This window comes from Cellulosimicrobium sp. TH-20 (assembly GCF_002105775.1).
Classification (GTDB): domain Bacteria; phylum Actinomycetota; class Actinomycetes; order Actinomycetales; family Cellulomonadaceae; genus Cellulosimicrobium; species Cellulosimicrobium funkei.
In genome coordinates this window covers 2,288,994-2,344,086 of the sequence record NZ_CP020857.1, presented here as the reverse complement: position 1 = coordinate 2,344,086, position 55,093 = coordinate 2,288,994, and the positions used below count along the sequence as shown (strand labels likewise).

Annotated in this window: 57 protein-coding genes and 2 tRNA genes (2 of these 59 only partly in view); 26 read left to right on the top strand and 33 right to left on the bottom strand. The window is 74.3% G+C overall.

Going from position 1 to position 55,093, the window contains the following annotated elements:
* Positions 1-275: the 5' end (the start) of a hypothetical protein gene (locus B8281_RS10300; RefSeq protein WP_081600119.1), read on the bottom strand. The gene continues 310 nt to the left of window position 1, outside the view; only the first 275 of its 585 coding nucleotides appear in the window; its start codon is at positions 273-275; its stop codon lies beyond the left edge, outside the window.
* A 23-nt stretch (positions 276-298) separates the two neighbouring features.
* A complete protein-coding gene (gene coaD / locus B8281_RS10295; RefSeq protein ID WP_043656374.1) occupies positions 299-799 on the bottom strand; it encodes a pantetheine-phosphate adenylyltransferase in 501 nt (166 codons plus the stop codon).
* A gap of 87 nt (positions 800-886) precedes the next feature.
* Here coaD and B8281_RS10290 point away from each other — a divergent pair, with 87 nt between their 5' ends.
* The gene (locus B8281_RS10290; protein WP_198163049.1) at positions 887-1,624 is read left to right on the top strand and encodes a GNAT family N-acetyltransferase; all 738 of its coding nucleotides are present in this window, start codon (positions 887-889) and stop codon (positions 1,622-1,624) included.
* A gap of 109 nt (positions 1,625-1,733) precedes the next feature.
* Here the strand turns inward: B8281_RS10290 and rsmD are convergent, their stop codons facing one another.
* Genes rsmD through B8281_RS10275 form a run of 3 tightly spaced genes read right to left on the bottom strand, consistent with a single transcriptional unit; the run spans position 1,734 to position 6,496 of the window.
* A complete protein-coding gene (rsmD, locus tag B8281_RS10285; RefSeq protein ID WP_085387651.1) occupies positions 1,734-2,369 on the bottom strand; it encodes a 16S rRNA (guanine(966)-N(2))-methyltransferase RsmD in 636 nt (211 codons plus the stop codon).
* Positions 2,370-2,405: 36 nt separating this feature from the next.
* A complete protein-coding gene (gene recG, locus B8281_RS10280; protein WP_085387650.1) occupies positions 2,406-4,664 on the bottom strand; it encodes an ATP-dependent DNA helicase RecG in 2,259 nt (752 codons plus the stop codon).
* A complete protein-coding gene (locus tag B8281_RS10275; RefSeq protein ID WP_157446612.1) occupies positions 4,661-6,496 on the bottom strand; it encodes a DAK2 domain-containing protein in 1,836 nt (611 codons plus the stop codon). The genes recG and B8281_RS10275 overlap by 4 nt, the downstream gene beginning before the upstream one ends.
* Positions 6,497-6,815: 319 nt before the next feature.
* On the opposite strand from B8281_RS10275, the gene rpmB reads away from it, so the two are divergent.
* Both rpmB and B8281_RS10265 read left to right on the top strand, forming a co-directional pair.
* A complete protein-coding gene (gene rpmB, locus B8281_RS10270) occupies positions 6,816-7,007 on the top strand; it encodes a 50S ribosomal protein L28 (protein ID WP_024840757.1) in 192 nt (63 codons plus the stop codon).
* A gap of 147 nt (positions 7,008-7,154) precedes the next feature.
* Positions 7,155-7,673 carry a GNAT family N-acetyltransferase gene (locus B8281_RS10265; protein ID WP_043654863.1) on the top strand — a complete coding sequence of 173 codons (519 nt, stop codon included), beginning with the start codon at positions 7,155-7,157 and terminating at the stop codon, positions 7,671-7,673.
* A 9-nt stretch (positions 7,674-7,682) separates the two neighbouring features.
* Here B8281_RS10265 and B8281_RS10260 read toward each other — a convergent pair whose 3' ends face one another.
* The gene (locus B8281_RS10260; RefSeq protein ID WP_085387648.1) at positions 7,683-8,675 is read right to left on the bottom strand and encodes a thiamine-phosphate kinase; all 993 of its coding nucleotides are present in this window, start codon (positions 8,673-8,675) and stop codon (positions 7,683-7,685) included.
* Positions 8,676-8,739: 64 nt separating this feature from the next.
* Between B8281_RS10260 and B8281_RS10255 the strand changes: the two genes are divergently transcribed.
* A complete protein-coding gene (locus tag B8281_RS10255; RefSeq protein ID WP_232322537.1) occupies positions 8,740-9,291 on the top strand; it encodes a DUF3515 family protein in 552 nt (183 codons plus the stop codon).
* 45 nt (positions 9,292-9,336) lie between these two features.
* On the opposite strand, the gene B8281_RS10250 is transcribed toward B8281_RS10255, so the two are convergent.
* On the bottom strand, positions 9,337-10,506 hold the full coding sequence (locus B8281_RS10250; protein WP_085387647.1) for a D-alanine--D-alanine ligase family protein: 1,170 nt from the start codon (positions 10,504-10,506) through the stop codon (positions 9,337-9,339).
* A gap of 242 nt (positions 10,507-10,748) precedes the next feature.
* On the opposite strand from B8281_RS10250, the gene B8281_RS10245 reads away from it, so the two are divergent.
* The 4 genes from B8281_RS10245 (at position 10,749) to B8281_RS10230 (ending at position 15,803) form a co-directional block, all read left to right on the top strand.
* Positions 10,749-12,179 (top strand): hemolysin family protein, encoded by a 1,431-nt coding sequence (locus B8281_RS10245; protein ID WP_081600013.1) that lies wholly within the window; start codon positions 10,749-10,751, stop codon positions 12,177-12,179.
* Positions 12,176-13,207, top strand: coding sequence for a hemolysin family protein (locus tag B8281_RS10240; RefSeq protein ID WP_043654869.1), 1,032 nt, complete (start codon positions 12,176-12,178; stop codon positions 13,205-13,207). The genes B8281_RS10245 and B8281_RS10240 overlap by 4 nt, the downstream gene beginning before the upstream one ends.
* Before the next feature lie 107 nt (positions 13,208-13,314).
* Positions 13,315-14,499 carry an acyl-CoA dehydrogenase family protein gene (locus B8281_RS10235; protein ID WP_051028164.1) on the top strand — a complete coding sequence of 395 codons (1,185 nt, stop codon included), beginning with the start codon at positions 13,315-13,317 and terminating at the stop codon, positions 14,497-14,499.
* Positions 14,500-14,651: 152 nt separating this feature from the next.
* Positions 14,652-15,803, top strand: coding sequence for a PLP-dependent aspartate aminotransferase family protein (locus tag B8281_RS10230; protein ID WP_085387646.1), 1,152 nt, complete (start codon positions 14,652-14,654; stop codon positions 15,801-15,803).
* Positions 15,804-16,404: 601 nt separating this feature from the next.
* Here B8281_RS10230 and B8281_RS10215 read toward each other — a convergent pair.
* Entirely contained in the window at positions 16,405-16,749 is a 345-nt protein-coding gene (locus tag B8281_RS10215; RefSeq protein ID WP_009863042.1) for a DUF6191 domain-containing protein, read from the bottom strand.
* 133 nt (positions 16,750-16,882) lie between these two features.
* On the opposite strand from B8281_RS10215, the gene B8281_RS10210 reads away from it, so the two are divergent.
* The gene (locus B8281_RS10210) at positions 16,883-17,602 is read left to right on the top strand and encodes a hypothetical protein (RefSeq protein ID WP_232322536.1); all 720 of its coding nucleotides are present in this window, start codon (positions 16,883-16,885) and stop codon (positions 17,600-17,602) included.
* Between the two features lie 24 nt (positions 17,603-17,626).
* Here the strand turns inward: B8281_RS10210 and B8281_RS10205 are convergent, their stop codons facing one another.
* The 7 genes from B8281_RS10205 to B8281_RS10175 form a co-directional block, all read right to left on the bottom strand.
* Positions 17,627-18,652, bottom strand: coding sequence for an NAD(P)H-dependent glycerol-3-phosphate dehydrogenase (locus B8281_RS10205; RefSeq protein WP_232322535.1), 1,026 nt, complete (start codon positions 18,650-18,652; stop codon positions 17,627-17,629).
* On the bottom strand, positions 18,649-19,374 hold the full coding sequence (locus B8281_RS10200) for a 1-acyl-sn-glycerol-3-phosphate acyltransferase (protein ID WP_031316293.1): 726 nt from the start codon (positions 19,372-19,374) through the stop codon (positions 18,649-18,651). The genes B8281_RS10205 and B8281_RS10200 overlap by 4 nt, the downstream gene beginning before the upstream one ends.
* A 31-nt stretch (positions 19,375-19,405) precedes the next feature.
* The gene (locus B8281_RS10195; RefSeq protein ID WP_061266816.1) at positions 19,406-20,011 is read right to left on the bottom strand and encodes a response regulator transcription factor; all 606 of its coding nucleotides are present in this window, start codon (positions 20,009-20,011) and stop codon (positions 19,406-19,408) included.
* Complete coding sequence (locus tag B8281_RS10190; RefSeq protein ID WP_085387643.1) at positions 20,008-21,288, bottom strand: sensor histidine kinase; 1,281 nt, start codon at positions 21,286-21,288, stop codon at positions 20,008-20,010. The genes B8281_RS10195 and B8281_RS10190 overlap by 4 nt, the downstream gene beginning before the upstream one ends.
* An 81-nt stretch (positions 21,289-21,369) precedes the next feature.
* Positions 21,370-22,686: a UDP-N-acetylglucosamine 1-carboxyvinyltransferase gene (gene murA, locus B8281_RS10185; protein ID WP_021481138.1), complete on the bottom strand. Its 1,317-nt coding sequence runs from the start codon at positions 22,684-22,686 to the stop codon at positions 21,370-21,372.
* A gap of 350 nt (positions 22,687-23,036) precedes the next feature.
* Positions 23,037-24,077 (bottom strand): adenosine deaminase, encoded by a 1,041-nt coding sequence (locus tag B8281_RS10180; RefSeq protein WP_085387642.1) that lies wholly within the window; start codon positions 24,075-24,077, stop codon positions 23,037-23,039.
* A gap of 112 nt (positions 24,078-24,189) precedes the next feature.
* Positions 24,190-25,080, bottom strand: a complete 891-nt coding sequence (locus tag B8281_RS10175) for an SDR family oxidoreductase (RefSeq protein ID WP_085387641.1) — start codon at positions 25,078-25,080, stop codon at positions 24,190-24,192.
* Positions 25,081-25,317: 237 nt separating this feature from the next.
* Between B8281_RS10175 and B8281_RS10170 the strand changes: the two genes are divergently transcribed.
* Genes B8281_RS10170 through B8281_RS10165 form a run of 3 tightly spaced genes read left to right on the top strand, consistent with a single transcriptional unit; the run spans position 25,318 to position 26,701 of the window.
* Entirely contained in the window at positions 25,318-26,091 is a 774-nt protein-coding gene (locus tag B8281_RS10170; RefSeq protein WP_232322534.1) for an alpha/beta fold hydrolase, read from the top strand.
* Between the two features lie 17 nt (positions 26,092-26,108).
* A complete protein-coding gene (locus B8281_RS19850) occupies positions 26,109-26,261 on the top strand; it encodes a hypothetical protein (protein ID WP_232322533.1) in 153 nt (50 codons plus the stop codon).
* Positions 26,258-26,701: a MarR family winged helix-turn-helix transcriptional regulator gene (locus B8281_RS10165; RefSeq protein ID WP_085387640.1), complete on the top strand. Its 444-nt coding sequence runs from the start codon at positions 26,258-26,260 to the stop codon at positions 26,699-26,701. Before B8281_RS19850 ends, B8281_RS10165 begins: the two co-directional genes overlap by 4 nt.
* A gap of 173 nt (positions 26,702-26,874) precedes the next feature.
* Here the strand turns inward: B8281_RS10165 and lpdA are convergent, their stop codons facing one another.
* Positions 26,875-28,281, bottom strand: a complete 1,407-nt coding sequence (gene lpdA, locus B8281_RS10160; protein WP_034654525.1) for a dihydrolipoyl dehydrogenase — start codon at positions 28,279-28,281, stop codon at positions 26,875-26,877.
* Positions 28,282-28,466: 185 nt separating this feature from the next.
* Here lpdA and B8281_RS10155 point away from each other — a divergent pair, with 185 nt between their 5' ends.
* From B8281_RS10155 to B8281_RS10145, 3 genes are all read left to right on the top strand, one after another.
* Positions 28,467-29,450 carry a DUF808 domain-containing protein gene (locus B8281_RS10155; RefSeq protein WP_061266850.1) on the top strand — a complete coding sequence of 328 codons (984 nt, stop codon included), beginning with the start codon at positions 28,467-28,469 and terminating at the stop codon, positions 29,448-29,450.
* 36 nt (positions 29,451-29,486) lie between these two features.
* Positions 29,487-30,794, top strand: coding sequence for a hemolysin family protein (locus B8281_RS10150; protein WP_061266828.1), 1,308 nt, complete (start codon positions 29,487-29,489; stop codon positions 30,792-30,794).
* Positions 30,795-30,902: 108 nt separating this feature from the next.
* The gene (locus B8281_RS10145) at positions 30,903-31,814 is read left to right on the top strand and encodes an LLM class flavin-dependent oxidoreductase (RefSeq protein WP_232322532.1); all 912 of its coding nucleotides are present in this window, start codon (positions 30,903-30,905) and stop codon (positions 31,812-31,814) included.
* Between the two features lie 196 nt (positions 31,815-32,010).
* On the opposite strand, the gene leuD is transcribed toward B8281_RS10145, so the two are convergent.
* Positions 32,011-32,649 (bottom strand): 3-isopropylmalate dehydratase small subunit, encoded by a 639-nt coding sequence (gene leuD / locus B8281_RS10140; RefSeq protein WP_034654518.1) that lies wholly within the window; start codon positions 32,647-32,649, stop codon positions 32,011-32,013.
* 57 nt (positions 32,650-32,706) lie between these two features.
* Entirely contained in the window at positions 32,707-34,188 is a 1,482-nt protein-coding gene (leuC, locus tag B8281_RS10135) for a 3-isopropylmalate dehydratase large subunit (RefSeq protein WP_061266852.1), read from the bottom strand.
* Between the two features lie 161 nt (positions 34,189-34,349).
* On the opposite strand from leuC, the gene B8281_RS10130 reads away from it, so the two are divergent.
* The 3 genes from B8281_RS10130 to B8281_RS19525 all read left to right on the top strand — a co-directional run bounded on the left by B8281_RS10130 (position 34,350) and on the right by B8281_RS19525 (position 36,378).
* Entirely contained in the window at positions 34,350-35,069 is a 720-nt protein-coding gene (locus B8281_RS10130; RefSeq protein WP_034654517.1) for an IclR family transcriptional regulator, read from the top strand.
* Between the two features lie 176 nt (positions 35,070-35,245).
* Positions 35,246-35,413 (top strand): hypothetical protein, encoded by a 168-nt coding sequence (locus B8281_RS19530; RefSeq protein WP_163187158.1) that lies wholly within the window; start codon positions 35,246-35,248, stop codon positions 35,411-35,413.
* A 2-nt stretch (positions 35,414-35,415) separates the two neighbouring features.
* Complete coding sequence (locus B8281_RS19525) at positions 35,416-36,378, top strand: PH domain-containing protein (protein ID WP_198163048.1); 963 nt, start codon at positions 35,416-35,418, stop codon at positions 36,376-36,378.
* A 184-nt stretch (positions 36,379-36,562) separates the two neighbouring features.
* Here the strand turns inward: B8281_RS19525 and B8281_RS10120 are convergent.
* Positions 36,563-36,635 (bottom strand) — tRNA-Glu (locus B8281_RS10120).
* Between the two features lie 100 nt (positions 36,636-36,735).
* A tRNA-Gln gene (locus tag B8281_RS10115) sits at positions 36,736-36,807 on the bottom strand.
* 202 nt (positions 36,808-37,009) lie between these two features.
* On the opposite strand from B8281_RS10115, the gene B8281_RS10110 reads away from it, so the two are divergent.
* Together B8281_RS10110 and B8281_RS10105 are read left to right on the top strand one after the other, a co-directional pair.
* The gene (locus B8281_RS10110; RefSeq protein ID WP_043656645.1) at positions 37,010-37,789 is read left to right on the top strand and encodes a class I SAM-dependent methyltransferase; all 780 of its coding nucleotides are present in this window, start codon (positions 37,010-37,012) and stop codon (positions 37,787-37,789) included.
* Positions 37,786-38,433, top strand: a complete 648-nt coding sequence (locus B8281_RS10105; RefSeq protein ID WP_043656671.1) for a hypothetical protein — start codon at positions 37,786-37,788, stop codon at positions 38,431-38,433. The genes B8281_RS10110 and B8281_RS10105 overlap by 4 nt, the downstream gene beginning before the upstream one ends.
* A 9-nt stretch (positions 38,434-38,442) precedes the next feature.
* Here the strand turns inward: B8281_RS10105 and B8281_RS10100 are convergent, their stop codons facing one another.
* Positions 38,443-39,366, bottom strand: coding sequence for a LysR family transcriptional regulator (locus tag B8281_RS10100; RefSeq protein WP_085387639.1), 924 nt, complete (start codon positions 39,364-39,366; stop codon positions 38,443-38,445).
* 69 nt (positions 39,367-39,435) lie between these two features.
* Between B8281_RS10100 and B8281_RS10095 the strand changes: the two genes are divergently transcribed.
* Complete coding sequence (locus tag B8281_RS10095; RefSeq protein WP_085387638.1) at positions 39,436-40,704, top strand: YeiH family protein; 1,269 nt, start codon at positions 39,436-39,438, stop codon at positions 40,702-40,704.
* 226 nt (positions 40,705-40,930) lie between these two features.
* On the opposite strand, the gene B8281_RS10090 is transcribed toward B8281_RS10095, so the two are convergent.
* The 5 genes from B8281_RS10090 to B8281_RS10070 form a co-directional block, all read right to left on the bottom strand.
* Positions 40,931-41,719, bottom strand: coding sequence for an HAD family hydrolase (locus tag B8281_RS10090; RefSeq protein ID WP_085387637.1), 789 nt, complete (start codon positions 41,717-41,719; stop codon positions 40,931-40,933).
* Positions 41,716-43,218 carry a glutamate--tRNA ligase gene (gene gltX / locus B8281_RS10085; RefSeq protein ID WP_198163047.1) on the bottom strand — a complete coding sequence of 501 codons (1,503 nt, stop codon included), beginning with the start codon at positions 43,216-43,218 and terminating at the stop codon, positions 41,716-41,718. Before gltX ends, B8281_RS10090 begins: the two co-directional genes overlap by 4 nt.
* A gap of 66 nt (positions 43,219-43,284) precedes the next feature.
* The gene (locus tag B8281_RS10080; RefSeq protein WP_085387635.1) at positions 43,285-43,551 is read right to left on the bottom strand and encodes a hypothetical protein; all 267 of its coding nucleotides are present in this window, start codon (positions 43,549-43,551) and stop codon (positions 43,285-43,287) included.
* A gap of 2 nt (positions 43,552-43,553) precedes the next feature.
* On the bottom strand, positions 43,554-44,336 hold the full coding sequence (locus B8281_RS10075) for a fumarylacetoacetate hydrolase family protein (RefSeq protein ID WP_034654511.1): 783 nt from the start codon (positions 44,334-44,336) through the stop codon (positions 43,554-43,556).
* 31 nt (positions 44,337-44,367) lie between these two features.
* A complete protein-coding gene (locus B8281_RS10070; protein ID WP_043656661.1) occupies positions 44,368-45,258 on the bottom strand; it encodes a methyltransferase domain-containing protein in 891 nt (296 codons plus the stop codon).
* 128 nt (positions 45,259-45,386) lie between these two features.
* Between B8281_RS10070 and B8281_RS10065 the strand changes: the two genes are divergently transcribed.
* The 3 genes from B8281_RS10065 (at position 45,387) to B8281_RS10055 (ending at position 48,082) form a co-directional block, all read left to right on the top strand.
* Complete coding sequence (locus B8281_RS10065; RefSeq protein ID WP_051028303.1) at positions 45,387-46,607, top strand: heparan-alpha-glucosaminide N-acetyltransferase domain-containing protein; 1,221 nt, start codon at positions 45,387-45,389, stop codon at positions 46,605-46,607.
* Between the two features lie 10 nt (positions 46,608-46,617).
* Positions 46,618-47,625, top strand: a complete 1,008-nt coding sequence (locus B8281_RS10060) for an aldo/keto reductase (protein ID WP_085387634.1) — start codon at positions 46,618-46,620, stop codon at positions 47,623-47,625.
* A gap of 76 nt (positions 47,626-47,701) precedes the next feature.
* Complete coding sequence (locus tag B8281_RS10055) at positions 47,702-48,082, top strand: MmcQ/YjbR family DNA-binding protein (RefSeq protein WP_034654507.1); 381 nt, start codon at positions 47,702-47,704, stop codon at positions 48,080-48,082.
* Positions 48,083-48,106: 24 nt separating this feature from the next.
* Here the strand turns inward: B8281_RS10055 and B8281_RS10050 are convergent, their stop codons facing one another.
* From B8281_RS10050 to B8281_RS10040, 3 genes are all read right to left on the bottom strand, one after another.
* Entirely contained in the window at positions 48,107-49,054 is a 948-nt protein-coding gene (locus B8281_RS10050) for a hypothetical protein (protein ID WP_034654504.1), read from the bottom strand.
* Between the two features lie 28 nt (positions 49,055-49,082).
* Entirely contained in the window at positions 49,083-50,150 is a 1,068-nt protein-coding gene (locus tag B8281_RS10045; protein WP_085387633.1) for a DUF4190 domain-containing protein, read from the bottom strand.
* A gap of 1,230 nt (positions 50,151-51,380) precedes the next feature.
* Positions 51,381-51,647 (bottom strand): hypothetical protein, encoded by a 267-nt coding sequence (locus tag B8281_RS10040; RefSeq protein WP_085387632.1) that lies wholly within the window; start codon positions 51,645-51,647, stop codon positions 51,381-51,383.
* 301 nt (positions 51,648-51,948) lie between these two features.
* Here B8281_RS10040 and B8281_RS19275 point away from each other — a divergent pair, with 301 nt between their 5' ends.
* The gene (locus tag B8281_RS19275; protein ID WP_137281010.1) at positions 51,949-52,785 is read left to right on the top strand and encodes a hypothetical protein; all 837 of its coding nucleotides are present in this window, start codon (positions 51,949-51,951) and stop codon (positions 52,783-52,785) included.
* Between the two features lie 4 nt (positions 52,786-52,789).
* Here B8281_RS19275 and B8281_RS10035 read toward each other — a convergent pair whose 3' ends face one another.
* Positions 52,790-53,293, bottom strand: coding sequence for a hypothetical protein (locus tag B8281_RS10035; protein WP_128082837.1), 504 nt, complete (start codon positions 53,291-53,293; stop codon positions 52,790-52,792).
* Between the two features lie 161 nt (positions 53,294-53,454).
* On the opposite strand from B8281_RS10035, the gene B8281_RS10030 reads away from it, so the two are divergent.
* The gene (locus B8281_RS10030) at positions 53,455-53,760 is read left to right on the top strand and encodes an Lsr2 family protein (protein WP_034654496.1); all 306 of its coding nucleotides are present in this window, start codon (positions 53,455-53,457) and stop codon (positions 53,758-53,760) included.
* A gap of 31 nt (positions 53,761-53,791) precedes the next feature.
* Here the strand turns inward: B8281_RS10030 and B8281_RS19270 are convergent, their stop codons facing one another.
* From B8281_RS19270 to B8281_RS10015, 3 genes are all read right to left on the bottom strand, one after another.
* Positions 53,792-54,133, bottom strand: a complete 342-nt coding sequence (locus tag B8281_RS19270; protein ID WP_137281009.1) for a hypothetical protein — start codon at positions 54,131-54,133, stop codon at positions 53,792-53,794.
* A gap of 541 nt (positions 54,134-54,674) precedes the next feature.
* Positions 54,675-54,926 (bottom strand): hypothetical protein, encoded by a 252-nt coding sequence (locus tag B8281_RS10020; protein ID WP_034654493.1) that lies wholly within the window; start codon positions 54,924-54,926, stop codon positions 54,675-54,677.
* Positions 54,923-55,093 carry the end of a hypothetical protein gene (locus B8281_RS10015; RefSeq protein ID WP_034654492.1) on the bottom strand. Its footprint extends 615 nt past the window's final position, so the window shows 171 of its 786 coding nt (coding positions 616-786); its start codon lies beyond the right edge, outside the window — the gene reads right to left on this strand; its stop codon occupies positions 54,923-54,925. The genes B8281_RS10020 and B8281_RS10015 overlap by 4 nt, the downstream gene beginning before the upstream one ends.

Sequence of the window (55,093 nt, the reverse complement as noted above, 5' to 3'; positions counted from 1 at the left end):
ATCTCCTCCGCCTGCCGGTGCGCGTCCTCGAGCACGGCGTCCGCCTGCGCGAGCACCTCGTCCGCGTGCGCGAGCTGCTCCGGCAGCGCGCCCCGCAGCTCGTCCAGGAGCGCCAAGGCGTCGCCCTTGTGCACCAGCACCGACGCGGACATCGGCATCGTGCGCGCCGACTCGACGAGGTGCGTGAGGTCGTCGAGGATCGCGTTCAACCCGACCTGCGCCTCCTCGCCCGCGCGGTCCTCGTGCGTCGGCCGTCGGCCCTGCTGCTCGCTCACGTACCCGGTCCTTCCCGTCGTGCTCACCTGCCGGTCCCCTGCGTCCGTGCCAGCGCCGCCCGGACGGCGTCGCCCACCCCCGGCGGGACGAGGTCGTCCACCGGTCCCCCGTACCGCGCGATGTCCTTCACGAGCGACGACGCGACGTGCAGGAGCGCCGCGTCGCCCGCGACGAACACCGTCTCGACCCCCGCGAGGTGCCGGTTCATGAGCGCCATCGGCAGCTCCGCGTCGAAGTCGGCACCGCCGCGCAGGCCCTTGACCACCGCCGTCGCACCGACGTCGCGGCAGAAGTCGACGAGCAGCCCCGGCACGACCTCGACCCGGACGCCGTCCAGCCCCGCGTCCCGCACCGCGGACCGCGCGAGGTCCACGCGCTCGTCGACGCTCAGGAGCGCCGACTTCGACGCGTTCCGCGCGACGCCGACGACGACCTCGTCGAAGAGGGCGCGCGCACGGCGCACGATGTCGAGGTGGCCCAGGGTGATCGGGTCGAACGACCCGGGACAGACGGCTGTGGTCACCTCGTCACGGTAGTACACGGGGGCCGCCGGACCCGGGCGGCGCGGCCGGGCGCGCGCCGACCGGCGTCGGGCGCGACGATGGTCGACGTGACCACCCCCGCCGTCGTCCCGCTCACCGACCCCGCGCTGCTGCGCTCGCTGCACCGCGACGTCCTCGTGCCGTCGTTCCCGCCCGCCGAGCTCGTCGACGAGCAGGAGCTGCTCGACGCCCACGCGAGCGGGCGGCTGCGCAGCCTCGGCGTGGTCGAGGAGGGCCGCGTCGTCGCCGGCGTCGTCGGCGAGTGGTTCGCCGACGCGCGCGTCCTCCTCGTGCTCTACCTCGCGATCGCCCCCGGACGCCGGGGCGGCGGCGTGGGCCGCCGTCTCGTCACCACCGCGCTCGACGACTGGCGCGCGCTCGACCCGCTCGTCGTCGTGGGCGAGGTCGAGCACCCCGCGCACCACACCGGCAGCGAGGCCCACGGCGACCCGGTCGCGCGGCTCCGGTTCTACGCGCGCCTCGGGGCGCGTGTCCTGGCACTCCCCTACTTCCAGCCCGGCGACGGCCCGGGCGGCGAGCGCGTGCCCGCGCTCCTCCTCGTGTCGTTCCCCCTCGGTCCGCACGCCGCCGAGGACGACGTCCCGGCCGCGCCGCTGCGCGCCTTCCTCGCGGAGAACCTCCACGAGAGCGAGGGCACGCTCGCCGACGACGCCGCGACCCGCCGCCTGCTCGACGCCGCGGGCGGGGACCGCATCCGCGTCGTCGACCCCGACGACCCCGCCGCCCTCGCGACCGTGCCCGTCGGCACCCTCGCCCCGGCCGAGACCCGAGCCCCGACGGCCTGACCCTCCGGTCCTGCGGACGCCCCCACCGACCAGGCAGCCCCGGCAGGCCGAGCAGGCGGTCCGGGTGCGTCAACCGACCCGGACGAGCCAGAACCACCTGGTCGACGGGCTATGCGTCGTCGGGGAGCTCCGGGCCGACGAAGAACACCGCGGTCTCGCCGTAGTCCTTGTGCGCGACGAGCTCCCAGCCGGCGGGCCACGTCGGCTCGGGCGTGCGCGTCGAGCGCTCGACGACGACGACGGCGGCCGGGTCCAGCACGCCGGGCACGGCGAGGTGCGCGAGGACGCGCTCGAGCGCCTCGGCCGTCACGTCGTAGGGCGGGTCCACGAGCACGAGGTGGAAGGGGCCGTGGCCGGCACGCCCCGGGACCGGCGCCCCGGCCGCGTCCCCGGCCGCCGACCGCTGCGCCGTGGCCGCCGCCACGCCGGCGACGAACGCCTCGGCCGGCTGCGCGACGACGTGCACGTTCGACAGGCCGAGGGCGGCGACGTTGCGTCGGGCGACGTCGGCCGCGACCCGCGCGGAGTCGACGAGCGTGACGTCGGCCGCGCCGCGGCTCGCCGCCTCGAGGCCGAGCGCGCCGGAGCCCGCGTAGAGGTCGAGGACGCGCGCGTCGTCGACGACGCCGAGGTGCTCGAGCCGGGAGAAGATCGCCTCCCGCACGCGCTCGCTCGTCGGTCGCGTGCCGCGGGGCGGGACCTGCAGCGTGCGCCCACCGACTGTTCCCGCCACGATCCTCGTCACGCGCCCACCCTACGCAGACGCCGCGGCGCCCCGCCGTCACGCACGCTCGAGGAACTCCTCGCGCTCGGGGTCGAGCTGCTCGCGGATCGCGGCGGCGAGCGCCGGGTGGTCCGCGAGCTCCGGGTCCTGCGCGACGACCTCCGCCGCGTCCGCCCGCGCGGTCTCGATGACGTCCGCGTCCTTGACGACGCGCAGGAGCCGCAGGGAGCTCGCGCGCCCGGACTGGGCGGCGCCCAGGACGTCGCCCTCGCTGCGCAGCTCGAGGTCGACGGTGGCGAGCTCGAACCCGTCCGTCGTGCGCGCGAGCGTCTCGACGCGCGTCGCGGCGGGCGTGCCCGGCTGCGCGGTGGACACGAGCAGGCACAGCCCGGCGGCCGACCCGCGCCCGACGCGCCCGCGGAGCTGGTGGAGCTGGGAGATGCCGAACCGGTCCGCGTCGAGCACGACCATCGCCGTGGCCTCCGGGACGTCGACGCCGACCTCGACGACCGTCGTGGAGACGAGCACCTGGACCGCCCCCGACGCGAAGTCGGCCATCACCGCGTCCTTCTCGGCCGGCGGCATCTGGCCGTGCAGCACGCCGACCGTCAGCCCGGCGAGCCGCGGGTGGGCGCGCAGCTCCTCCGCGACCTCCAGCACGGCGCGCAACGGCGCCCGCTCGACGGCGTCGGGCGCCTCGGGGTCGAGCAGGAAGTCCGGGACGTCGTCGAAGTCGTCGTCCCCCGTCGCGCCCGCGTCGGCGTCCGGCTCGTCCGGGTGGATGCGGGCGCACACCACGTACGCACGGTGCCCGGCGTCGACCTCCTCGCGCACGCGCGCCCACGTCCGCTCCATCCAGGTCGGGTTCCCGGCGGGCACGACGTGCGTCGTGATGCCCGACCGCCCGGCGGGGATCTCCGTGAGCGACGACGTCTCGAGGTCGCCGAACACGGTCATCGCGACGGTGCGCGGGATCGGCGTCGCCGTCATGACCAGCAGGTGCGGGGAGGTGCGCGCCTTCGCCCGCAGCGCGTCGCGCTGCTCGACGCCGAACCGGTGCTGCTCGTCGACGACCACGAGCCCGAGGTCGGCGAACTGCACGTTCTCGGAGAGCAGCGCGTGCGTGCCCACGACGATCCCCGCCGCGCCGCTCGCGGCGTCGAGCAGGGCCTCCTTGCGCGCCGCGGCGCCGAGCGAGCCGGTGAGGAGCGCGACGCGCGTCCCGTGCTCGGCGCCCCCGAGGAACCCGCCCTCGGCGAGCGGCCCGAGGAGCGCCCGCAGGGTCCGGGCGTGCTGCGCGGCGAGCACCTCGGTGGGCGCGAGGAGCGCCGCCTGGCCGCCGGCGTCGATCACCTGGAGCATCGCGCGCAGCGCGACGACGGTCTTGCCGGAGCCGACCTCGCCCTGGAGGAGCCGCTGCATGGGGCGCGCGAGCGCGAGGTCGTCGGCGATCTCCCGGCCCACCTCGCGCTGTCCCTGCGTGAGCGTGAACGGCAGCGCCGCGTCGAAGTCCGCGAGGATGCCCGGCTCGCCCTCCGGCCGGGGCGGGCGTGCGGTCGCGGGCTCGGCGGCGGCCCGGGCACGCCGCTGCGCGAGCGCGGCCTGGAGGACGAACGCCTCCTCGTACCGCAGCCGGTCGCGACCGCGGCGCCACTGCTTCTCGTCGTACGGCTCGTGGACGTCGCGCAGCGCCTCGAGCCGGGTCCCGAGCCCGCGCCGCTCGCGGACGGCGTCGGGCAGCGGGTCGGGGACGTCCTCCTCGCGCAGCGGGTCGAGGACGGTCCGCACGGCGGGCTGGATCTTCCAGCTCGGGATGCTCCCGCTCGCGGGGTAGATGGGGATCGGCCTGCTCGCCTCGAGGACGGCGCTCTCGGCGTCCTCGGCGTCGTCGTCCATGCCGATGATCTTGTAGTCGGGGTGCGTGAGCTGGCGCGTGCCCCGGTAGAGGCCGACGACGCCCGTGAACAGGCCGTGCCGACCCGGCGCGAGCCGCTGCTCGTGGTAGCGCAGCACGTTGGGGCTCTTGGCGAAGAACGTGAGGGAGAGCTGCTGCGGGCCGTCCGTCACGATCGCCTCGAGGATGGCGCCCGCGCGGTTGCGCATGCGTCGGACGGTCGCGCTGCGGACCTGGGCGACGATCGTCACGTGCTCGCCGAGGGCGAGCCCGCCGAGGTCCGTGAGACGGCCGGGGTCGCCGTAGCGGCGCGGGTAGTGGCGCAGCAGGTCGCCCACGGTCTCGAGGCCGAGCTTCGCGAGCGGCCCCGCGCTGCGCGTCCCGACGGCGCGGGTCAGCGGCTCGGCCAGCCGGTCCGTCATGCGCCCACCGCCTCGTCCGTGCCGTGGTGGACGACGGCGCCCTCCGCGGCGAGCGCGATCGTGCCGCCGTCCCGGCCCGAGCGCAGGAGCACGAGCTCGGCCCCGGCGCGGGCGGCCGCGGGGGCGAGCGCGTCGAGCGCCGGGAGGGGGACGTCGTCGTCCGCGAGGACCGTGACGACCTCGGCGGGACGCTCGAGCAGGCCCTCCAGCAGCCCGACGAGCCGGCGCGCGGCCTCGGGGTCGTCCGTCCCGGCCGCCGACGCCCGGGACGTCCGCACCGTGGCGAGCGCGGACCGCACGGCGTCCACCCGCCCGGGGCCGTCGACCAGCTGGGCGGCGGCGAGCGCGACCGTCACGTGCAGGTCCGTCGGCGCCGCGAGCACCTCGAGCGACTCGACGCCGTCCTCGCGCAGGGCCGCGCGGAGCGTCGCGACGTCCCGCTCGGGAAGGTGGCCGCCGGGCAGCACGACGACGTGCGCCGCGCGCGCGTCGACGGCGACGCGGTGCAGCGCCGCGAGGTCGGGCGCACCGGGCTCGTCGCGCAGGAGCACGACGGCGCCCGCGCGCGCGAGGTCCGCGACGAGCCCCGGTGCGCTGGTCACGGCGACGAGCCCCGGCTCGTCCGACGGGCCGCCGTCCGCCGTGATGCCCGCCGCTTCCGGAAGGTGGCCGTGCCCGTGCGCCCCCGGCAGGTGGCGCACGCGGACCTGCCGCAGCGCGACGAGCGCCCCCGCTCCCTCCCGCGACGCGCGGCCCTGGGCGTCGGCGAGCACCGCCCGTCCGGCCACGACCGCCGCCATCGGGTCGTCGGTGTGGACGTGCGCCTGCCACAGCCCCGACCCGTCCTCGCCCGCGCCGCCGACGACCACCACGGAGTCCCCGATCCGGGACAGGTCGGACCGCAGCCGCTCCCCCGGTCCCGTCGACGCGCCCACGGCGTCGCCGAGGGCACCGCCCGGCAGGTCGACCACGTACATCACCTCGAACTCGCCCCCCTCGTGCGCGGCCTCGGTCCCCGACGCCGCCCCCGCGGACGACCCGGTGACCGGCGCCATGCCGGACATCATGCCCAGCACCTCCGACACGACCGGCGCGGGGGTCTCCGGCGCCGCGCCGGGCTCGTCGAGGCGCGCGTCGACGGTCCCGCGGCCCGGCTCGTCGATCTGCGTGCGGTCCGGTCCGCCGGTCCGCTCGTCGAGCGCCGCGACGAGCGCGCCGAGCACGAGCACGAGGCCGAGGGCCCCGGCGTCGAGCACCTGCGCCCGTGCCAGCGCGTCGAGCTCGTCGGTGCTGCGCAGCGCCGCGGCACGGGCGCCGTCCCGCGCCGCCGCGGCGACGGCACCGGGCGAGGGGTCGCCGTCCGTGACCACGTCCGCGGCCGCGCGGGCCGCCGCGTCCGCCGCGGTGAGGATCGTGCCCGGCGCCGGGCGCGCGACGGCACCCCGCGCCGTGCGCGCGGCGCGGTCCAGGCCGACGGCGAGCGCCGCCCCCGAGACCGTCCGGTGCTCGGCGAGCTCGAGCGCGAGCCCGCGCAGGTACTCGCTGAGGATGACGCCGGAGTTGCCTCGCGCCCCGACGAGCGCCCCGCGCGCGAGACGCACGAGCACGTCGCCCGCCCCGCCCGCTGGGCCCGCGGCGTCCGCCGTGCCCGCGGGCAGCGCCCGCACGGCGTCGAGCAGCGTGAGGTACATGTTCGTGCCGGTGTCCGCGTCGGCCACGGGGAATACGTTCACGCGGTCGAGCGACGCACGCGCCTGGGCGAGGGCGTGGACACCGCCACGACCCCACGCGACGACGACGGCGGCGTCGACCACGTCGGCTCCGGGGCTCACGTCGGGACGGCTCCTCGTACGCTGGGGGACGGCCCGGCCGCGCGCGACGGGTCGGACGACCCGGCGGTCGTCGGGACCACGGTAGTCAACGCGGCCCCCGGTCGTGGGGCGAGCCGCCCCGGGTCCGGCGTGATCCGCGCGACGCGGACCCGGTTTGAGCTGAGGGCATCGGATCGGCTACCCTGACGAGGTTGCCCGGGTGCTTCGCGCGCCCTCGACGTCGTCGAGGAGCCGCCGAGGGACACCGGGCCGGACACCCTACAGACCATTCAGGACGTCGCCGCTGCGTGCGCGACGTGCACGACGATCAGGAGAAACCGTGGCTGCCAACTGCGACGTCTGCGGCAAGGGCCCGGGCTTCGGGCACAGCATCTCGCACTCCCACATCCGCACGAAGCGCCGCTGGAACCCGAACATCCAGCGCGTGCGCGCCGTGGTCGCGGGGACGCCCAAGCGCCTCAACGTGTGCACCTCGTGCCTCAAGGCCGGCAAGGTCACCCGCCCCGCCTGAGTCGCGCGACTCCTCCACGAGAGCGCCCGCCGGTCCCCGGCGGGCGCTCTCGTCGTCTGTGCCTCCGGACGCCCGAGCTCCGAAGTTCTCCTGAGGATCCGGACAAACGGGCTTGGTGTATCCCCGCCCGGGTGGCAGTCTTTGTCCATGGTGACGGAACTGAGCGAGGTAACGATCCGCCCGGCCGGCCCCGCGGACGCGCGCGCCATCGCGGCCGTGCACATCGCGTCGTGGCGCGGCGCGTACGCCGGCATCGTGCCGGACGAGTACCTCGCCTCGCTCGACCACGACCAGCGTGAGAAGCACTGGGTCCAGAGCCTCGGCACCGCCGGGGCGCGCACCTGGCTCGCCGACGCCGACGGCCGCACCATCGGCTTCGCCACCCTCGGCCCCGGTCGCGACGAGGACGCCGAGCCCGGGGACCTCGAGATCTACGCCATCTACCTCGACCCCGAGTCCTGGGGCCGCGGCGTCGCGCGCGACCTCATGCGCACCATGCTCGGCGAGGTGGGCCCCGGCACCACCGTCACGCTCTGGGTCCTCGAGGACGCCGAGCGCGCGCGCCGGTTCTACCGTCGGCACGGGTTCAGCCCCGACGGGGTCGAGCGCCGCGACGACATCGGCGGCAAGGACCTCACCGCCGTCCGCTACCGCCGCCGGAGCTGACGCCCGCGCTCAGGCGCGGAAGTGGTCCCACCCCGACGACGGGCGCGGCACCGCGCCGTCCAGGCGCACGCCCGCGCCGTCGTCGCCCGCGGGACGCACCGTGCCGAGCCGCCGGAACCCGGCCGGGAGCGGTGCCGCCGCGGGGAACGTGGCGAGCAGACCGTGGTCCTCTCCCCCGGACAGGACCCACCCGTCGACGAGCTCCGCCCCGTCGCCCTCGCCCGCGAGCGCGGCGCCCGCGTCCCGCAGCCGGGCACGGTCGGCGTCGAGCGCGCCCGGGTCCAGGTCCACGACGACGCCGCTGGCCCGCGCGACCCGCCCCGCGTCCCGCAGCAGGCCGTCCGAGACGTCCATCATCGCCGTGGCCCCGGCGTCGGCCGCGACCGGGCCCGCGGCGAGCGGCGGGTCGGGACGCAGGTAGGCGGCGACGAGCGCGTCGTCGACGTCCGCGCGACCGGCGTCGAGCAGCGCGAGACCCGCGGCGGACCGCCCGAGCGTCCCCGCGAGCGCGACGACGTCACCCGCCCGGGCCCCGCCCCGCAGCACAGGCTCGCGACCCTCCAGGTCCCCGTGGACGGTCACGGCGACCACGACCTGGTCCCCTCCGGACAGGTCGCCGCCCACGACCGCGGCACCGAGCGGGGTGCACGCGTCGGCCAGCCCGCGCGCGAACCCGGTGACCCAGTCGACCGGCAGGTCGCCCGGCATGACGAGCGAGACGACGAGCGCCGCGGGGCGCGCGCCCATGGACACGACGTCGGCGAGGTTCTGCACGGCGGCGCGGCGGCCGACGTCGTAGCCCGTCGACCAGCGCCGGCGGAAGTGCCGGTCCTCGACGAGGACGTCGGTGGACACGACGTAGCGGCCGTCGGGCGCGGCGACGACCGCGCAGTCGTCCCCCGGCCCGACGAGCGTCGAGGGGGCCGTGGGCAGCAGGGGAAAGATCCGGGCGAGGAGCGCCTCCTCGGGCACGTCGCGGACCAGCAGGGGCGTCTCGCTCACGCGGCCACCCTAGTCGCCGCCCGGGCGGTCACGGGCACCCGTCGCGGGCCGCTACGGTGGTCGCGTGCTCGACGTCGTCCCTCCCCGCTCCCCCTCCGCCCGCCCCGGGTCGTCCCGGCCGTCCCGGCGCCGGCTCGTCCGCGCCCTGGCCGTCCCCGCGCTCCTGGGCGTCGTGGCCGCGACCGCCGCGTGCGCGCCGCGCATCGGCGTCCCCGTGGCGGACGACGCCCAGAACCCGCTGTGCGCGGACGTCGTGCTCGCGCTGCCTGACTCGCTGGGCGAGGACCTGCCGAAGGTCGGCACGACGAGCCAGGCCACGGCCGCCTGGGGCGAGCCGGGCGCCGCGGTGACGCTGCGGTGCGGCGTCGAGGTGCCCGGGCCCACGACCACGGCGTGCCAGAGCGTCGTGTCCGAGGGGGGCAGCGTCGACTGGCTCGTCGTCGAGGACGAGGGCACGTGGACGTTCACCACCTACGGGCGCGACCCCGCTGTACAGGTCGTCGTCCCGCCCGCCGTGACGGAGGGACACTCGACGTCGTTCATCGCGGACCTGGGCCGCGCGGTCATGGAGGTCCCGCAGACGCGCGCGTGCGTCGGGGTGGGCGACGTCGGCTGAGCCGGTGCCCGTCCCGGGGCCGCCCCCGGCCCGTCGCCCGCGCGGTCAGCGCAGGCCGGTGGGCCGCTCGAGCGCGAGCGCGACGAGCTCGTCGATGAGGTCGGGGTAGCTGAGCCCCGACTTCTCCCACATGCGGGGGTACATCGAGAACGGCGTGAAGCCCGGCATGGTGTTGATCTCGTTGACGACGACCCGCTCGTCGGGCGTGACGAACACGTCGACGCGCGAGAGGCCCTCCGCGCCGACCGCCTCGAACGTGCGCACGGCGATCTCGCGCACGCGCTCGACGAGGTGCTCCGGGAGGTCCGCCGGGCACGACAGCTCCACCCCGGCCTCGTCGAGGTACTTGGCCTCGAAGTCGTAGAAGTCGTGCTGCTCGCCCGTGACGACGATCTCCCCCGGCAGGGACGCGCGCGGCCGCGCTCCACCGCGCCCGCCGAGGACGGCGCACTCGATCTCGCGACCGACGACGCCCGCCTCGACGACGACCTTCGGGTCGTGCTCCTGCGCCGCCGCGATCGCCGCGGGCAGGTCGGCGAGGTCGTCGACCTTGGAGATGCCGAGGCTCGACCCGGCGCGCGCGGGCTTGACGAAGACGGGCAGGCCGAGCGCGGCCACCGCCTGCGTCACCGTCTCCGGGTCGCGCTCGAACGCTCCCGGCTTGACGACGGTGTACGGCGCGATCGGCAGGCCCTCGCCCGCGAGCACGAGCTTCATGAAGTGCTTGTCCATGCCGACCGCCGAGGCGAGGACGCCCGCGCCCACGTAGCGCACGTCGGAGAGCTCGAGCATGCCCTGGAGGGTGCCGTCCTCGCCGTAGGGGCCGTGCAGGAGCGGGAAGACGACGTCCACCTCGCCGAGCACGCGCGGCACCTCGCCGGGTGTGAGCACGCGCAGGTCCCGGCGCCCGGTCGACAGCGGGAGGATGACCTCCTCGCCCGTCGGCTCGACCTGCGGCAGCCGGCCTGCCGTGATCTCCCAGCGCGACGGCTCGTCGGCCGCGAGGACCCACTCGCCCGACGGCGTGATCCCGACCGGGACGACGTCGTAGCGCGTCCGGTCGATGGCGCGCAGGACGCCCGCGGCGGTCGCGGCGGAGATGGCGTGCTCGCCCGAGCGCCCGCCGAACAGCACGAGGACGCGGGGCTTGCGGGGGGCGCCGGTGGGGTGCTCGTCGGTGGACGGCACGGACCGGTCGGGGCTCTGGCTGGACATCGCGGACGACCCTACCGGACGCCTGCTCGCGCGCGGACGCGCGCCGGTGCGAGATCCCGGCGAGCATCCCCGCGAGATCCCGGGAACGATCCGGGAGGCTCCGGCGTTGGGAGTGCCGTGGAAGACACGACTCTCGAGGCCCCCGCGGCCGACGACCCCGACCATAGTCCCGGCCGCACCGGCCCCGGCAGCGAGCGGACGCACCCACGCGTCCCCGTCGACCGCAGGGCGGTGCGGGCACGATGACGACCTTCCTCTCCCTCCTCCTCGGGCTCCTCGTGGTCCTCGCGATCACGGCGGCGACGGCCTACTTCGTCGCGCAGGAGTTCGCCTACATGACCGTCGACCGCTCCCGGCTGGGGGCCAAGGCGGAGGCCGGCGACGAGTCGGCCCGGCGCGCGCTCGCCGTGACCCGGCGCACCTCCTTCGTCCTGTCCGGCGCGCAGCTCGGCATCACGGTGACGGGCCTGCTCGTCGGCTACGTGGCCGAGCCCCTCATCGGGCAGTCGCTCGGCACCATGCTCGGCGGCGTCGGCGTCCCGACGGGTGTCGGCGTCGCGGTGGGCACCGTCCTGGCGCTCGTGCTGTCGACGATCATCCAGATGCTCTTCGGCGAGCTGTTCCCCAAGAACCTCGCCATCGCGCGGCCCGAGCCGCTCGCGAAGGGTCTGGCACGCTCGACGTCGGCGTACCTCACGGTGTTCGGCTGGCTCATCGCGGTGTTCGACAAGGCGTCCAACGCGCTGCTGCGGATGCTCAGGATCGAGCCCGTCCACGACGTCGACAACACCGCGACCGCGCGCGACCTCGAGCACATCGTGGCCGACTCGCGCGAGAGCGGGAACCTGACCGACGAGTTGTCCGTGCTCCTCGACCGCGTGCTGGACTTCCCGCAGCGCGACGTCGAGCACGCGATGATCCCGCGCTCGCGCGTGGGAACCGTGCGGCCCGAGGCGACCGTCGCCGAGGTGCGAGAGCTCATGGCCCGCGCCCACACGCGCTACCCGGTGGTCGACGACACGGACCAGCCGCTCGGCGTCGTCCAGCTCGCCGACGTCCTCGCGACCGACCTGCCCGCGGACGCCCCCGTCACGGCGCTCATGCGCCAGGCCGTGGTGCTGCCGACGGCCATGACGCTCCCGGACGCCCTCGCGCAGCTCAACTCCACGCGCAACCAGCTCGCGTGCGTCATCGACGAGTACGGCGGCTTCACCGGCGTGCTGACCGTCGAGGACCTCGCCGAGGAGCTCGTCGGCGAGATCACCGACGAGCACGACCCCGAGCAGCCCGCCACGGTCACGGCCGAGGAGGACGGCGTGTGGGTCATGGGCGGCGACGTCCACGTCGACGAGGCGGAGCGCGCCCTCGGGCACGACCTGCCCCGCGGCGACCACGAGACGGTCTCCGGGCTCCTCATCGCCCAGCACGGCGCCCTGCCGCGCGCGGGCGACCAGATCGAGGTGCCGCTGCCGGACGACCCGGCCGACCTCGTGCACGACGAGCCGGTGCACCGCGCCCTCCTCGTCGACGTCCTGTCGGTCGAGCGGCACGTGCCGCGTCTCGTGCGCGTCCGGCTCGTCGAGCGGCGGGGCGACGTCCCCGTCGACGTCGTCGTGCACCCGACCGCGCGCGAGGTTGCGCACCCGACCGACGCCGCGGAGGAGACCCGATGAGCAACCCCTGGGTCGTCGTCACGGCGACCGTCGCGATCATCGCGCTCAGCGCGTTCTTCGTCGCCGTGGAGTTCGCGCTCCTCGGCGCCAAGAGGCACCGCCTCGAGGACGCCGCCCCCACGAGCCGCGCCGCGCGCGCCGCGCTGCGCAGCTCGAACGAGCTCACGCTCCTCATGGCCGGCGCCCAGCTCGGCATCACCGCGTGCACGCTCGCGCTCGGTGCCATCACCAAGCCCGCCGTCCACCACTGGCTCACGCCCGTCTTCGAGACGTGGGGCGCGCCCCTGTGGGCCGCCGACGTCGCGGGCTTCGTGCTCGCGCTGATCGTCGTGACGTTCCTGCACCTCGTCGTCGGCGAGATGGCACCGAAGTCGTGGGCCATCGCCCACCCCGAGCGGTCTGCCACGCTCCTCGCGCTGCCGATGCGCGGGTTCATGTGGGCGTTCCGCCCGCTCCTGCGCTGGCTCAACGAGCTCGCGAACCGCTGCGTGCGGGCCGTGGGCGTCGAGCCGGTGGAGAACGTCGAGGGTGGCGGGCAGGACGCCGCGACCCTGCGGCACCTGGTCGAGCACTCGGCGAACGTCGGCGCGCTCGAGGCGTCATACCGGGCGCAGATCTCGGGCGTGATCGAGCTCGAGACCCTCACGGTCGACGCGCTCGTGCCGGCCGGGAGCCGGCCCACGTCGGTCCCCGCCGACGCGACCGCGGCCGACGTGCGACGCGCGTCGGCCCGCTCGGGCCACCTGCGCATCCTCGTCCAGAACGGGAGCGTGGTCCCGAAGGTCGTGCACGTGCGCGACACGCTCCTCGAGCCGGACGACCGGCTCGCCAAGGAGCTCGCGCGCCCCGGGTTCGTCCTGGAGTCCGGCACCACGGTGCACGCCGCGCTCGCGCGCATGCGCGAGTCGAGCGAGCAGCTCGCGGTCGTCATGGACGGCGAGCGGTTCGTCGGCGTCGTGACGCTCGCGGACGTCCTGCGCCGCATCCTCCCCCACCCGGAGGACCCGGTGCCCGTCCTCGTGGGCTGACGGCCGGCCACCGGCCGCCGTACGGTGGAGGGGCCCCGGCGACGCACGTCGCCGGGGCCCCTCCCCGTCCACCCCTCCACCGTCCGTCCCGAGACCGAAGGCAGGCCATGCCCACGCCCGTCCCGTCACCCGCCCCGTTCCCCACGCCGCGCACGCTGCTCTCCGACGAGCTGCTGGAGCAGATCCGCGGCCGGGCCGCGGGCTACGACCGCGACAACGCGTTCTTCACCGAGGACCTCGCGGCGCTCACCGAGGCCGGGTACCTGCGCGCGCTCGTGCCGGAGTCGTTCGGCGGCGCGGGCCTCACCCTGCGCGAGGTCGCGCACGAGCAGGCGCGGCTCGCGGGTGCCGCCCCCGCGACGGCGCTCGCCGTGAACATGCACCACGTGTGGACGGGCGTCGCGCGCTACCTCCACCTGCGCGGCGACGCGTCGCTCGACTGGCTGCTCGAGGACGCCGTCCGCGGGGGCGTCTTCGGGTTCGGGTACTCCGAGGGCGGCAACGACCTCGTGCTGCTCGGCTCGCGCACCGAGGCCCGCCCGGACGAGCGGGGCGGGTACACGTTCCACGGCCGCAAGATCTTCACGTCGAACTCGCCCGCGTGGACGCGGCTCGGCGTGCTGGGGCTCGACACCCAGTCGCGCGACGCCCCGCGCCTCGTGCACGCGTTCGTGTCGCGCGACGCCGGGGTCCAGGTGCTCGACGACTGGGACACGATGGGCATGCGCGCGTCGCAGTCGCGCTCCACGGTGCTCGACGGCGCGTTCGCCCCCGTCGAGCACGTCGTCCGGCGGCTGCCGCCAGGCCCGACGCTGGACCCCCTCGTCGTCGGGATCTTCACGACGTTCGAGACGCTGCTCGCGTCGGTGTACACGGGCATCGCGGACCGTGCGCTCGAGCTCGGCGTCGCCGCGGCCCGCCGTCGGACGTCGATGAAGAACGACGGCGCGCCGCTCTCCGAGGACCCGGACGTCCGCTGGCGCCTCGCCGACGCCGCGCTCGCGCTCGACGCCGTCTGGCCGCAGATCGACACCGTCGCGGCCGAGCTCGACGCCCTCGTCGACCGCGGCGCGGGCTGGTTCCGCGCGACCGCAGGGCTCAAGGTGCGCGCGACGGAGACGGCCAAGACCGTCGTCGACCAGATGGTGCGGGTCGCGGGCGGCTCGAGCTACTTCGCCGGCAACGAGCTCGGCCGTCTCTACCGCGACGTCCTCGCCGGGATCTTCCACCCGTCCGACGACGAGTCCGCCCACTCGACCGTCGCGCAGTCGCTCCTGGGCCCCCTCCCCTGACGGACCACCGGCCGCCGAGCAGGTGGTTCTGGCTCGTCCCGGCCGCAGGACGAGCCAGGACGGCCTGCTCGGCCGACCGTGATCGCCTGGTCGCCCGGCCAGGGGGTGGTCGGCCGGGGCACTCGTCGGGCGGCCGGGCGTACGCTGCCGCCATGAGCGACCCGCACGTCCCCGACGCCCTGTCCCCCGCGACCGTCGCCGTCGCCGCGGGACGCCCCGAGCGGTCGCAGGGCGCGCCCGTGACCCCCCCGATCGTGCTGTCCTCGACGTACGTGTCGCAGGGCGTCCAGCAGCCGGGCGAGCTCCTGTACACGCGGATGGACACCGAGACGTGGCACCCCTTCGAGGAGGCGCTCGCCGCGCTCGAGGGCGCGGAGCACCCCGGCGTGGTGTTCGGCTCCGGGATGGCGGCGATCGCCGCGGTGTTCTCGGCCGTGCCCGCGGGCGGGAAGGTCGTGCTGCCGCGCCACGCCTACCAGGTATCGCTCGGCTTCGCGGACGACCTCGCGGCACGGGCCGGCGTCGAGGTCGTGCGCGTCGACGTCGCCGACACCGACCAGGTCGTCGCGGCCCTCGACGGCGCGTCGCTCCTCCTCGTCGAGTCCCCGACGAACCCCATGCTCGAGGTCGCCGACCTTCCCGCCCTCCTCGCGGCGGCGCGCGAGCGCGGGGTCCTGTCCGCGGTCGACAACACGTTCGCGACCCCGCTCGGCCAGCAGCCCCTCGCGCACGGCGCGGACGTCGTCGTGCACTCGGTGACGAAGTACCTCGCCGGGCACTCCGACGTCGTGCTGGGGGCGGCCGTCGCGCGCACGCCGGAGCTCACGACGGCGCTGCGTGCCTACCGCACGCTCCACGGCTCGATCCCCGGGCCGTTCGAGGTGTGGCTCGCGCTGCGCGGCCTGCGCACGCTCGCCCTGCGCGTCGAGCGGTCCCAGCAGAACGCGGCGGAGCTCGCGCGCCGGCTCGCCGAGCACCCCGACGTCGTCGAGGTGCGGCACCCGAGCCTGCCCGACGACCCGGGTCACGAGCGCGCGACGCGCCTCATGACCGGGTACGGCTCGATCCTCGGCGTGCGCCCGCGGGGTGGTGCGGCGGGCGCGGACGCCGTCGTCGCGGCGGTCCGGCTGTGGGTACCCGCGACGAGCCTCGGGGGCGTCGAGTCGAGCCTCGAGCGCCGACGCCGGTTCGCGACCGAGTCGCGCACGGTCCCGGAGGACCTGCTGCGGCTCTCGGTGGGCGTCGAGGACGTCGAGGACCTCTGGCGCGACCTGGACCGGGCGCTGCGCAGCGCGGTCGGCTGACGCGCGCCACCGCCCGGCCGCGCGGTGCCGCGGCGGCGGGTGCGTCGGTCCGGCTCCGCACCGCACGCTGCGACCCCTCAGAGCAGGTCGTTCTCCGCCTCCTCGAGGGGACCGCTCCACCAGGAGCCCGGCCCGGTCGCGGCGCGGTCGATGGCCCGCAGCCTCGTGCGGAGCGTCCGCAGCCGTGCCCGGTGCGAGGGAGCCCTGCGCCCGGACGGACGGGAGGGCGGGCGGATCTCCCCCGCACGGAAGGCACGCAGACGCTCCGCGGCCTGCTCGGCCGTCATCGTCGTCGGTCCGGGGGCGGGCCGTCCGGAGCTCAGGTACTCCGCGAACGCCTCCAGGAACCCCTCGGTCGCCGCGCGGTCGCGGTTGAGGGGGACGAGTCGCCCGTCGCGACGTCCCGCACCCAGGTCGACCCGTCCTCGTGCTCCACGACCAGAAGCTCTCCGTCGTGGACGACGCCGATCTCGCGGGCCCCGGGGTCGAGGTCGGTCCTCGCTGCCACCGGGTGCAGGCGGATACCGAACAGATGCTCGTCACGCACGCCCTGGATCCTCTCCGCGCAGGCCGCCACGGCCCGCGCACCACCACCTGTGGGTCACCGCACCCTAGCCCGCGTCGGGTCAGGTGCCGGGGAGTCGCGGCGGGACTGCTCCCGGGGGACGTAGAAGACCCCGCCGTCCAGGTCGACGTCGAACGGTCGGCCCTCCGCCGGACGCTGCACGATGTCGAGCCGCTGACGTTCCTTCTCCTCGGTGAGGTGCGTCCGGCTCGGCTGGAAGATCTCGACGATCTCGCCGAACATGCCGGACGACGCGCTCTCGCCCGCGCCCTCGGAGCGCCGGGCACGCGCCTCCGCACCGGAGGTGAAGCGGACGATCCCCACGACGACCAGTCCCGTGAGCGCGACCGCGAAGGACGCACCACCGATCCCCTGCAGCATCCCCCGAGGGTAGCGGCAGCCACCTCGTCAGGACAGGGTGCACGGTCCCCGAGACCGGGCCGTGACACGACCGTCGCCGGACCGTGGCCCGCCCGCCGCGCGCGCGTGACCTGGGCTTTCTAGGATCGACGGCATGACGACACGACGAGCGGTGCGGACGCGGCAGGCACGACCGACGGGCCGCGCGGTGCCCGGAGGACCGGCCGCCGTCGCCGGCGCGGTCCTCGTCCTCGCCCTCGCGGCGTGCAGCCCGGGCGAGTCGGACGAGTCGCCCTCGCCGTCGAGCACCGCGACGAGCGCGTCGCCCAGCCCCACCGACTCCCCGAGCACCACCCCGGAGCCCGGCGCCGAGCCGTCCGACGGCGCGTCCACGCCGTCGGACGACGCGACGGAGGCACCGCTGCCGTTCCCCGCGAACACCGAGCCGGACACGCAGGACCCGTCCGCGGACGCCGCGCTCACGGTGACGGACGTCCGGGTCGGGCACCACGACGGGTTCGACCGGGTCGTCTTCGAGCTCGGCGGCACGGGGACGCCCGGGTGGCGGGTCGAGTACGTGGACCAGCCGACGGACGACGGCAAGGGTGACGTCGTCGCCGTCGACGGCGACGCCTACCTGCAGGTCATGATCTCCGGCTCGGGGTACCCCATGGACACCGGGGTCGAGGAGTACGCGGGCCCCAACCCCGTCCGGGCCGGGGACGACGGCGAGGTCGAGGAGGTCCTGCTGCGCGGCGTGTTCGAGGGGTACACGCAGGCGTTCGTCGGGGTCGACGACGAGCAGCGCCCGTTCCGGGTGTTCTCGCTCGAGGACCCGACCCGCGTCGTCGTCGACGTCCGCGACGACGGCTGACGGCCCGCCCGGAGGCCGAGGGCCTCAGCGCTCCGCCGAGACGCCCTCGGCCTTCTGCGGCCGGGAGAGCAGGCCGCGCGCCATCTCGTCGACGGGCATGCCCTCGTGGAGCACCGCGACGACCCCGGCCGTGATGGGCATGTCGACACCGACCTTGCGCGCGAGCTCGAGCACCGAGCGGCACGACTTCACGCCCTCCGCCGTGCCGCCGGTCGCGGCGATCGCGTCGTCGAGGCTCAGGCCCTGGCCGATGTGCTTGCCGAGCGTGTGGTTGCGCGAGAGCGGCGACGAGCACGTCGCGACGAGGTCGCCCATGCCCGCGAGCCCGGGGAACGTCTCGGCGTCCGCCCCGAGCGCGAGCCCGAGGCGCGTGATCTCGACCAGGCCGCGCGTGATGACGGTGGCGGTCGTGTTGTAGCCGAACCCGCGGCCCTGGGCGATCCCCACGGCGAGCGCGATGACGTTCTTCACCGCGCCGCACAGCTCGACGCCGACCACGTCCCGGTTGGTGTACGGGCGGAAGTACGACGACGAGCACGCGCGCGCCACGTAGCGGGCCACGTCGTCGTCGGCGCACGACACGACGGTCGCCGTCGGCTGCCGGTGCGCGATCTCCCGCGCGAGGTTCGGCCCCGAGACCACGGCGACGCGCTCGGGCGCCATGCCGAGCGACTCCGCGACGACCTCGCTCATGCGCCGGTCGGTGCTCAGCTCGACGCCCTTCATGAGGGACACCGCGACGGCGTCGGGCGCCACGTGCGGGCGGAGCTCGGTGAGCGTCTCGCGCGCGACCTGGGAGGGCACCGCGACGACGACGAGCCCGGCGCCTGCGAGCGCCTCGGCCGCGTCGGTCGTGGCGCGGATCCCCGCGGGGAGGTCGATGCCCGGCAGCCGCTTCTCGTTGCGGCGCGAGGTGTTCACCTGCTCGGCGACCTCGGCGTCACGGCCCCAGAGACGCACCTCGCACCCGGCGTCGGCCAGGACGGCGGCGAACGTGGTGCCCCAGCTGCCGGACCCGAGGACGGCGGCGACGATGCGCTCGGCGCTCACGCGCGGTCCTCCGTCCCGGGCCGACGGCGCAGGTCGAACCGTTCGGCGGGAGCCTGCTCGCCGCGGATCTCCTCGAGCTGGCTCGTGATCGCGGCCATGATGCGCTCGGTCGCCTCGCGCAGCGTCGCGGTGTCCTGCGGGCGGTCGTAGAGGTCGGAGAGGTCGACGGGCGGCCCGGCGTGGACCGCGACCTGCTTGGGCGGGATCGGCTTGAACACCTTGCCGTACGGCGCGAGGAGCCGGTGCGCGCCCCACTGGGCGATGGGGACGACGGGCGCCCGGCTCGTGAGCGCGAGGCGCGCGACGCCCGTCTTGCCCACCATGGGCCAGCCGTCCGGGTCACGCGTGAGCGTGCCCTCGGGGAAGAACACGACGCACTCGCCCTCGTCGAGCCGCGCGGTGGAGTCGACGAGCGACTGCGCGGCGCCCGCGGTGCCGCGGTGCACGGGGATCATCCCGGTGCGGGTGAGGAGGCCGCCGAGCACGGGCACCTTCCAGAGCGACGCCTTCGCCGTGATCTTGGGGGCGCGGCCCTGGTCGTAGAGGAAGTGTGCGAGCGTCACCGGGTCGACCTCGGTGACGTGGTTGGCAGCGGCGATGAACCCGCCGTCGGGCAGGTTCTCCGCACCCTGCCAGTCACGTCGGGTGATCGCGAACAGGATCGGGCGCAGCAGGAACGCCAGGGTCTTGTACGCGCGCGGGGTCTGGGGCTGGCTCGGCACGGTCACCGAGCCTACCGGGCGGAGCCCGCCCTCAGATCCAGCCGTGCCGCCGCGCGGCGTGCGCGGCCTCGTGCCGGTTCGCGGCGCCCAGCTTGGCCGCCGCGGACGAGAGGTAGTTGCGCACCGTGCCGGGCGCGAGGTGGGCGCGCGTCGCGATCTCCTCGACGGGGGCGCCGTCGGCCGCGAGCTCGAGCACGTCGGCCTCCCGCGGCGTGAGCGGGCTCGCGCCCGCGGCGATCGCCTCCGCGGCGAGCTCCGGGTCCACGTAGCGGCCGCCGTCGCGCACCTGGCGCACGACGTCCGCGAGGACGCGCGCCGAGACGGTCTTCGGCAGGAAGCCCCGCGCGCCCGCCTCGAGCGCGCGCTTGAGGTAGCCCGGGCGCCCGTGGCTCGTGACGATGACGACGCCGCACGACGGCAGCTCGCCGGCGAGCCGCTGCGCGACCTCGACGCCGTCGAGGCCCGGCATCTGGAGGTCGAGCACGGCGACGTCGGGCCGGAGCTTGAGCGCGGCCGCGACGGCCTCGGGGCCGGACGCCGCCTGCGCCACGACCTCGAGGTCGTCCTCGAGCGCGAGGAGCGACGCGACGGCGTCGCGGATGAGGTTCTCGTCGTCGGCGAGGAGGATGCGGATCACGCCGGGGTGGTCCTCTCGGGGAGCGGGGACGGGGACGTGCGGTGGGGACGGGCGGCGTCGGGCACGCGGGCCACGAGCCCGAACCGCCCGTCGTCGACCCACGTCTCGAGGCGACCGCCGGCGCCCTCCAGGCGTTCACGGAGCCCGACGAGGCCCGACCCGCCGCCGGTGCGCGGCGTCGTCGGGACGCCGTCGTTGACGACCTCCACGACGCTCGACGCCCCGTCGCGGTGGACCGTGATGGTGCAGGTGCGCGCGGTCGAGTGCCGCACGACGTTCGTCACGGCCTCCCGGACCGCCCACGCGAGCGCCTCCTGCGCGTCCTCGCCCACGGGGGTCTCGTCGCCGTGCACGGTCGTCTCGATCCCGGCGGACCGCAGGACGGACCGCGCCCCGGCCAGCTCGGCGCCGAGGTCGGCCGTGCGGTAGCCCGCGACGACGGCGCGCACCTCGCGCAGCGCGTCCTGCGCGATGCGGCGGACCTCGAGCATCTGCTCCTCGGCTCCGGGGCGTCCGCGGGCCGCGAGCTCCGCCGCGAGCTCGCTCTTCACGGCGACGACGGACAGGGTGCGCCCGAAGACGTCGTGCAGGTCGCGCGAGAACCGCAGCCGCTCCTCCGCGACGGCGAGGCGGGCGTGGAGCACGCGCGTGCGCTCCTGCTCCCACACGACGCTGAGCATCCAGACCGAGGCGCGGTACGAGCCGAAGACGCCGAGCAGCATGACCAGGACCGAGAGGCCGAGGCCTACCGCCATGCCCGCCGTCCGCGCCGTCACGGGCCCGGTGCCCATCCACACGGAGCACCCGGTGACGACGGCGAGGACCAGCGCGACGAGCGCGACCCGCCGGAAGGTGAGCAGGGGGACGAGCGCCAGCACCCCGTACCCGAGGCCCAGGAGCATCGCGTAGTAGCGGCCGCTCGCGGCGACGTCGTCGGCGCCGTCCACGGGGAACGTGCCGACGGCGAGCGCGGCGACCGCGAGCGAGAGGACCCCGAGGAGGACGAGCAGCACCGGGTGGACGCGGCGTCCGCCGAGGAAGTGCCCGATCCCGGCGCGCAGCGTGAGGATGCAGACGACCGTGTGCACGAGGACGAGCGCCAGCCAGAACCGCGCCACCGACGGGTCGAACGTCCGGTCGCTCCCGATGAGGGCGAGCGCGATGAACGGCTCGGTCCCCGAGAGGAAGTAGAGCGACCATCGGGTGTAGGAGTCGAACCGTTCGGGGCCGGTCCGACGGCTCCACACGTCGAGGAACGTGCGCGGTCGGGTGATCACGACGACCAGCCTCGCACGCGGACCACGTGCGAGGCCGTGACAGTCGTCATGAGGTGGGTGCCCCGGGCACCCGTGGACGGCTCAGTCCCGACGGACGTCCGCGCCGAGCGCGACCAGCTTGTCCTGGAAGTTCTCGTAGCCGCGGTCGATGAGGCTGATGCCGCGCACGGTCGACGTGCCCTTCGCGGCGAGCGCGGCGATGAGGTGGGAGAAGCCGCCGCGCAGGTCGGGCACCTCGATGTCGGCCGCGGTGAGCGGCGTCGGGCCCGAGATGACCGCGGAGTGGTGGAAGTTGCGCTGCCCGAACCGGCAGTCGCGCCCGCCCAGGCACTCCTTGTAGACCTGGATGGTCGCGCCCATGCCGCGCAGCGCGTCCGTGAAGCCGAAGCGGTTCTCGTAGACCGTCTCGTGCACGATCGACAGGCCCTTGGCCTGGGTGAGGGCCACGACGAGCGGCTGCTGCCAGTCCGTCATGAAGCCCGGGTGCACGTCCGTCTCGAGCACGATCGGCGACAGGTCGCCGCCCGGGTGCCAGAACCGGATGCCGTCGTCCTGGACGTCGAACCGGCCGCCGACCTTGCGGAAGGTGTTGAGGAACATCATCATCTCGGGCTGCGTCGCGCCCTTGACCGTGATGTCGCCGCCCGTCGCGAGCGCGGCCGACGCCCACGAGGCCGCCTCGATGCGGTCGCCGAGCGCGGTGTGCGTGTAGCCGTCGAGGCGGTCGACGCCCTCGATGCGGATCACGCGGTCGGTGTCGACCGAGATGATCGCGCCCATCTTCTGGAGCACCGCGATGAGGTCCATGATCTCGGGCTCGATCGCGGCGTTCGCCAGCTCCGTGATGCCCTCGGCGCGCACGGCCGTCAGCAGGAGCTGCTCGGTCGCGCCCACCGACGGGTACGGCAGCGCGATCTTCGTGCCCTGGAGGCGACGCGGGGCACGGATGTGGATGCCGTTCTCCCGCTTGTCCACCACCGCGCCGAACTGGCGCAGGATGTCCAGGTGGTAGTTGATCGGCCGGTCGCCGATCCGGCAGCCGCCCAGGTCCGGGATGAACGCCTCACCGAGACGGTGCAGCAGCGGGCCGCAGAACAGGATGGGGATGCGGCTCGAGCCCGCGTGCGCGTCGATGTCCGCGACGTGCGCCGACTCGACGTTCGACGGGTCCAGGTCGAGGATCCCCGCGTCCGGGTCGGACTTCACGGTCACGCCGTGCAGCTCCAGCAGCCCCGTCACGACGCCGACGTCGCGGATCTGCGGCACGTTGCGCAGCACGCTCGGCGACTCCCCCAGCAACGACGCCACCATCGCCTTCGACACGAAGTTCTTCGCGCCGCGCACGGTGATCGTCCCGTCCAGCGGGGTCCCGCCGTCGACGTACAGCACATCCTTCATGAGCTCTGGTCGCCCTCTCGCCAAGCCGGTGGTCGTGGTGCCCCTGCGGGCAGGGCCCGCGTGCGGGGCCGCGGACGGCCGTTCCGCGCGCGCGGGTCCCGTGCGTGCCAACGTGCGGCACCCGGAGATTATTCACCCCCTGCGGGGGTGCTCGCCGCCGAACCGACGGCGGCGGCCGTCGCCGACACGTTACTCCCCGGTACGTCCGCGCGGGACGAACGCCCAGAACCGCGAGACAGAGCCTCGGCCGCCCGAGGTAGAGCCCCGGTCCCGCGAGGTAGAGGCGTGGTCGTGACCACGCCTCTACCTCGGCGGACCAAGGCTCTACCTCGGCGGGGTGGGGGGCCGGGTCAGACGGCGTTCGCGTCGAACGCCGCGACGTACCGGTCGATCTCGGCGAGGTAGGCCGCGCGCTGCGAGTCGCCGAGCCACGACGCCTCGAACGAGTTCCTCGCGAGCTGCACGACCTCCTGCGTCGTGAGGCCCGCCGCCTCCGCGAGCGCGACGTAGTTCTCCGCGACGTAGCCGCCGAAGTACGCCGGGTCGTCGGAGTTCACGGTGACGCGCACGCCCGAGCGCAGCAGGCCGGCGATCTCCGTCGCCTTCATGTCGTCGGTGACGAACGAGTTCGAGATCGGGCACGTCGTGAGGCCCAGCCCGCGCTCGCGCACGACGTCGACGAGCGCCGGGTCCTCCACGACGTTCGTGCCGTGGTCCACACGGTCCACGCCGATCTCGTCGAGCACGGTCCGGATGTTGTCGATGCTGCCGACCTGGTCGATGTCGCAGTGCATCGTCAGCCGGTACCCGAGCTCGCGGGCGCGCGCGAACACGTCGGCGAACTTCTGCGGCGGGTTGTCGCGCTCGTCGGAGTCGAGCCCGACGCCCAGGATCTTGTCGCGGAACGGGACCGACGCCTCGAGCGTCTCGGCCGCGCTCTGCGCGGAGTGGTCGCGCAGGAAGCACAGGATGAGGTGCGCGTCGATGCCGTGCTTGCTCGGAGCCTCGGCCGCGGCGCGGTGGTACCCCGTCACGACCGCCTCGAACGGCACGCCGCGCGACGTGTGCGCCTGCGGGTCGAAGAACATCTCGGCGTGCTTCACGCCGTCCGCCGCCGCGCGGGCGAGGTAGGCGTCGGCGAGCTCGTAGAAGTCGTCCGCGGTCTGCAGCACCTCCATCGCCGGGTAGTACACGGCGAGGAAGCTCGTCAGGGAGTCGAACGCGTACGTCGCGCGCACCTCCTCGACCGTCGACTGGCCGATGTCGATGCCGTTGCGCTGCGCGAGGCGCAGCTTGAGGTCGGGCTCGAGCGTGCCCTCCAGGTGCAGGTGCAGCTCGGCCTTCGGCAGGCCGGTGACGAACTCGCGGGTGGGCGTCGTGGGCGCGGGCATGGGTCTCCTTCTCGGTCGGTGTCCCCCGAGACCATCTTCCACCGCGCACGACGACGGCGGCGCACCCGGGTGGGGTGGCCGCCGCCTGGTCGCGCCGGGGACGGAGAACCCGTCAGAGCAGCCGACCGCCGGTCACGCCGATGCGGTCGCCGGTGATGTAGCTCGACTCCTGCGAGGCGAAGAACACGTACGCCGGCGCGAGCTCGGCGGGCTGCCCGGCGCGGCCGAGCGGCGTGTCGGCACCGAACTGCTCGACCTTCTCCTCGGGCATCGTGGCCGGGATGAGCGGCGTCCAGATCGGCCCGGGCGCCACGGCGTTGACGCGGATGCCCTCGGGTGCGAGCTGCTGCGCCAGCCCCTTGGTGAAGTTGAGGATCGCCGCCTTGGTGCTGGCGTAGTCGAGCAGCGGAGGGCTCGGGTCGAACGCCTGGACGGAGGTCGTGTTGATGATCGCGCCGCCGCTGGGCAGGTGGTCGAGCGCCGCCTGCGTGATCCAGAACAGCGCGTAGACGTTCGTCTTGAGGACCCGGTCGAGCTGCTCGGTCGTGATCCCTCGCAGTCCCTCGTCCTGCGCCATCTGGTACGCGGCGTTGTTCACCAGCACGTCGAGCCCACCGAGGCCCGCGACGGCGTCCGCGACGAGCTGCCGGCAGAACTCCTCGTCGCGGATGTCGCCCGGCAGCAGCACGGCCGTGCGGCCCGCGTCCTCGATCCACCGGGCCGTCGTGCGGGCGTCCTCCTCCTCTTCCGGGAGGTACGAGATCGCGACGTCCGCGCCCTCGCGCGCGAACGCGATCGCGACCGCCCGGCCGATGCCCGAGTCTCCGCCGGTGATCAGCGCCCGCTTCCCGTCGAGCCGGCCGGACCCCCGGTAGGTGGTCTCCCCGTGGTCGGGCTCCTGCGACATGTCGCCCGTGCGTCCCGGCGGCTGGAGCTGGTCGGCGGGCTGCTCCGGCTGCGGCTCCTGCGTCGTGGGGTCCTGCGGCGTGGTCTGGTCGGACATGAGCAACTCCCCTGTCGTCGTTCGGCGGAACGTCCAGCATGGGGGCGTCCGCGCGCGCTCGCAGCGCGCCCGCCCCGTGCGCCGACGACGAGCGCCCTGGTCCGCCGAGACCGGACCCACGCGGTACGCGAGCCCGACGGCCTGCAGAGCCCGGCCGCGAGCTGCTCGTGCACCTCTCGCTCGCGCCGCGTCAGCGCACGCACGACCTCACCCACGGAGCCCGCTAAGGTACTTCGCATGCGAAACGACAGCCCGGCGACGGTGGGCTCCGACGAGCTGCGGATCCAGATCCCGGCGGGCGGCTGGGTCGTCGGCACGGTGCGCAAGCCCGCCGAGGAGTCCCCCCGCGGTGTCGTGGTGATCCACCCCGCGACGGCGGTCCCCGAGCGCCTGTACACGGGGTTCGCGGAGTTCCTCGCCACCCATGGGTATGTCGCCGTCACCTACGACTACCGCGGCACGGGCCGGTCCGGCAGCCCCCGCGACCACCGCGGCCTGCGCATGCGCGACTGGATGGCCGACGACGTCCCCGCGGTCGCCGCGTGGGCCCGCCCGCGGTTCGGCGACGTGCCCCAGCTCGCCGTCGGGCACAGCATCGGCGGGCACGCGCTCGCGCTCGGCAAGGGCTCACGGGGCCTGGCCGGGTTCGTCACGGTCGCGTCCCACGTCGCCGCGACGTCCGCGATCCCCGACCGCGCCGAGCGAGCGCGCGTCCGACTGATCCTGCGGGCGCTCGGCCCCGCGACGGCCCGGGTGCTCGGCCACGTCCCCGGCCGTCGTCTGAGCCTCGGGGAGGACATGCCCGCCGCCGCGATGCTCGAGTGGAGTCGCTGGTCGACCATGCCGGGCTACTTCTTCGACGACCCGACCATGCGCGCCGCCGCGGACGCGGCACGCGTCACGGGCGACGTCCTCGCCGTCGGGTTCACCGACGACCCGTGGGCCACCCCCGCGCAGATCGACGCGATCACCGACCGCCTCACGGCCGCCCACGTCGAGCGCCGCACCTGAGCCCCGCCGACGGCGGCGTGGAGGCGATCGGCCACATGGGCTTCTTCCGCCGCGGGCTGCGGGACACGCTCTGGCCCGAGCTCCTCGCGTGGCTGGACGCCCGCGCCGCGGCCGCCCCGTCGCAGCAGGACGGGAACGTCCACTTCCCCGCCAGGAAGCCGCGACGATGACGGGCCGCCCGCCGCGGCTGGTGTTCCTCACCACCGCGGCGGAGCGCCAGATGCGGCGCTGGATCGCGCGCCGCGGCAGCACGCGCACGACCGGGGACGGCGGCCCGGGGCTCGGGTCCGCCGCCGCCGGTGTGCTGCTGCACCTCGCTGCCCACCCCGGCGCGACGATCGGCGAGGTGACGGCCGCGCTGCAGGCCTCTCCCGCCGGCACCAGCGGCCTGCTCGCCCGCATGGAGCGCGCGGACCTCGTGCGCCGTCGCCCCGACCCCGACGACCGGCGCACCGTCCGCCTGGACCTCACGCCCACCGGCACCGCAGCGCTCGACGACGTGCGCGCCGCGCTCGCCGAGCTGAACGACCGCCTCACCGAGGGCTTCACCCCCGACGAGCTGGCCACCGTCGCCCGCTGGCTCGAGCACGTGACGCGGACGCTCGCCTAGCCGCACCGGCGGGTCGCCCGGCGGACCGTCCGCCTCCCCTGCGAGGGGGCGCGGGGGCACGTTCGTTCCCAGGCGGGCGCACGCCCGCCGGACAGCACGAGGCCCGGACCTGGAACAGCAGGTTCGGGCCTCGGCTCGGGTGGTCGCCCGCGCGGGCGACCGCGTCTGACGGGTCAGAAGTTGATCATGTGCCCCGCGAGGCCGTGGATCGACTCCTGGACGGCCTCGGACAGCGTCGGGTGGGTGTGCACGTTGCGCGCCACCTCGTTGACCGTGAGGTCCCACTTCTGCGCGAGCGTGAGCTCGGGCAGCATCTCGGAGACGTCGGGGCCGATGAGGTGGCCGCCGAGGAGCTCGCCGTAGGTCTCGTCGGAGATGAGCTTGACGAAGCCGACCGGGTCGCCGAGGCCGTGCGCCTTGCCGTTCGCCATGAACGGGAAGGTCGCGACCTTGACCTGGTAGCCCTCGTCGCGCGCCTGCTGCTCGGTGAGGCCGAAGCTCGCGACCTGCGGCTGGCAGAACGTCGCGCGCGGCATCATGCGGTAGTCGCCGAGCGTGAGCGTCTCGGCGCCGCCGATGGTCTCCGCCGCGACGACACCCTGCGCCTCCGCGACGTGCGCGAGCATGAGCTTCGCGGTGACGTCGCCGATCGCGTAGATGTGCTCGACGTTGGTGCGCATGACGTCGTCGATCGCGATGGCGCCGCGCTCGGTGAGCTGGACGCCGGTGTTCTCCAGGCCGAAGCCCTCGACGTTGGGCGCGAAGCCGACGGCCATGAGGACCTTGTCGACGACGAGCTCGCCCGGCTTGTCGTCCTTGACGCCCTTGTAGCTGACGGTGACGCCGTCGGCGCCGTTGTCCTTGACCGTCTGGACGGCGGTCGAGGTGAGCAGGTTGACGCCGAGCTTCTTGTACTGCTTGGCGATCTCCTTCGACACGTCGGCGTCCTCGTTGGGCAGCGCGCGGTCGAGGAACTCGATGATCGTCACGTCCACCCCGTAGTTCTTGAGGACGTAGGCGAACTCCATGCCGATCGCGCCCGCGCCGACGATGGCGATCGAGCGGGGCAGGTCGCGCGTGAGGATCTGCTTCTCGTACGTGACGACGTTCTCGGACAGCTCGACGCCCGGGAGCAGGCGTACCTTCGAGCCGGTCGCGATGATGACGTTGTCGAACGTCACCTGGTCGGTCGAGCCGTCGGCGAGCTTCACGTCGAGCGTGTGCGCGTCGCGGAACGTGCCGCGGCCGTCGTACTCGGTGATCTTGTTCTTCTTCATGAGGAAGTGCACGCCCTTGACGCGCCCCTCCGCGACGGTGCGCGAGCGGTCGAACGCCGCGCCGAAGTCGAAGCTGACCTCTCCGGAGATGCCGAAGGTCTTCGCGTCGTGCTGGAAGATGTGCGCGAGCTCGGCGTTGCGCAGGAGCGCCTTGGACGGGATGCAGCCCACGTTGAGGCACACCCCACCCCAGTACTTCTCCTCCACGACCGCGACCGACAGGCCCAGCTGGGCTGCACGGATCGCGGCCACGTAACCACCGGGACCTGCACCGAGGACGACGACGTCGTAGTGGGATGCCATGGCCTCAAGCCTACTGGCGCAGCATCGGCCGTGGCGCGCCCGCGTGCGCGACGTCCGCCACACCGCCGGGGGGTGCGGTCCTGCGACGCGTGGTGGGGGCGGAGTCGCTACGATGCTGCGGCCGCGTCCACTCGACCAGCGGGCCCGTGCGCGGCGACACGGGCCGGCGCACGGAGCACCCACCCATGGCCTTCGGACTCGCTGCCCTCCTGGACGACATCGCCGCGTTCGCCAAGCTCGCGGCCGCCTCGATCGACGACGTCGGCGCGGCCGCCGGGCGTGCGAGCGCGAAGGCGACGGGCGTCGTCATCGACGACACCGCCGTCACGCCCCGCTACGTCGAGGGCCTGGCCGCCAAGCGCGAGCTGCCCGTCGTCAAGCGGATCGCGACCGGGTCGCTGCGCAACAAGCTGCTGTTCATCCTCCCGGCGATCCTGCTCCTGAGCCAGTTCCTTCCCGACCTGCTCACACCGCTGCTCATGCTCGGCGGCACGTACCTCGCGTTCGAGGGCGCCGAGAAGGTGTGGGAGCTCGTCTCGGGGCGGCACCACGCCGAGGTCGAGACGAAGACCGAGAAGAAGGCGGTCGACGAGGACTCGGTGGTGTCGAGCGCGGTCCGCACCGACTTCATCCTCAGCGCGGAGATCATGGTCATCGCGCTCAACGAGGTCGCCTCGGAGAACTTCTGGTCGCGTCTGATCATCCTCGTGATCGTCGCGATCCTCATCACGGTCCTCGTCTACGGGGTCGTGGCGCTCATCGTGAAGATGGACGACATCGGCCTGCACCTCGCGAAGCGCGACACGCCCTGGGTCCAGTCGTTCGGGCGCGGGCTCGTGAGCGCGATGCCGAAGGTCATGTCCGTCATCTCGATCGTCGGGATCGTCGCGATGCTCTGGGTGGGCGGCCACATCCTGCTCCAGGGCACGTACGACCTCGGCTGGCACGGCCCGTACGACGTCGTGCACCACCTCGAGCACGCCGTGACCGGCGTCGCGGGCGTGGGCGGGTTCCTCGGCTGGCTCGTCAACACGGCGTGCTCCGCCGTCGTCGGGATCGTGGTCGGCGGCGTCGTGGTCCTCGTGGCGCACCTGATCCCGCGCCGCAAGCACGGCGAGCCCGCCACGACCGAGCCGACCACGCCGGACGGCCCCGCGACAGCCGGCTGAGCCCACGCCGGGCCGAGCGGCCTGGTTGGATGAGGCATGGACTCCGGCACCTGGACCAACATCGGCCTCGTCCTGCTCTTCATCCTCGTCGGCGGCGTCTTCGCCGGGACCGAGATCGCGCTCGTCTCGCTGCGCGAGAGCCAGGTCGCCCGCATCGAGAAGCAGTCGGCGCGCGGCGCGCGGGTCGCGGCGGTCGCGCGCGACCCCAACCGCTTCCTCGCGGCGGTGCAGATCGGCGTCACCGTGGCGGGCTTCTTCTCGGCCGCGTACGGCGCGTCGACGCTCGCGCCGGACCTCGCGCCCGCGCTCGAGGACCTGGGCCTGTCGAGCGGGCTCGCGGACACCGTCGCGCTCGTGGGGCTCACGCTCGTCATCGCCTACCTCTCCCTGGTGCTCGGCGAGCTCGTGCCCAAGCGCATCGCGCTCCAGCGCTCGGCGGGCGTCGCGCTCGTCGTCGCCCCTCCCCTGGACCGCTTCGCGACCCTCATGCGGCCCGTCATCTGGCTGCTGTCGCGCTCGACCGACGGCGTCGTGCGGCTGCTCGGCGGCGACCCCTCGGCGCGCAGCGAGGAGATGAGCGAGGAGGAGCTGCGCGAGATCGTGCTCGCGCACGAGTCGCTGCCCGAGGACGAGCGCCGCATCCTCGACGACGTGTTCGCGGCGGGTGACCGCTCGCTCGCCGAGGCGATGACGCCGCGCGGCGAGGTCGCGTTCCTCGCGGCCGACACCCCCCTCGCGGACGCCGCCGAGACGGTCGCGGCGGGCCCGTACTCGCGCTACCCGGTGACGGGCGACGACTTCGACGACGTCGTCGGCTTCCTCCACGTGCGCGACCTGCTCGGCCGGGACTGCCCCGACCACCCGCCGACGGACCCGGCGACGGGGCGCGCCCTCACCGTGCGCGACGTCGTGCGGCCCATCCTCGCGCTGCCCGCGACGAACACCGTGCTGCCCGCGATGTCGCAGATGCGGCGCGAGGGCGTGCACATCGCCGTCGTCGTCGACGAGTACGGCGGCACCGACGGGATCGTCACGCTCGAGGACCTCGTCGAGGAGCTCGTGGGCGACATCCGTGACGAGTACGACGCCGACGAGCCGTCGCCCGCTCGCGAGCACGGCGCGACCACGAGCGTGGACGCCGGACAGACGATCGAGGAGTTCGCGCGCCGCACGGGCGTCGAGCTGCCCGACGGCCCGTACGAGACCGTCGCCGGCTTCGTCCTGGCGCAGCTCGGGCGCCTCGCCCTCGTGGGCGACCACGTCGACGCGGACGGCTACCGGCTCACGGTGACCGACGTCGCGGGGCGGCGCATCGTGCGCGTGGACGTCGTCCCGCTCCCCTGACCGCTGAGCGCACGACGCTGAGTGCGGGAAACAGTCGCGTCCCGGCACCTCGGACGCGACTTTTTCCTGCACTCAGCGGTGTGGGTGGGGCCGCGTAGCGTCGGGTGGATGAGCGCAGCGACGACGGGGACACGGTCGGGGATCAAGGTCGGGGTGGTCGGGAGCTTCGGCTCCGCCGCCCAGGTGCTGGAGATGGCGGTCGGGGCGGAGGACGCCGGCTGGGACGGGTTCTTCTCGTGGGACGGGCTGAGCCTGCTGTCCATGCCGGTCGACACGTTCGACCCGTGGGCGGTGCTCGCCGCGGCGGCGGTCCGGACCGAGCGGATCACGCTGGGCGCGATGGTCTTCGCGCTCCCCCGCCGCAAGCCGTGGGAGGTCGTGCGCCAGGCGCTGACCGTCGACCACCTGTCGGGCGGTCGCCTCGTGCTGCCGGTCGGCGTCGGTGTGCTCGACGACGGCGGCTTCTCCGCCGTGCCGGGCCAGCAGCAGTCGCTGCGCGAGCGCGCGGAGCTGCTCGACGACGCGCTCGCCTACCTCGACCGCGCATGGACCGGCGAGCGGTTCACGTTCGAGGGAACCCACGTGCGGACGGGGGAGATGCAGTTCCTGCCGCGCCCGGTCGAGCGCGCCGTCGTCGGCCACCACGTGCCGGTCTGGCCGGTCGGCGTGTGGGACGCCGAGCGCCCGCCGGTGCGCTCGCTCGACCGCACCCTGCGCGCCGACGGGATCGTGCTCCAGCTCCGCGGCGACCGCGGCTTCGACGTGCCCACGCCCGACGACGTCTCCGCCCTCGTCGGCTGGCTCACCACGCGTCGCGCCGAGCTGGGCCTCGACGCGGCCCGGCCGTTCGACGTCGTCGTCCAGGGCGAGCTCCCGGCGGACCGCTCCGCGGCGGCCGACCAGCTCGCCGGCCTCGCCGACGCCGGAGCGACTTGGTGGGTCGAGTCCCGCTGGAACCCCGAGACCGCGACCCCGGAGTCGCTGCTCGCCGCGATCAATGCGGGCCCACCCCGTCCCTGAGCAGGGACGGGGCGAGGCGACGCACGCACGGGCTCGGCCGCGCGACGTGTCGGCGACACGATCACGGGCGGGCTCTGGGGTGGTGACGACGGGTCGTGGCGGGCCCGGCGGGAGCAGGGCGAGGGACGAGCCCTGCGGATGGTAGACCCGTCGTCACCACCCCAGAGCCCGCCCCCGGCCCCGCGTCGCAGAACCGTTAGCCGACGGGCCGCGCCGCCTCGATCTCGACCTTGGGCAGCGTCTTCGCCGGCAGCGTCTTCGGGCGCCACGACGCGCGCGTCGCCTCGAACGCGGAGATCTCGTCCTCGTGCTGGAGCGTGAGGCCGATGTCGTCGAGGCCCTCCATGAGACGCCAGCGCGTGTAGTCGTCGATCTGGAACGGCACGGTGACGTCGAGCGCCGACGCGGTGCGGGCGACGAGGTCGACCGTCACCTCGGTGCCCGGGTTGGTCTCGAGGATCTTCCAGAGCAGCTCGACGTCCTCCTGCGCGACGATGCCCGCGACGAGGCCCTGCTTGCCGGAGTTGCCGCGGAAGATGTCGGCGAAGCGCGACGCGAGGACGACGCGGAAGCCGTAGTCCTTGAGCGCCCAGACGGCGTGCTCGCGCGACGAGCCGGTACCGAAGTCGGGTCCGGCGACGAGCACGGAGCCCGCACGGTAGGCGTCCTGGTTGAGGACGAACGTGGGGTCGCCGCGCCAGGCGGCGAACAGCGCGTCCTCGAACCCGGTGCGCGTCACGCGCTTGAGGTAGACGGCGGGGATGATCTGGTCGGTGTCGACGTTGCTGCGGCGCAGCGGGACGCCGACGCCGGTGTGGGTCGTGAACTTCTCCATGGCAGGAACCTCTTCGGGTCTTCGGGGCGACGAGTGGGGCAGCGCGGCGCGGGTGGCTCAGACCTGCACGAGGACGCGCGGGTCGAGCGGCGCGAGCGGCGTGCCGTCGAAGGACGTGATGTCGGTGCCCTCGGGCAGGTCGAGGTCGCTCAGCGAGGAGAGCGTGCCCCGCAGCGCGGTGGCGGCGGCGACGAGCGGCGACACGAGGTGCGTGCGCCCGCCCTTGCCCTGGCGGCCCTCGAAGTTGCGGTTCGACGTCGAGGCGGCGCGCTCGCCCGGCTGGAGCTGGTCGGGGTTCATGCCGAGGCACATCGAGCAGCCGGCGTTGCGCCACTCCGCGCCGAAGTCGAGGAAGATCTGGTCGAGACCCTCGGCCTCGGCCTGGAGGCGCACGCGCGCGGACGCCGGGACGACGAGAACCCGGACGCCGTCGGCCTTCTTCTTGCCCTGCACGACCTTCGCGACCGAGCGCAGGTCCTCGATGCGGCCGTTGGTGCACGACCCGATGAACACGGTGTCGACGGGGATCTCGCGCAGCGGCTGGCCGGGCGTGAGGCCCATGTACTCGATCGCACGCTCGGCGGCGACGCGCTCGTTCTCGTCCGCGATCTGCTCGGGGACGGGCACGGTCGCGGAGATGGGCAGGCCCTGGCCGGGGTTGGTGCCCCACGTGACGAAGGGCTCGAGGTCGGACGCGCGGAGCGTGACCTCGGTGTCGAACACGGCGTCGTCGTCGGAGCGCAGCGTGCGCCAGTACTCGACGGCCGCGTCCCAGTCCGCGCCCTCGGGCGCGTGCGGGCGGCCCTTGAGGTACTCGAACGTCGTGTCGTCCGGGGCGATCATGCCGGCGCGTGCGCCCGCCTCGATCGACATGTTGCAGATCGTCATCCGCGCCTCCATGGAGAGCTTGCGGATGGCCTCGCCGCGGTACTCCAGGACGTAGCCCTGGCCGCCGCCCGTCCCGATCTTGGCGATGATCGCGAGGATGATGTCCTTGCTCGTGGCGCCGGGCGGCAGCTCGCCGTCGACGTTGATCGCCATGGTCTTGAACGGGGCGAGCGGGAGCGTCTGCGTGGCGAGCACGTGCTCGACCTCGGACGTGCCGATGCCGAACGCGAGCGCACCGAACGCGCCGTGCGTCGAGGTGTGCGAGTCGCCGCACACGACCGTCAGGCCGGGCATGGTGAGCCCGAGCTGCGGCCCGACCTGGTGCACGATGCCCTGGTCGGCGTCGCCGAGCGAGTGGATGCGGACGCCGAACTCCCGCGCGTTGTTGCGCAGCGTGTCGATCTGCGTGCGGCTCGTGAGGTCCGCGATCGGCAGGTCGATGTCGAGCGTCGGGGTGTTGTGGTCCTCGGTCGCGATGGTGAGGTCGGGGCGGCGGACCGGGCGGCCCGCGAGGCGCAGCCCCTCGAACGCCTGGGGGCTGGTGACCTCGTGCACGAGGTGGAGGTCGATGTAGAGGAGGTCGGGCGACCCGTCGGCGCCTCGTCGCACCAGGTGCGCGTCCCAGACCTTCTCCGCCAGCGTGCCGGCCATGTAGCTCATCTCCTCGTCGTCTGTCACGGTCCTCCTGGGGGGTACGGAGAGCCGCCTGGGTCGATGGTCCGCCGTCCGGCATCCTGCCGGGGAAGACGTCCAGCGGGTGGAACATCCGTGCCGGACTTGCATCTCAGTGCGTGAGACGTCAATATCGACCTATGGACAATACTAGCGGAGTCGGAGTGCTGGACAAGGCGGCCTCCGTCCTGGGCGCCCTGGAGTCCGGACCTGCCACCCTCGCCCAGCTCGTCACGGCCACGGGCCTGGCCCGCCCGACGGCGCACCGCCTCGCCGTCGCCCTCGAGCACCACCGCATGGTCGCGCGCGACATGCAGGGCCGGTTCGTCCTCGGCCCCCGGCTCAACGAGCTCGCGACGGCGGCCGGCGAAGACCGCCTGCTCGCCGCCGCGAACCCCGTGCTGACGGCGCTGCGCGACCACACGGGCGAGAGCGCCCAGCTCTACCGCCGCCAGGGCGACCACCGCATCTGCGTCGCGGCCGCCGAGCGCCCCGTCGGCCTGCGCGACTCGATCCCCGTCGGCGCGACGCTCACCATGAACGCGGGCTCCGCCGCCCAGGTACTGCTCGCCTGGGAGGAGCCGGACCGGCTGCATCGCGGGCTGCGCGAGGCCGTCTTCACCGCCACGATCCTCTCCGGCGTCCGACGCCGCGGGTGGGCCCAGTCCGTCTCCGAGCGCGAGCTCGGCGTCGCGTCGGTCTCCGCGCCCGTGCGCGGCCCGTCGGGCCGGGTCGTGGCCGCCGTCTCCATCTCGGGCCCGGTCGAGCGCCTGAGCCGTCAGCCCGGGCGGCTGCACTCCGGCTCGGTCGTCGCCGCCGCGAACCGCCTCACCGAGGTGCTGCGCCGCGCCGGCGAGTGAGGACGGCGACGCCGGCCCGCACCGGGCCGGCGTCGGCGTGCCGCGGGCCGCAAACGGGACGCGCCCTGTCAAAATGTCCCCGGCTGCTGCCATGCTGTGCGTGCCCGACGCCCGGACAGCGCAGCGGTCGCGGGGGCGACCGCTGACCGTCCGATCCCGAGACACGAGGAGTTCCGATGCACCCGAAGCTGAAGGCCGCCCTGATCTGGGTCCTCGTGATCTTCGCCGTGTACGCGATCGTCACGAGCCCGGACCGCGCGGCCGACATCGTCGAGGGCATCTGGGACGTGATCGTCGGGGCGTTCCGCTCGATCGGCCAGTTCTTCAGCTCGCTCCTGGACTGACCGTGGCCCGCGGCGGACCTCGCAGCAGGATCCTGGACCGCTACGTGCTCAACGGCGAGCGGGTCGTCATCGCGACGCGCCACCACTGGGGGATGCTCGTCGAGCCCGTCGCGACGACGGTCGCGGGCGCGGTCGTGATCGCCTGGCTCGTCGCGCAGGCCGGCCCCGCGGTCGGCGACGGCGTGCTCGCGCTGTGGTGGCTGTGGCTGATCCTCGCCGCCCGCCTGGGGTGGAAGGTCTTCGAGTGGCGCAACGAGTGGTTCGTCGCCACGGACAAGCGCCTGCTCCTGCTCTACGGCCTCATCACGCACAAGGTGGCGATGATGCCGCTGACCAAGGTGACGGACATGAACTACGGGCGCTCGCTCGTCGGGCGCGTGCTGGGCTACGGCCAGTTCCTGCTCGAGTCCGCCGGGCAGGACCAGGCGCTGCGCCAGATCGACTGGGTCGCGCACCCGGACCGGACCTACCGCCTGCTGTGCGACACGCTGTTCATCCCGGGCGTCCGCGCGGGCGGAGCGCCGGTCGGCCCGGGCGGGGCCGCCGCGACTCCGGGTGGTGCGCTGCCGGCGACCGTGCCGCCGCCCGCGCCGCGCCCGCCGCAGCCCGCCGAGCCGCCTCCCGTCGAGCCCGCGCCCGCGTGGGACGGGCGCAGCCCGGCCGCCACGACCCCGCCTCCCCCGGCACCGCTCCCGACGGACCCGCGGGTCGTCGTCGTGCCCGGCCGGTCCGCCGGTGCGTCGAGCGGGCCCACGCAGCCCATCCCCGTGACCGGCGACGCTCACGCGGCGCGGGACACGGTGCGTCCCGACGGCGGGCAGGCGGGGGCCGGCGAGGACGAGCAGGGCTGGACGGTCTCCGGCGAGCACCGCGCGACGTACGTGCCGGTCACGCCCCCACGGCTGTCGTCGACGCCCATCCCGAAGCCGTACGAACCGGGCCCCGGGCGCGACGGCGCTCCCTGACCCGGCCGCGCCACCCACCCGACGGCACGCCCCGAGACGAACCCCCGCGGGGTCTCGCCCGCTACGCGACGTGCGTCACACCGGGCATCGGCCACGCCCAGTCGTCGATCGACGCGCGGGCATCGGGCATCAAGACGAAACGACGAAGGCCCGGTCACCGTGATGGTGACCGGGCCTTCTTCTGTACCCCCAACGGGATTTGAACCCGTGTTACCGCCGTGAGAGGGCGACGTCCTAGGCCGCTAGACGATGGGGGCCTGTGGAGCTTCGTACCGTTTCCGGTCCGTTTCTCCGGTGAGAACTCTACCTCATGTTTCTCGCGGTCTTGACCGCGAGCTCCAGAGCCGGAGCTCTTCGCTGGGGTACCAGGACTCGAACCTAGACTAAGTGAACCAGAATCACTCGTGCTGCCAATTACACCATACCCCAAGGGGGTAACCGATCCGCGTCGGGAAGCCGGGACGACGAGTCATAGACCCGTCCCCTGGCTCCCTCCCGTGGAGGTCCCACCGGCCGAGAACATTACCGGACATGCCGACGCGGACCAAATGCGCTCCGCGCGCCCGAGCGGCCCGGCGACGCGCGCGTCCTGCGGTCGACGGGCACGGCCGCCGTCTGGCACCGTCGGGGCATGAGCCCTGGAGACTCCCTCGACCCCGGTTCGCGCGCCGACCGGGCCGCGTCGTTCGAGCACGGTGCCGCGCAGTACGCCTCCACCCGGCCGTCCTACCCGGACGCGGCCGTCGACTGGCTCGTGCCCGACGGCGCGCACCGCGTCCTGGACCTCGCCGCCGGCACCGGGAAGCTCACGGAGCGGCTCGTCGCGCGCGGCCTCGAGGTCGTCGCCGTGGAGCCGTCGGACGCGATGCGGGGCCGTCTCGCGGAGACCGTCCCCGAGGCCGAGGCGCTCCCCGGATCGGCGGAGGCCGTCCCGCTGCCGGACGCGAGCGTCGACGCCGTGCTGGTCGCCCAGGCGTGGCACTGGTTCTCCCCCGCGGCCCAGCCGGAGATCGCGCGCGTGCTGCGGCCCGGCGGCCGGCTCGGCATCGTGTGGAACGTCCGGGACAGCTCGGTGGACTGGGTGGGCCGGTTCACCGAGATCATCCACCGGGGTGACACGCTCGAGCACAGCTACCGGGAGCCCGCGCTCTCCGAGCGCCTCTTCACGACGCCCGAGCACCGCACGGTGCCGTGGGCCGACCGGGTCACCACGTCCTCGCTGCGCCCGCTCGCCGCGTCGCGCAGCTACCTCCTGACCCTCCCGCCGGCGCGGCGCGAGGAGCTGCTGGACGAGATCGACCGGCTCGTCGCGACCCACCCCGACCTCGCCGGCCGCACCGAGGTGGATCTCCCCTACCTCGCCCAGTGCTGGCGCGCGGACGTGCGCCCCGACGCACCGGGCGCAGCATGAGCGGCACGGGCGCACGCGGCACGATCACGGGCGACGACGTCCGGGTGGCCGTCCGATGGCTCGCCGACCGCCTCGTGGACCAGCCCGTGTCGGCGTTCGACGCGCAGGCCGGTCCGGTCCGCTGGTCGTGCTGGACGACGACGGAGCACGTCGTGGACGACCTCCTCGCCTACGCGCTCCAGCTCGCGGCGCTCCCCGCGCTCGCGTACGTGCCGCTCGTCGGGCCCAAGGGCGAGGGCGAGATCGCGCACGTCGACCGCGCGGCCGGGACGGCGGGGCTCGTCGAGGCGCTCGTCGGCGGCGGGGAGCTGCTCGCGACGCTCGCCGAGACGCGGCCCGCGGGCGCGCGCGCCTTCCACCCGTACGGGGTCTCGGACGCCGACGGCTTCGCGGCGATGGGGGTCGTCGAGGTCCTCGTGCACGGCCACGACGTCCTGCTCGGGCTCACGGACGCACCCACCCCGTTCCCCCCGGGTCTGGCGGCCCGGGCGCTGACGCGCCTGTTTCCCGACGTCGAGACGGGTCCGGACGAGGGCCCCGACGCTGTGCTCCTCTGGGCGACCGGCCGGGACGAGCTCCCGGGTCGGCCCCGGCGCACGCGCTGGCGCTGGGACGCGAGCGTGCGCGCGGACACGCCGGGCTGAGCCGGCCCGTCAGCCCGACGCCGCGGCCGCAGCCGCCGCGATGCGGCGCGCGGCCGAGGAGAGCGCCGTGCCGTCCTTCCAGACCATCCGCAGCCGGCGGTCCAGCTCGAGCCCCGGCACCGCGACCCGCACGAGAGCGCCCCGCGCGACGTCGTCGGCGACGGCGAGGCTCGACAGCACGGCGACCCCCCCGCCGTGCTGCACGGCCGTCTTCAGCGCCGCGGTGGAGCCGAGGTAGGGCAGGTGGTCCGGCAGGCGCTCGCCGAGCGCCGCGAGGCCGCGCTCGAGCGTCTCGCGCGTGCCCGAGCCGCGCTCGCGCACGACGAGCCCCCCGGACAGCAGCTCGTCGACGCGCACGGCGCTGCGGCGCGCCCAGGGATGTGCGGGGCCGACGACCACGACGAGCCGGTCGTGCGCGACGGTGCGGCTGCGCAGCCCGCGCCGCAGCGTCGCGCTCTCGACGAACCCGAGCTCCACGCCGCCGTCGAGCACGAGGTCGGTCACCTCGCGGGAGTTGCGGACGACGAGCTCGACGTCGGGAGCCCCGCCGCCCGGCGCCCCCTCGAGCGCGAGCCGCGCGAGCCAGCGCGGCGCCAGGTACTCCGCGACCGTGAGGCTGGCCGCGACGCGCACCCGGGCCGCCGGGGCGTCGCGCAGCGCCGCGACGGAGGTCTCGAAGCGGTCGGAGGCCTCGATCACCTCGCGCGCCCACGCCGCCGTCGCGCGGCCGGTCTCGGTGAGCCGGGACCCGCGCGTCGTGCGCTCGAGGAGGTCGAGGCCGAGGCGGCGCTCCAGCGCGCGCAGGCCTGCCGACGCCGTGGGCTGGGCGACGCCGAGCGCGCGGGCCGCCGCGCTGATCGACCCGTGCGAGTCGGTCGCGACGAGCAGCTCGAGCGCGGAGAGGGACGTCCTGTCGCGGGCGGTCGGGGCCATAGGTCCACTCTATGCCTCGCGAGGGAAGTCGCTCTTCTGCCGCCGCACCGGCCGCAGCACGCTGGAAGCATGAACCACCCTGCACCCCCCTCGACGCGCGCGGGGGCCCTCGCGACCCGAGGCGTCCCGGCGGTCACGGCCGCTCCCCCGGCGCCCGCCTCTGACCGGCGCCCCGACGCACCGCGCGGGCCGCGCGCGCTCGTCCCCGGGCTCGTCCTCGTCGGCGCGGCGACGCTCCTCGTGCTCGCGGGCGCGCGCCTGGTCCCGACGGTGTCCCCGCTCGTCGTCGCGCTCGTCCTGGGCGCGCTCGTCGCCCCGGCGCTCGGCCGGCTCGCGACGACCCGGCGGGGCGGGGCGACGGTCGCCGCGACGCGTCCCGGCGTCGCGTGGACGTCGCGCGTCGTGCTTCGGGTGGGCGTCGTGCTGCTCGGCTTCCAGCTCTCCCTCCCGGAGGTGCTGGGGCTGGGCTGGCGCGGGCTCGTCGTCGTCACGACGACGCTCGCCGTCACCTTCGCGGGGACGCTCGCGCTCGGCCGCGTGCTGCGCGTGCCGCGCGTGACGACGCTGCTCGTCGCGACCGGCTTCTCCGTGTGCGGGGCCGCCGCGATCTCCGCGATGCAGGGCGTCGTGGACCGGCCGGGTCGCACGCCCGACGAGGTGCGCGAGGACGACGACGGCGTCGCCACCGCGCTCGCGCTCGTCACCGTCTACGGCACCCTCGCGATCGTCGTGCTGCCCTGGCTCGCAGGACTGCTCGGGCTCACCGACGACCGGGCCGGGCTCTGGATCGGCGCGAGCGTCCAGGAGGTCGCGCAGGTCGTCACCGCGGCCGGGACGATCTCCGCGCCGGCGCTCGCCACGGCGACGGTCGCGAAGCTCGCGCGCGTGGCCCTCCTCGCGCCGCTCGTCGCCGTCGCCGGGGTCGTCGTGGCCCGCGGAGCCCGACGCGCGGCGCCGGCGCTCGCGACCACGAGCGCGCTCGGGGCGCCGGGCGCCGCGCCGTCGACCGGTGCGGAGGTCGGCGAGTCCCGCGGCGTGGGCACGGGTGCGGGGGCCGCTGCGGGGGCCGGGAAGCGACGCGTCGCCCCGGTGCCGTGGTTCGTCGTGGGGTTCGTGGCGGCGGTCGCGCTCCGCAGCCTCGGGGTGGTGCCCGCGCCGGTGCTCGCCGTCCTCGTCACGGCCTCGACGCTCGCGTTCGTCGCGGCGATGTTCGCCCTCGGGCTCGGCGTGGACGTGCCAACGCTCGTGCGCACCGGGCGGCGGTCGCTCGTGCTGGGCGCCCTCTCCGCGGTGCTCGTCACCGCGACGGCCCTCGTGGGCGTCCTGCTCCTCGCCTGACCGCCCCACGAGAAAGCGGCCCGGTCCCGCGAGGTAGAGGCATGGTGGGCCGAGGTAGAGGTCTGGTCATGACCAGACCTCTACCTCGCGGAACCAGGGCTCTACCTCGCGGGACCAGGGCTCTACCTCGCGGGACCAGGGCTCTACCTCGCGGGACCAGGGCTCTACCTCGCGGGACCGGGGCTCTACCTCGCGGAGCGGGGGCTGTGCCTCGCAGGGCCGGGGGTTACCTCGGCGCGGGGGTCTGCGCGGCCGCGACGCCGAGCGTCGCGGGGAGGTCGTCGAGGCCGTGGACGACGTGCACGCCCGACGCGCGGGCCGACGTCGGGTCCTCCGGGTGCGGGCCGCCGCGACGGGTGCCGGGGCGGTCGAGCCACACCCCGACGAGGCCCGCGGCGAGCGCGCCGCGCGCGTCGACGTCGAGCTCGTCGCCGACGTACGCGGTGCGGGCCGGGTCGGTGCCGAGACGACGGCACGCCTCCGCGAACACGCGCGGGTCGGGCTTGCCGAAGCCGAGCGTGTCCACCCCGACGAGCAGCGGCACGTCGGCCAGGCCCGCGGCCGCGAGCTTGCGGGTCTGGAGCTCGACGCGCGCGTTCGTCAGCGAGCCGACGCGCACCCCGGCCCCCGCGAGCGCGTCGACCACTCCGCGGGAGTCGGCGAACGCCGTCCACGACGCCTCGAACGTGCCCCAGAAGAGGTCCTTCCAGTCGACGTACGCCGCGTCGTCGAGCAGCTCGCCGCCGAACGCCGCCTGGAGCTCGTTGGCGCGCGCCATGCGCTGGGCGTCGAAGTCGACCTCGCCGCGCGTGTACGCGCGGTAGTGCCCGTTGGGGTCGGCGCGCCACAGCGCGAGGACGTCGTCGTAGCGCTCCTCGGGCAGGTGCGGCAACCACACGCGCGACGCGGCGGCGATGGCCTGCGCGAACGCGGCACGCGTGTGGACGAGCGTGTCGTCGACGTCGAACAAGACGCCCTCGAGCGGCGCGCCCGCCGAGGCCGCGGCGTCGGTCACAGCGCGTCCCGCAGGCGCACGAGGCGCTCCAGCGTCGAGCCCTTGCCGAGCAGCTCCATCGACTCGAACAGCGGCGGGGAGACGCGGCGGCCCGTGAGCGCGACGCGCAGCGGCGTGAACGCGAACCGCGGCTTGACGCCCATGCCCTCGACGATCGCGTCGCGCAGGCGCTCCTCGATGGCGGCGGTGACGAACTCGTCGTCCTGCAGCATGTCGAGCGCGGCGATCGCCGCGGCGAGGATGTCCTTCGCGTCGTCGCGCAGGGCGCCGCGCGCGTCGTCCTCGACCGTGAGCGCGTCGTCGGCCGTGAAGAGGAAGCCCAGCATCCCGACCGACTCGCCCAGCAGCACCATGCGCTCCTGGACGAGCGGCGCGGCCGCCGTGAGGATCTCCTGGTTGCGGGGCGACAGGTCGGCGAACGAGTCCGCCGGCACGAGCCCGCCCGCGTGCAGGTACGGGACGAGGCGGTCGCGGAAGTCCTCCGGCACGAGCATCCGCACGTGCGTCGCGTTGATCGCCTCGGCCTTCTTGAGGTCGAAGCGCGCCGGGTTCGGCAGCACGTCGTGCACGTCGAACGCCTCGACCATCTCGGTGACCGTGAAGATGTCGTGGTCCGGCGAGATCGACCAGCCGAGCAGCGCGAGGTAGTTGAGCAGGCCCTCGGGCGTGAACCCGCGCTCGCGGTGCAGGAACAGGTTGGACTCGGGGTCGCGCTTGGACAGCTTCTTGTTGCCCTCCCCCATGACGTACGGGAGGTGGCCGAACTCCGGCATCACGTGCGCGACGCCGATCTCCAGCAGCGCCCGGTACAGCGCGATCTGGCGCGGCGTCGAGGACAGCAGGTCCTCGCCGCGCAGCACGTGCGTGATGCCCATGAGCGCGTCGTCCACCGGGTTCACGAGCGTGTAGAGCGGCTGCCCGTTCGCGCGCACGAGCGCGTAGTCCGGGACCGAGCCCGCCTTGAACGTGATCTCCCCGCGCACGACGTCGGTGAACGTGATGTCCTCGTCCGGCATCCGCAGGCGCAGCACCGGCTCGCGGCCCTCGGCGCGGAAGGCGGCCTTCTGCTCGTCCGTGAGGGTGCGGTCGAAGTTGTCGTAGCCCTTCGTCTTGAGCCCCGCGGCGGCGTTGCGCGCGTCGGACTCCTCCGGGGTCGAGAACGACTCGTACACGTACCCGCCCTCGACGAGCCGCGCGATGACGTCCTGGTAGATGTCCGCGCGCTGCGACTGCCGGTACGGCTCGTGCGGGCCGCCCACCTCGACGCCCTCGTCCCAGTCGAGCCCGAGCCAGCGCAGCGCGTCGAGGAGCTGCTGGTAGCTCTCCTCGCTGTCGCGCGCGGCGTCGGTGTCCTCGATGCGGAACACGAACGTGCCGCCCGTGTGCCGCGCGTAGGCCCAGTTGAACAGCGCGGTGCGGATGAGCCCGACGTGCGGCGTCCCGGTCGGGGACGGGCAGAAGCGGACGCGGACAGGCGAGGAACCAGGTGCGGGGATCACGGCTCCCAGCCTAGTTGCCCGACGCCGTCCGCCGCCCGGGCGTCCGGAGTCGGGCCCGTCCTCGTCTCAGTCCGGGACGGTCCCCGCCGCGCCTCCCGCGCGTCCGGCCCGCCACGACCGCGTCGCCACGACCGCCGCCCCGAGGGCGGCGCCCGCGAGCGCGCACCCCGGGACCAGGATGATCGCCAGGACGACGGCGTACGCCAGCACCTCGCCCGGGGGCACGTTCCCGGAAGCGACCGCGAGGACCGCGAGCACGACCACGACGACGCACGGGACGACGGCGCCCCAGCCCGCCCACCGCGCGACGACGCGGCCCGGACCGCGCCCCACGGTCAGCCGCGCCGGACGACCGGGTTGCTCAGGACGCCCAGCCCCTCGACCTCGCACTCGACGCGGTCGCCGACGTCGATCAGCCCGACGCCCGCGGGGGTGCCGGTGAGGATGACGTCACCGGGCAGCAGGGTCATCGCCTCGGAGACGTACGACACGAGGAACGGGATGTCGAAGATCATGTCGCTCGTGCGGCCGTCCTGCTTGACCTCGCCGTTGACGCGGCTGCGGACGCCGACGTCCTCCGGGTTCAGGTCGGTGTCGATCCACGGCCCGAGGGGGCACGCGGAGTCGAAGCCCTTGGCGCGCGCCCACTGGCCGTCGGTGCGCTGCGCGTCGCGCGCGGTGACGTCGTTCGCGACGGTGTACCCGAGCACGTACGCCGGCGCGGCCTCGGGCGACACGTCCTTCGCGAGGCGCCCGATGACGACCGCGAGCTCGGCCTCGTACGAGACCTCCTGCGAGAAGTCGGGCAGGACGATCGGGTCGTCCGGGCCGACGACCGACGTGTTCGGCTTGAGGAAGAGCAGCGGGCTCGTCGGGACGTCGTTGCCCATCTCCTTCGCGTGGTCCGCGTAGTTGCGGCCCACGGCGACCACCTTGGAGCGCGGGATCACCGGCGCGAGGAGCCGGACGCCGTCGCCCAGCTCGACGCGCTCGCCCGTCGGCGTGACGGGCATGTAGAGCGGGTCGCCCGTGAGGACCGCGAGGTAGGTGCGGTCCCCCTCCTGCTGGACGAGGGCGTAGCGGGGGTCGTCTCCGGTGGTGAATCTCGCGATGCGCACGGGCCCAGGCTATCCGGCCGTGCCCGGTCGATCACGCGCGGGCGAGGACCTCGCCGTTGAGGACGGCGAACCAGCCCGCGGGCTCCTCGGCCCAGCGCAGCCAGTCCTGCGCGAGCTGCTCGAGCGCGACGTCGTCCGCGAGTGCCGACTCCTTCGCCTGGACGGCGAAGTTCGACGCGACGCACCGCTCGGCCCACAGGCCGCCCCACCACGTGCGGTCGGCGGGGGTGGCGTAGCACCAGGTGCTCGCGCTGGGCTCGATCCCGTCGAGCGGGAACCCGGCGTCCTGCACCCAGGAGAAGAGGCGACGGCCGGCGTCGGCCTCGTACCCGTAGGCGTGGGTGACCTCGTGGTAGAGCGTGTTCCACTCGGTGAGCCCCGGTGACTCGGGGTACCAGGTCATGGCGGCGTAGTCGGCGTCGCGCACGGCGACGAGGCCGCCCGGCTTTGTGACGCGCCGCATCTCGCGCAGCGCGCCGATCGGGTCGGACAGGTGCTGCAGGAGCTGGTGCGCGTAGACGACGTCGAACGTGCCGTCGGCGAACGGCAGCTCGTAGGCGTTCGCGTGCTGGAACGAGATGTTCGCGGTGCCGCGCTGGGCGGCGAGCTCGCGCGCGCTGTCGAGGACGGCCTCGGACGCGTCGACGCCGACGACCCGCCCGTCGCCGACGCGGTCGGCGAGGTCGACGGTGACCGTGGCCGGGCCGCAGCCGACGTCGAGGAGGCTCATGCCGGGGCGCAGGTGCGGCAGGAGGAAGCCGGCCGAGTTCTCGGCCGTGCGCCAGCGGTGCGAGCGCAGCACGGACTCGTGGTGGCCGTGGGTGTACGACTCGGACTCCTGCGCGGGGTCGCTGCCTGCCCCGGTGGGGGCGTCGGCGTGGTGCTCGGCGGCCTCGTCGGCGCCGTGGGGGGTGTGCGTCATACCCGCACCGTAGGCCGCGGGTGCGGCGTTCTCGACCCCGTTCTCACACTCTGGGCGCCGGTCGCCGCGCGGCTCCTCCCCGGCGTGGCGGCGGGGTGGGAGCGCGCCCGCGCACGGACAATCCCCCCATGACGGCCGCGACCGGCACGACCTCCGCCCCCGGCGACCCCGCTCGCCCCTCAGCCGGCTTCGCGCGGCGCCACGCCGCGCTCCTGCTCGGCGGGCCGGGCCGCGTCACGGGGCTCGACGTCGCGCGCGGGGTCGCGGTCCTCGGGATGTTCGCGGCGCACGTGGGCTTCACGACGGACGACTTCGGCGAGGTCTCCGGCTGGCTCTCGCTGTCGCACGGCCGCTCGTCGGTCCTCTTCGCGCTCGTGGCCGGGGTGTCGCTCGCCCTCGTCTCGGGCGGACGCACCCCGCTCGACGGGCTGCCCGCGCTCCAGAACCGCACCCGGGTCCTCGTGCGCGCGGTGCTCCTGCTCGCCCTGGCCGGGCTGCTGGACCTGCTCGGCACGCGCGTGCTGCTCATCCTCGGCTTCTACGCCGCCTACTTCGTGCTCGCGCTGCCGTTCCTGCGCTGGCGGCGCCGGGACCTCCTGGTCCTCGCGGGCGTAGTAGCCGTCGTCGGCCCGGTGCTCGCCCTGTGGCTCCCGGAGGTGCTCGCGCGCGGCGGGCTCCACCTGCCCGACGACGGGTCGGGCGCGCTCACGGACTTCCTCGTCTCGGGGCACTACCCGGCGGTGGTGTGGATGGCGTACGTGCTCGTCGGGATCGCGATCGGGCGGTCCGACCTCGGCGCGAGGACGACGCGCGTCGCGCTGGTCGCTGGCGGGCTGCTGGCGGCCGGGCTCGGGTACGGCGTCTCGGCGGCGCTCACGGGTCCGCTCGGCGGGGCGCAGGCCGTGGAGGACGCGGCCGCGGTGTGGTCGAGCGCGTACCGGCCGGAGCCGCTCGGGTGGGAGGACCCGTGGCCGACGAGCGCGTACCTCTGGCTCGCGGGCCCGCACACGGACACGCTCCTCGAGGTCGTGGGGTCGGGCGGGTTCGCCGTCGCGGTGCTGGGGCTGTGCCTGTTCGCGGGCCGGGTCGGTCGCTGGGCGCTCGCCCCCGTCGCCGCGGTCGGCGCCATGGCGCTCACGGTCTACTCGGCCCAGATCGTCGTCCTGTGGGCGTGGGGCGACGCGGCGTACGAGCAGACGACGAACGGGCCGCTCCTCGCGCTCGTGCTCGCGACGCTGGTGGTCGCGACCCTGTGGCGCTGGGCGATCGGGCGCGGCCCGCTGGAACGGCTCGTCGCGTCCGTCGCGGCGCGCGCCTCCGCCGTCACGTCGTCGCGCGGGCCGACGTAGGGTCGGCCGCATGACCACCACGAGCGACGACACCGCACCCCGCCCCGCCCTGCGCCGCCTGGGCCGGTCCGGCCTGGCGGTGTCCGCCGTCGGGCTGGGGTGCAACAACTTCGGGCGCCCCGCGACGGCGACGGAGACCCTGGAGGGCACGCGCGCCGTCGTCGACGCCGCCCTCGACGCGGGCGTGACGTTCTTCGACACGGCCGACACGTACGGCGGCCGCCCGGGCCTGAGCGAGGAGCTGCTCGGCCAGGCGCTCGGGTCGCGGCGCGACGACGTCGTCGTGGCGACGAAGTTCGGCATGTCGATGCGCGGGGCCGCGGGGGCGGACTTCGACGCGCGCGGCTCGCGCCGCTACGTCGTGCGGGCGGTCGAGGGCTCGCTGCGCCGCCTCGGCACCGACCGCATCGACCTCTACCAGTTCCACACCCCCGACCCGCAGACGCCGATCGACGAGACGCTCGCGGCGCTCGACGACCTCGTGCGCGCGGGCAAGGTTCTCTACGTGGGTCACTCCAACCGGGCCGGGTGGCAGATCGCGGAGGCAGAGCTCGTCGCGCGCGCGGCGGGCACCGTGCGGTTCGTGTCCGCGCAGAACCAGTACAACCTTGTCGACCGCGCGGCCGAGCTCGAGGTGCTGCCCGCCGCGGCGGCGTACGGGCTCGGCGTCCTGCCGTACTTCCCGCTCGCGAACGGCCTGCTCACCGGCAAGTACGCGCACGGCGCGCGGCCCGACGACGGCCGGCTCGTGCGCAGCAAGCCGCACCTGCTCGAGTCCGCGCCCTGGGAGGCGCTCGCGCGGCTGGGCGCGTTCTGCCAGGTGCGCGGCATCACCGAGGTGCAGGTCGCGTTCGGGTGGCTGCTCTCCCGGTCCCAGGTGTCGAGCGTCATCGCGGGTGCGACGAAGCCCGAGCAGGTGCGGCAGAACGCCGCCGCGGGTGCGTGGCGGCCCACGGCCGACGATCTCGCGGAGCTCGACGAGATCTTCCCGCCGCTCGGGAAGGTCGCACCCTTCTGACCCGTCCCGCCGCGCTCCCGCGGGCGCGGCGGCCGGTCGTGTGGCCCGACCGCGACCGGCTGCCTACCGTGGGGGCATGGCCTCGTGGGAGGACGTCGGACGGGTCGTGGCGGTGCTGCCGGGCACGGACCTCAAGGACGCGCGCCGGTGGACGGTGCACGGCAAGCTCTTCGTGTGGGAGCGCCCCCTGCGCCCGCGCGACCTCGACGAGCTGGGCGACGCGGCCCCGGCGGAGCCGCCCGTCGCGCTGCGCGTCGCGGACGAGGGCGAGAAGGCCGCGCTGATCCAGGACGACCCCGGCACGTTCTTCACGACGAGCCACTTCGACGGGTACCCGATCGTGCTCGCGCGGCTCGACCGGGTCCCTGTGCCGGAGCTCGAGGAGCTCGTGCAGGACGCGTGGCTCGCCCGCGCCCCGCACCGCCTAGCGCAGGAGTACCTGCGACGCACGGAGTGACGCCTGCGCACGTCGGAAGAGGCGTCACCAGGAGAAGACGGCCACCGCGTAGTTCGCCCACGTCGGCTCCAGCGCCACCGTGACGTCCTCCGGGTCGTGGACGGCGTACACGAGATCCCACTCGCCGCTCGACCCCCGCGCCACGAGGTCGGGACGCTCGAGCAGGACGTCCGGCGCGTAGTCGTACACCCGGCGGGCCACGAGGCCGCCCGACACCGGCTGCACGTCGATGCTCCCGGGGTCGACGGCGCGGCCCGTGCCGTTCGTCAGGCGCACCCGGACACGCACGGAGTCCGGCGGGTCGCCGTCGCGCACCGCCGCGTGCTCGCTCGGCGTGTACGCCTGCGGGGCCGAGACCGAGACGACGAGGCCGTCGGCGTACCGGACCGAGTCGCCGAACCAGACGCGGTCGGACACGGCCGTGATCTCCGGGCCGTCGTCGGACCCGCCGCCGAGCGGGTACCCGCGCAGCGAGCTCCCCACGCCGTAGCCGGGACCGGCCGCGGGCACGACGTCGACCGCGACCCAGGTCGTGACGACGACCGTCCCCGCGAGCAGCGCGACGAGCGCGCGCGTCGCCCCCGGCACGCCGCGCGTGCCCCGACGCCAGGCGACGGCGCCGACCGTCAGCACGACGGCTCCGGCGACGGGGTAGAGCCAGCCCACGTGCGCCCAGCCCCAGCGCGCCGTCATGGCCTCGGTGACGAGGACGGCCCCGACGAGCAGGACGCCGAGGCACGCCGTGACGAGCACGCCCGTCCCCGGCCGTCGGACCCGCGCGGGCTGCGCCGTCGGTGCGGGCTCGGGGTCGCCGGGGGCCGGGCGTTCGCCGCCGTCCGCGGGCGGCGAGGGCTCCGCAGGGCCGGGTGCCGACGGCGCGGGCTCGCGCTCCCCCGCCGCGCCGGGCGCCGTGCCCCAGGCGGGTGCGGGCGCCGCGTCGTCGGGCGGGGTCCTGGGGTCGCTCGTGCTCACCGGTCCGTCCCTCGGTCCCGTGCGTCGGTCAGTACGCGCTCACGCGCGTGACCTCGAAGGTCGCCGTCTTCATGGCCTCGAGGTTCTCGGAGTCGATGAAGTCGAAGGCCTCGACGGTCGTCGACTCGCCCGGGGCGAGCTGGTCGGTGTAGACGAAGTCGGACTCGACGACCGTGCCGTCGGCCGCGACGGCGTCGACGTCGAGGTCGAACGTCAGCGGCTCGTCGGAGGTGTTGGTCAGCGTGAGCGGCAGGGCCGACTCGACCCAGCCGAACTCGTCGGCGGTGCCCTCGAACGTGCCGACCTCGACACCGAGGTCGTTCGCGAGGATCTCGTCCGTCGACTCGCCGAGCGCGCGGTCGGAGTCCTCCTGGATCTCCGAGAGCGTCTGCTCGTACTGCGACGAGGCCTCGTTCGCCGCGACGACGAAGAGGACCCACACGAGGATGGTCACGAGCACCGAGACCACACCGAGCACGATCGCCGCGATGGAGAAGCCCTTGCCCGACCGGCCCTGCTTCGCCTGCGACAGCCCGACGAAGCCGAGCACCACGCCGGCGATGCCCATGACCGCGGCGAAGATGTTGACGAACGGGATCCAGCTGCCGAGGAAGCCGAGGATCGCCAGCACGAAGCCGACGATCGCCATCGTGCCCGTCGACGGCGCCGGCGCCGTGTACGCGGCGTAGCCGTTCCCGTACGGGCTCCCGTAGGGCTGCTGTGCGGCGCCGTAGGGCTGCTGGGCAGGGTCGCCGTAGGGCTGGCCGTACGGCTGCTGCGCCCCGGCGTCGGGGTAGGGCTGCGCGTACCCCTGCGCCGGGGACCCGGCAGGCTGGCCGTAGCCCTGCTGCCCGTACGCGGCCTGAGGATCGGCACCGTAGGGCGGGTGGCCGGGGTCTCCGTAGGGCGCCTGCTCCGGCGTGCCGCCGTACCCGGGCGCGGCGTCGGGCGAGCCGTACGGCTGGGGCTGCGGCTCTCCCTGCGACGCCCACGCGTCCTGCCCCTGTCCGTGCCCCTCCTGCGCCGGGTCGGAGCCCTGCGGCCGGTAGGGGTCGAACTGGTACGGGTCCTGCGGTGCCGTGGGCGGCTGCGACATGGTGCTCCTCCGCGGCCTCGCCGCGAGATCGGTCGTTCGGGTCGGGGTGGCCGGCCGACGCGCGGTCGGCCGGCCGGACGCGCCGGGTATTCACAGCACGTTCACGGCCATTCTTCCCGGTCGCGCCCACATCGGGAAAACCGCGCGGCGGGTGAAAGTCCGCCGCGCCGACGCCCCATAGCCAGGCCGCCGAGATCTCCTCCAGCTCCGACCGCGACGACGGTATGTCCCCCGCGAGCTCACGCAGCTCGCCCCCGACCCAGCCGCGGCCTCCGCGCCCAGACATACCGCCCCCGACCCGGAGCCGGCTCCCGGCCGCGAGCGCCGCGGGGGTGGCTCGACAGCCCCCGCACCCTCGAAGCGAGGGCCCCGACCGGGGCCCCACGACCCGAGAGGACGACCATGCCCGAGCACCACAGCCCCCGACGACGCGCCCGCCACCAAGGACGCCCCTGGTGGCACCGAGAAGCCGCGACCACCGCCCTACGCCTCGCCCTGATCGCCCTCGCCCACCACTGGCCCTGGTAGCCCACGCCCGTGACCCCACGCCCGACGTCGACGAGCACCCCCTCGACGACCAGCCCACCGAGATCCCCACACCCCCGAGCTCACGCAGCTCACGCAGCTCACGCAGCTCACGCAGCTCACGCCCGACGGTATGTCCCACCAGCTCCCCGTCGACGAGCAGCTCGAGCCCGACCAGCAGCTCGACGACCGCGGCCACCCCCCCAGACATACCGCCCGGGCCCCGGCCCGACGAGCCCCCACCCCGACGGCCGCCCGCGAGCGCCCCACCAGCCGCGAGCGCCGACGTCGACGAGCGACCGCCGCGGCCGCGAGCGCCCCACCAGCCCGCGCACGACGACCGCGACGAGACCCGGAGCACGACGACGTCGCCCCCACCGAAGCCCCGCGTCGACGCGGGCCCCCAGCAGCAGCCCGACAACCCGGGCGCGCGCTCGAGCTCGAGGAGAGCTCGAGCCAGACCAGCGCGACGGTATGTCTCCCCCTAGCTCGACGAGCTCGCCGCCCAGCTCGACGACCACGAGCCCCCGGACATACCACCGCCGGCTCAGCTCGAGGAGATCCCACGGCGGTATGTCTGCCTGGGGGCTAGCTCGACGAGCAGCTCACCCGGGGACCGCGCGGGCCAGGGCCAGAGCCAGGACATACCGTCCCCCAGACCCCAGCCGGCGAAGCTCCGACGCCCGACCCCGCGGGACGGCCGGGTCACCCCAACGCAGCGACCGTCGCCACGAGCCCGCCGACCGTCACGACGACCCCCACGACGTCGACGACGAGCTGGAGCACCGCGAGCGCCCGGCTGTCTCCCCCGTCTTGGACCTGCGACCCGCCGCGGACGGTCTGCGAGCGAGGGCCGCCGCCGCGGTCGACCTCGACCGCGAGCACGGCGCCTTCCTCGACGACCTGCTCGAACTCGTCCCCCGCGGCCGTGCGCGTCCAGGTCCACGAGCGCCGCGGGCCCCGCGCGCTCACCCGCACGCGCTCCGCGTCAGGAGGCCCCCAACCGGGCCACCAAGGATCAGTGCCCCCAGGCTCCTCCCACGAGGGCTCCCACGGCTCCCACGTCTCCCACGGGCCCTCTGAGGCCCCTCCCGGGCCGCGAGCGCCACCCAGGCCGTGATCCTCCGGAACGCGGCCACGCGCGCGCTCCCCTACCTGCTGAACCTGATCTGCGATCACCATGGCGCGCATGGTGGAGCACGTCGGACCGTAGCGTCGCGCCCTGCTCCAGATTCACCCGTACTGCGGGCCCTTTCGGGGCTACCTTCGGGACATGCCGGATGGAGCCGAGGTCGTCGCTGCTACTGCTGCCTGCGTCGCAGCAGCAATCGTCGCTTGGCAGTCGTGGGAGACGCGGAAGAGTGCGAATGCCTCGCGCGAGGCGGCCCAGGCAGCAGCAGCAGGTCTAGAAACCGCGAATGACGCGCTCGAGATCGCGCGGCAGGAGGAAGGCCATAGCAGGGCACTCGTCGTAGAGGCTCATCGAGCTCGCATCGACGCGACACTTCCAGCTATCTCGGTCATCCCTCAGCAGACGATCTTCTGGCCACCGACGCTCTCGCCGAATCCCTACCAGGCCAACTCCTGGGAACGCTGCCCACTGGACGCGTCTTTCACGCTCCCCGCCGACGCACGCAAGGCGCTCGGTGTCCAGGGCCGCATTGGGATCTACAACGGCAGCCAGAGAGTCGTCCAACTGCGAGTCGACTACCTGCCGATGGACGGTGGAGAGAGGGTCTACGACCGGGTCGTCACGCTGGCCCCAGGTGCAGATCACTCGATTGAGTTTCTCGCCTGGACCTGGATCGAACACTGGGTGACCCAAGAGGATGCCGCAACGCGGTCATTGGAGGGGCAGCCACCTGGAGTCTCCTACTCTGATCAGCTCGACAGTGGGGGGAGCATCAGCTGGTCGTTTGCGATCAGCCATGCCCCGATCTACCAAACGCACGATTCAGAGCCCGGGCGCTACCGCCTCATTTCGGCCGAACCTTCGCCCGGCCGAAGCAGTCCCGGCTCACCGAGCCTCATCGTTCAACGGGAGTACCGAACGTACTGGCTCTCACGACCGGATGGCATAGAACTTCCATCCCCTGAAGTGGCCGAGTAAAAATCTACGGTTCCGGACTCTCCTCTGGCGCATCGTTGGGAGAGGTACGTGGCAGGTCTTCGGGGCGAATGTGGTCGCCGAGCCCATGTACCATCCATTGCCCGAACTCAGGCCTCCAGACAAGCGTCACCACCGCTGCTGCGAGGACCACCTGCTCCTCTGTTACCTCGTACGATTGTTCGATGTTGGAGAGAATCTTGACGTACGCAACGTCCGAGGCATCGTGAGCCCTGTTTGCCCTGCTTCCAAAGCCCGGGTTCTGAATAGCCTCGAGGCCTTTCGCGGCCTCTGAAAAATCTCCCCAGGCGTCGAGCGACTCCGGAGTGACAAGATTGTGGAGCGCATTCGAGTACTGCACCGGGTCTCGCAGCGCTTTGAGGAACAAGATGCCCACGGCGACTGGGTCGTCGAGACTCGGTTCAGGCAATGCCGCGGCGGCTTCTTCGTCGCTAGCGAACCGTCGACCCTCGTAGTCAGGGTCACGCGGGTCCTCCGGTTGGTTGCTCATGCTTGACCATAGCCAGCCCCCGCCCGAGGGCTCAACGCCGGACGACGCCAGCGCGCAGGAAATCACCCGAGCCTCTGCCTGAGGGCCACTTGCGAAGCGCTGGGACGGGGCCAGCACCGTTCTGGTGCGTCCATGGGCGCCGATGCCCGATCATGGGGCGCATGGTGCAGCAGAAGCGCGTGATCGTGACCGACGACTTGGACGGCACGGAGGGTGCGAAGCCCTACCGGTTCGCGTGGCAGAACACCGTCTACGAGATCGACCTCAACGACGAGCACCGCGACGAGCTCCTGCGCGCGCTCCAGCCCTTCATCGACGCCGGACGACGCGCTGGACGGCGCACCGTGCCCGCCGCCAGTGGCGACGACCGGGCAGCGATCCGTCAGTGGGCGCGCGAGAACGGGCACGAGGTGTCTGACCGCGGCCGCATCTCGGCCGCCGTCGTCGAGGCGTACAACAACCGCTGACCCGGGGCCGCGAGCGCCGAGCGGCGAGGCCCTACCCGACGAGGCGCAGCCGCGTGCGGCGCGTCGACGCTGCCGGGCGCGCTTGGCCGTCGACGGCGTCGACGAGCGGGCTTCCCGGCATGGGCAGGGTGAGTGTCCAGCGGTCCGTCATGCCGCGTGCCGTGCGAGCGACGTCGAGTTCGCAACGACGCAGGTAGCCGGCCCCACGGTCCGGCCCCGCCCAGCGGCGCTCGACGACGTCGAGACGCACCGCGGCCTGATCCCACGGTGAGACACTCACCAGCCCCGAGCCGCGTTCTCGCGCGCGGGCGAGCAAGCGGCGTCGCTCGGATGGGCTGAGGTGGGCGTCGGGGCCTACTACGACGTAGGTCATACCGTCCAGGAGGGCCGCGACGACCCAGGAGGGCCGCGACGACGCCCGCAGGGTCCTCCCCTACCTTGGGGACCAGGGCGACGCGGTCGAGCGCCACGCCCGCGTCGTTGGCCGCGAGCATCCCGACGTCGGGCGCGCCGACGACGGCGAGCCAGTCCGAGGTGCCCTGGGAGGTCGCGAGTAGCGCGAGCAGGAGCGACGTCGAGCCCGTCACGACGCTCGCTGTGCCACGCGGCAGGCGCCCGTCGTCGAGAATCGCGCCGAGCGGCCGCAGGCCGTCGTCGAGGTCGACGACGCCCGGCGTCGACGCGCGCACGCCCGTGCGTAGCTCGGCGCGACGCAAGGTCGCGCGAGCCACCTCGAGCGGGTCGAGCGCGGTCGTCGTCACCCGTCCAGGCTACGCCGCTGTTCGAACACGTATTCCCCTGAGCGAGACGCGAGAGATCGTTGGGAATGCTGGCTTTCTGCATCGTGGACGGTGTCTGTCACGCGGCAGGCAGTGCGAGGGCGCGGGCCCGTGTCTGCGGGCCCGCGCCGGACACTATCGGGGTAGCGGCGTTACCTCGATCCCGATCCACTTGTAGCCGTCTTGGTCGGGGGTCGGCTCGTAGGTGAGGTGCACTCGCTTACCGACGTAGAGCTGGTCGGTGCGCAATCCGCCGCGGAGCATCGGGAAGAAGATCCAGACCTCATGGCGATCGGTGTCGGTCGTGGCGACCCCATGGGACTCCTCGGGGAGCCAGGTCGTGATGGTGGCGAGGTCCGCGGCAGGGGGCTTGTCGCTGGCGCTCATGCGGTCAGCCTGACGGTCTTGCAGACGTAGAGCGAGGCAGGCAGGGTCTTGCCTCCCGAGCGGATGGTGAACGTGAACTGGTCATCGAACTTGAATGTCGCAGGCACGCTGTTCATCGAGAACCCGCCGTGGAACCAGTAGGTCTTGCCCACGTTGGCGTGGCGGGC

Excerpts from the sequence above, each read along its gene's own strand:
- recG (WP_085387650.1), bottom strand. The coding sequence starts at position 4,664 with ATGACGGACCGGCTGGCCGAGCCGCTGACCCGCGCCGTCGGGACGCGC.
- B8281_RS10265 (WP_043654863.1), top strand. The coding sequence starts at position 7,155 with ATGGTGACGGAACTGAGCGAGGTAACGATCCGCCCGGCCGGCCCCGCG.
- B8281_RS10250 (WP_085387647.1), bottom strand. The coding sequence starts at position 10,506 with ATGTCCAGCCAGAGCCCCGACCGGTCCGTGCCGTCCACCGACGAGCAC.
- B8281_RS10245 (WP_081600013.1), top strand. The coding sequence starts at position 10,749 with ATGACGACCTTCCTCTCCCTCCTCCTCGGGCTCCTCGTGGTCCTCGCG.
- B8281_RS10240 (WP_043654869.1), top strand. The coding sequence starts at position 12,176 with ATGAGCAACCCCTGGGTCGTCGTCACGGCGACCGTCGCGATCATCGCG.
- B8281_RS10235 (WP_051028164.1), top strand. The coding sequence starts at position 13,315 with ATGCCCACGCCCGTCCCGTCACCCGCCCCGTTCCCCACGCCGCGCACG.
- B8281_RS10230 (WP_085387646.1), top strand. The coding sequence starts at position 14,652 with ATGAGCGACCCGCACGTCCCCGACGCCCTGTCCCCCGCGACCGTCGCC.
- B8281_RS10215 (WP_009863042.1), bottom strand. The coding sequence starts at position 16,749 with ATGCTGCAGGGGATCGGTGGTGCGTCCTTCGCGGTCGCGCTCACGGGA.
- B8281_RS10210 (WP_232322536.1), top strand. The coding sequence starts at position 16,883 with ATGACGACACGACGAGCGGTGCGGACGCGGCAGGCACGACCGACGGGC.
- murA (WP_021481138.1), bottom strand. The coding sequence starts at position 22,686 with ATGAAGGATGTGCTGTACGTCGACGGCGGGACCCCGCTGGACGGGACG.
- B8281_RS10180 (WP_085387642.1), bottom strand. The coding sequence starts at position 24,077 with ATGCCCGCGCCCACGACGCCCACCCGCGAGTTCGTCACCGGCCTGCCG.
- B8281_RS10175 (WP_085387641.1), bottom strand. The coding sequence starts at position 25,080 with ATGTCCGACCAGACCACGCCGCAGGACCCCACGACGCAGGAGCCGCAG.
- B8281_RS10170 (WP_232322534.1), top strand. The coding sequence starts at position 25,318 with ATGCGAAACGACAGCCCGGCGACGGTGGGCTCCGACGAGCTGCGGATC.
- B8281_RS10165 (WP_085387640.1), top strand. The coding sequence starts at position 26,258 with ATGACGGGCCGCCCGCCGCGGCTGGTGTTCCTCACCACCGCGGCGGAG.
- lpdA (WP_034654525.1), bottom strand. The coding sequence starts at position 28,281 with ATGGCATCCCACTACGACGTCGTCGTCCTCGGTGCAGGTCCCGGTGGT.
- B8281_RS10155 (WP_061266850.1), top strand. The coding sequence starts at position 28,467 with ATGGCCTTCGGACTCGCTGCCCTCCTGGACGACATCGCCGCGTTCGCC.
- B8281_RS10150 (WP_061266828.1), top strand. The coding sequence starts at position 29,487 with ATGGACTCCGGCACCTGGACCAACATCGGCCTCGTCCTGCTCTTCATC.
- B8281_RS10145 (WP_232322532.1), top strand. The coding sequence starts at position 30,903 with ATGAGCGCAGCGACGACGGGGACACGGTCGGGGATCAAGGTCGGGGTG.
- leuD (WP_034654518.1), bottom strand. The coding sequence starts at position 32,649 with ATGGAGAAGTTCACGACCCACACCGGCGTCGGCGTCCCGCTGCGCCGC.
- leuC (WP_061266852.1), bottom strand. The coding sequence starts at position 34,188 with ATGGCCGGCACGCTGGCGGAGAAGGTCTGGGACGCGCACCTGGTGCGA.
- B8281_RS10130 (WP_034654517.1), top strand. The coding sequence starts at position 34,350 with ATGGACAATACTAGCGGAGTCGGAGTGCTGGACAAGGCGGCCTCCGTC.
- B8281_RS19530 (WP_163187158.1), top strand. The coding sequence starts at position 35,246 with ATGCACCCGAAGCTGAAGGCCGCCCTGATCTGGGTCCTCGTGATCTTC.
- B8281_RS10110 (WP_043656645.1), top strand. The coding sequence starts at position 37,010 with ATGAGCCCTGGAGACTCCCTCGACCCCGGTTCGCGCGCCGACCGGGCC.
- B8281_RS10105 (WP_043656671.1), top strand. The coding sequence starts at position 37,786 with ATGAGCGGCACGGGCGCACGCGGCACGATCACGGGCGACGACGTCCGG.
- B8281_RS10100 (WP_085387639.1), bottom strand. The coding sequence starts at position 39,366 with ATGGCCCCGACCGCCCGCGACAGGACGTCCCTCTCCGCGCTCGAGCTG.
- B8281_RS10095 (WP_085387638.1), top strand. The coding sequence starts at position 39,436 with ATGAACCACCCTGCACCCCCCTCGACGCGCGCGGGGGCCCTCGCGACC.
- B8281_RS10070 (WP_043656661.1), bottom strand. The coding sequence starts at position 45,258 with ATGACGCACACCCCCCACGGCGCCGACGAGGCCGCCGAGCACCACGCC.
- B8281_RS10065 (WP_051028303.1), top strand. The coding sequence starts at position 45,387 with ATGACGGCCGCGACCGGCACGACCTCCGCCCCCGGCGACCCCGCTCGC.
- B8281_RS10060 (WP_085387634.1), top strand. The coding sequence starts at position 46,618 with ATGACCACCACGAGCGACGACACCGCACCCCGCCCCGCCCTGCGCCGC.
- B8281_RS10055 (WP_034654507.1), top strand. The coding sequence starts at position 47,702 with ATGGCCTCGTGGGAGGACGTCGGACGGGTCGTGGCGGTGCTGCCGGGC.
- B8281_RS10045 (WP_085387633.1), bottom strand. The coding sequence starts at position 50,150 with ATGTCGCAGCCGCCCACGGCACCGCAGGACCCGTACCAGTTCGACCCC.
- B8281_RS19275 (WP_137281010.1), top strand. The coding sequence starts at position 51,949 with ATGCCGGATGGAGCCGAGGTCGTCGCTGCTACTGCTGCCTGCGTCGCA.
- B8281_RS10035 (WP_128082837.1), bottom strand. The coding sequence starts at position 53,293 with ATGAGCAACCAACCGGAGGACCCGCGTGACCCTGACTACGAGGGTCGA.
- B8281_RS10030 (WP_034654496.1), top strand. The coding sequence starts at position 53,455 with ATGGTGCAGCAGAAGCGCGTGATCGTGACCGACGACTTGGACGGCACG.
- B8281_RS19270 (WP_137281009.1), bottom strand. The coding sequence starts at position 54,133 with ATGACCTACGTCGTAGTAGGCCCCGACGCCCACCTCAGCCCATCCGAG.
- B8281_RS10020 (WP_034654493.1), bottom strand. The coding sequence starts at position 54,926 with ATGAGCGCCAGCGACAAGCCCCCTGCCGCGGACCTCGCCACCATCACG.